The 55,776-nt window shown below is 63.2% G+C and carries 55 protein-coding genes, 1 tRNA gene, 1 rRNA gene and 1 pseudogene (1 of these 58 only partly in view); 27 read left to right on the top strand and 31 right to left on the bottom strand.

The genetic code is table 11. From position 1 onward, the window contains the following. From F8D48_RS00275 to dnaK, 5 genes are all read right to left on the bottom strand, one after another. Positions 1–1,358, bottom strand: partial view of an ATP-dependent Clp protease ATP-binding subunit gene (locus F8D48_RS00275; protein ID WP_205717298.1) — the beginning only. The gene continues 1,456 nt to the left of window position 1, outside the view; the window shows 1,358 of its 2,814 coding nt (coding positions 1–1,358); it begins with the start codon at positions 1,356–1,358; its stop codon lies off the left edge, out of view. Positions 1,359–1,650: 292 nt separating this feature from the next. Then, positions 1,651–2,025 (bottom strand): heat shock protein transcriptional repressor HspR, encoded by a 375-nt coding sequence (locus F8D48_RS00270; RefSeq protein WP_016310227.1) that lies wholly within the window; start codon positions 2,023–2,025, stop codon positions 1,651–1,653. After that, positions 2,016–2,981 (bottom strand): DnaJ C-terminal domain-containing protein, encoded by a 966-nt coding sequence (locus F8D48_RS00265; protein ID WP_135970502.1) that lies wholly within the window; start codon positions 2,979–2,981, stop codon positions 2,016–2,018. Before F8D48_RS00265 ends, F8D48_RS00270 begins: the two co-directional genes overlap by 10 nt. Positions 2,982–3,050: 69 nt before the next feature. Further along, positions 3,051–3,734 (bottom strand): nucleotide exchange factor GrpE, encoded by a 684-nt coding sequence (locus tag F8D48_RS00260; RefSeq protein ID WP_151429489.1) that lies wholly within the window; start codon positions 3,732–3,734, stop codon positions 3,051–3,053. Between the two features lie 5 nt (positions 3,735–3,739). Then, entirely contained in the window at positions 3,740–5,644 is a 1,905-nt protein-coding gene (gene dnaK / locus F8D48_RS00255) for a molecular chaperone DnaK (protein WP_136433732.1), read from the bottom strand. A 385-nt stretch (positions 5,645–6,029) separates the two neighbouring features. On the opposite strand from dnaK, the gene F8D48_RS00250 reads away from it, so the two are divergent. Next, a complete protein-coding gene (locus F8D48_RS00250) occupies positions 6,030–7,466 on the top strand; it encodes an ATP-binding protein (RefSeq protein WP_151429488.1) in 1,437 nt (478 codons plus the stop codon). 8 nt (positions 7,467–7,474) lie between these two features. On the opposite strand, the gene F8D48_RS00245 is transcribed toward F8D48_RS00250, so the two are convergent. The 5 genes from F8D48_RS00245 to F8D48_RS00225 all read right to left on the bottom strand — a co-directional run bounded on the left by F8D48_RS00245 (position 7,475) and on the right by F8D48_RS00225 (position 10,478). Then, the gene (locus tag F8D48_RS00245; protein ID WP_151429487.1) at positions 7,475–7,975 is read right to left on the bottom strand and encodes a hypothetical protein; all 501 of its coding nucleotides are present in this window, start codon (positions 7,973–7,975) and stop codon (positions 7,475–7,477) included. Between the two features lie 215 nt (positions 7,976–8,190). Next, positions 8,191–8,379, bottom strand: coding sequence for a 4Fe-4S binding protein (locus F8D48_RS00240; protein ID WP_016310220.1), 189 nt, complete (start codon positions 8,377–8,379; stop codon positions 8,191–8,193). Between the two features lie 207 nt (positions 8,380–8,586). Continuing rightward, positions 8,587–9,612 (bottom strand): hydrogenase expression/formation protein HypE, encoded by a 1,026-nt coding sequence (gene hypE, locus F8D48_RS00235; RefSeq protein ID WP_151429486.1) that lies wholly within the window; start codon positions 9,610–9,612, stop codon positions 8,587–8,589. Between the two features lie 177 nt (positions 9,613–9,789). Continuing rightward, on the bottom strand, positions 9,790–10,212 hold the full coding sequence (gene nikR / locus F8D48_RS00230) for a nickel-responsive transcriptional regulator NikR (protein ID WP_135971468.1): 423 nt from the start codon (positions 10,210–10,212) through the stop codon (positions 9,790–9,792). Positions 10,213–10,223: 11 nt separating this feature from the next. Continuing rightward, positions 10,224–10,478: a dynein gamma chain protein gene (locus tag F8D48_RS00225; protein ID WP_135971469.1), complete on the bottom strand. Its 255-nt coding sequence runs from the start codon at positions 10,476–10,478 to the stop codon at positions 10,224–10,226. Between the two features lie 188 nt (positions 10,479–10,666). Here F8D48_RS00225 and F8D48_RS00220 point away from each other — a divergent pair, with 188 nt between their 5' ends. Continuing rightward, positions 10,667–11,110: a hypothetical protein gene (locus F8D48_RS00220; RefSeq protein WP_151429485.1), complete on the top strand. Its 444-nt coding sequence runs from the start codon at positions 10,667–10,669 to the stop codon at positions 11,108–11,110. A gap of 59 nt (positions 11,111–11,169) precedes the next feature. On the opposite strand, the gene F8D48_RS00215 is transcribed toward F8D48_RS00220, so the two are convergent. Continuing rightward, entirely contained in the window at positions 11,170–12,582 is a 1,413-nt protein-coding gene (locus F8D48_RS00215) for a phosphohexomutase domain-containing protein (RefSeq protein WP_151429484.1), read from the bottom strand. A gap of 68 nt (positions 12,583–12,650) precedes the next feature. Further along, positions 12,651–14,090, bottom strand: a complete 1,440-nt coding sequence (locus tag F8D48_RS00210; RefSeq protein ID WP_240806147.1) for a CapA family protein — start codon at positions 14,088–14,090, stop codon at positions 12,651–12,653. A 368-nt stretch (positions 14,091–14,458) separates the two neighbouring features. Between F8D48_RS00210 and galE the strand changes: the two genes are divergently transcribed. Then, positions 14,459–15,631, top strand: coding sequence for a UDP-glucose 4-epimerase GalE (gene galE / locus F8D48_RS00205; RefSeq protein WP_151429483.1), 1,173 nt, complete (start codon positions 14,459–14,461; stop codon positions 15,629–15,631). 25 nt (positions 15,632–15,656) lie between these two features. Here the strand turns inward: galE and F8D48_RS00200 are convergent, their stop codons facing one another. Continuing rightward, entirely contained in the window at positions 15,657–16,133 is a 477-nt protein-coding gene (locus tag F8D48_RS00200) for a VanZ family protein (RefSeq protein WP_151429482.1), read from the bottom strand. 2 nt (positions 16,134–16,135) lie between these two features. Next, positions 16,136–16,840 (bottom strand): HAD family hydrolase, encoded by a 705-nt coding sequence (locus F8D48_RS00195; protein ID WP_240806146.1) that lies wholly within the window; start codon positions 16,838–16,840, stop codon positions 16,136–16,138. 191 nt (positions 16,841–17,031) lie between these two features. Between F8D48_RS00195 and F8D48_RS12200 the strand changes: the two are divergent. Then, a pseudogene (locus F8D48_RS12200) lies at positions 17,032–17,274 on the top strand (SDR family NAD(P)-dependent oxidoreductase); the annotation flags it as partial. Positions 17,275–17,329: 55 nt separating this feature from the next. After that, the gene (locus F8D48_RS11530) at positions 17,330–17,530 is read left to right on the top strand and encodes a hypothetical protein (protein ID WP_170272664.1); all 201 of its coding nucleotides are present in this window, start codon (positions 17,330–17,332) and stop codon (positions 17,528–17,530) included. A 14-nt stretch (positions 17,531–17,544) separates the two neighbouring features. Here the strand turns inward: F8D48_RS11530 and F8D48_RS00185 are convergent, their stop codons facing one another. Next, positions 17,545–18,291 carry a nitroreductase family protein gene (locus F8D48_RS00185; RefSeq protein ID WP_205717297.1) on the bottom strand — a complete coding sequence of 249 codons (747 nt, stop codon included), beginning with the start codon at positions 18,289–18,291 and terminating at the stop codon, positions 17,545–17,547. 11 nt (positions 18,292–18,302) lie between these two features. Then, the gene (locus tag F8D48_RS00180; RefSeq protein WP_151429480.1) at positions 18,303–19,718 is read right to left on the bottom strand and encodes an FtsX-like permease family protein; all 1,416 of its coding nucleotides are present in this window, start codon (positions 19,716–19,718) and stop codon (positions 18,303–18,305) included. A 188-nt stretch (positions 19,719–19,906) separates the two neighbouring features. On the opposite strand from F8D48_RS00180, the gene F8D48_RS00175 reads away from it, so the two are divergent. The 7 genes from F8D48_RS00175 (at position 19,907) to F8D48_RS00145 (ending at position 28,298) form a co-directional block, all read left to right on the top strand. Continuing rightward, complete coding sequence (locus tag F8D48_RS00175) at positions 19,907–20,581, top strand: response regulator transcription factor (protein WP_135971327.1); 675 nt, start codon at positions 19,907–19,909, stop codon at positions 20,579–20,581. Beyond that, positions 20,578–21,867 carry a sensor histidine kinase gene (locus F8D48_RS00170; RefSeq protein WP_240806156.1) on the top strand — a complete coding sequence of 430 codons (1,290 nt, stop codon included), beginning with the start codon at positions 20,578–20,580 and terminating at the stop codon, positions 21,865–21,867. The genes F8D48_RS00175 and F8D48_RS00170 overlap by 4 nt, the downstream gene beginning before the upstream one ends. Positions 21,868–21,996: 129 nt before the next feature. Continuing rightward, positions 21,997–23,025 carry a hypothetical protein gene (locus F8D48_RS00165; RefSeq protein WP_151429478.1) on the top strand — a complete coding sequence of 343 codons (1,029 nt, stop codon included), beginning with the start codon at positions 21,997–21,999 and terminating at the stop codon, positions 23,023–23,025. 3 nt (positions 23,026–23,028) lie between these two features. Continuing rightward, on the top strand, positions 23,029–24,201 hold the full coding sequence (locus F8D48_RS00160; protein WP_151429477.1) for a WD40 repeat domain-containing protein: 1,173 nt from the start codon (positions 23,029–23,031) through the stop codon (positions 24,199–24,201). A gap of 1 nt (position 24,202) precedes the next feature. Beyond that, complete coding sequence (locus F8D48_RS00155) at positions 24,203–25,081, top strand: ATP-binding cassette domain-containing protein (RefSeq protein WP_151429476.1); 879 nt, start codon at positions 24,203–24,205, stop codon at positions 25,079–25,081. Continuing rightward, complete coding sequence (locus tag F8D48_RS00150; protein ID WP_151429475.1) at positions 25,072–26,289, top strand: ABC transporter permease; 1,218 nt, start codon at positions 25,072–25,074, stop codon at positions 26,287–26,289. The genes F8D48_RS00155 and F8D48_RS00150 overlap by 10 nt, the downstream gene beginning before the upstream one ends. Next, positions 26,286–28,298 (top strand): ABC transporter permease, encoded by a 2,013-nt coding sequence (locus tag F8D48_RS00145; RefSeq protein ID WP_151429474.1) that lies wholly within the window; start codon positions 26,286–26,288, stop codon positions 28,296–28,298. The genes F8D48_RS00150 and F8D48_RS00145 overlap by 4 nt, the downstream gene beginning before the upstream one ends. 89 nt (positions 28,299–28,387) lie before the next feature. Here the strand turns inward: F8D48_RS00145 and F8D48_RS00140 are convergent, their stop codons facing one another. Genes F8D48_RS00140 through F8D48_RS00130 form a run of 3 tightly spaced genes read right to left on the bottom strand, consistent with a single transcriptional unit; the run spans position 28,388 to position 30,681 of the window. Then, complete coding sequence (locus tag F8D48_RS00140) at positions 28,388–29,152, bottom strand: ABC transporter permease (protein WP_028027741.1); 765 nt, start codon at positions 29,150–29,152, stop codon at positions 28,388–28,390. A 9-nt stretch (positions 29,153–29,161) separates the two neighbouring features. Beyond that, entirely contained in the window at positions 29,162–29,887 is a 726-nt protein-coding gene (locus F8D48_RS00135) for an ABC transporter permease (RefSeq protein WP_151429473.1), read from the bottom strand. Then, positions 29,884–30,681, bottom strand: coding sequence for an ABC transporter ATP-binding protein (locus F8D48_RS00130; protein WP_151429472.1), 798 nt, complete (start codon positions 30,679–30,681; stop codon positions 29,884–29,886). The genes F8D48_RS00135 and F8D48_RS00130 overlap by 4 nt, the downstream gene beginning before the upstream one ends. A 181-nt stretch (positions 30,682–30,862) precedes the next feature. On the opposite strand from F8D48_RS00130, the gene F8D48_RS00125 reads away from it, so the two are divergent. Continuing rightward, the gene (locus F8D48_RS00125; protein ID WP_235715564.1) at positions 30,863–31,525 is read left to right on the top strand and encodes a response regulator transcription factor; all 663 of its coding nucleotides are present in this window, start codon (positions 30,863–30,865) and stop codon (positions 31,523–31,525) included. Positions 31,526–31,529: 4 nt separating this feature from the next. Continuing rightward, positions 31,530–32,891, top strand: coding sequence for a sensor histidine kinase (locus F8D48_RS00120; RefSeq protein WP_151429471.1), 1,362 nt, complete (start codon positions 31,530–31,532; stop codon positions 32,889–32,891). Between the two features lie 667 nt (positions 32,892–33,558). Here the strand turns inward: F8D48_RS00120 and F8D48_RS00115 are convergent. Continuing rightward, the gene (locus F8D48_RS00115) at positions 33,559–34,569 is read right to left on the bottom strand and encodes an Abi family protein (RefSeq protein WP_151429470.1); all 1,011 of its coding nucleotides are present in this window, start codon (positions 34,567–34,569) and stop codon (positions 33,559–33,561) included. A 213-nt stretch (positions 34,570–34,782) separates the two neighbouring features. On the opposite strand from F8D48_RS00115, the gene F8D48_RS11835 reads away from it, so the two are divergent. Genes F8D48_RS11835 through F8D48_RS00105 form a run of 3 tightly spaced genes read left to right on the top strand, consistent with a single transcriptional unit; the run spans position 34,783 to position 36,370 of the window. Continuing rightward, positions 34,783–35,178: a ParB/RepB/Spo0J family partition protein gene (locus F8D48_RS11835; protein ID WP_240806145.1), complete on the top strand. Its 396-nt coding sequence runs from the start codon at positions 34,783–34,785 to the stop codon at positions 35,176–35,178. Next, the gene (locus F8D48_RS11830) at positions 35,166–35,609 is read left to right on the top strand and encodes a hypothetical protein (RefSeq protein WP_240806144.1); all 444 of its coding nucleotides are present in this window, start codon (positions 35,166–35,168) and stop codon (positions 35,607–35,609) included. The genes F8D48_RS11835 and F8D48_RS11830 overlap by 13 nt, the downstream gene beginning before the upstream one ends. Positions 35,610–35,647: 38 nt before the next feature. Next, positions 35,648–36,370, top strand: coding sequence for a hypothetical protein (locus F8D48_RS00105; RefSeq protein WP_151429469.1), 723 nt, complete (start codon positions 35,648–35,650; stop codon positions 36,368–36,370). 51 nt (positions 36,371–36,421) lie between these two features. On the opposite strand, the gene F8D48_RS00100 is transcribed toward F8D48_RS00105, so the two are convergent. Then, a complete protein-coding gene (locus F8D48_RS00100) occupies positions 36,422–37,108 on the bottom strand; it encodes a TetR/AcrR family transcriptional regulator (protein ID WP_170272666.1) in 687 nt (228 codons plus the stop codon). An 89-nt stretch (positions 37,109–37,197) separates the two neighbouring features. Here F8D48_RS00100 and F8D48_RS00095 point away from each other — a divergent pair, with 89 nt between their 5' ends. The 5 genes from F8D48_RS00095 (at position 37,198) to F8D48_RS00075 (ending at position 43,051) form a co-directional block, all read left to right on the top strand. Further along, positions 37,198–38,385: an aldo/keto reductase gene (locus tag F8D48_RS00095; protein ID WP_151429467.1), complete on the top strand. Its 1,188-nt coding sequence runs from the start codon at positions 37,198–37,200 to the stop codon at positions 38,383–38,385. Between the two features lie 269 nt (positions 38,386–38,654). Then, the gene (locus F8D48_RS00090; protein WP_151429466.1) at positions 38,655–40,031 is read left to right on the top strand and encodes an MATE family efflux transporter; all 1,377 of its coding nucleotides are present in this window, start codon (positions 38,655–38,657) and stop codon (positions 40,029–40,031) included. A gap of 233 nt (positions 40,032–40,264) precedes the next feature. Then, positions 40,265–40,681 (top strand): YjdF family protein, encoded by a 417-nt coding sequence (locus F8D48_RS00085; RefSeq protein ID WP_151429465.1) that lies wholly within the window; start codon positions 40,265–40,267, stop codon positions 40,679–40,681. A gap of 435 nt (positions 40,682–41,116) precedes the next feature. Then, complete coding sequence (locus F8D48_RS00080) at positions 41,117–41,578, top strand: MarR family winged helix-turn-helix transcriptional regulator (RefSeq protein WP_151429464.1); 462 nt, start codon at positions 41,117–41,119, stop codon at positions 41,576–41,578. A gap of 90 nt (positions 41,579–41,668) precedes the next feature. Next, positions 41,669–43,051, top strand: coding sequence for an MATE family efflux transporter (locus tag F8D48_RS00075; protein WP_151429463.1), 1,383 nt, complete (start codon positions 41,669–41,671; stop codon positions 43,049–43,051). Positions 43,052–43,172: 121 nt separating this feature from the next. On the opposite strand, the gene F8D48_RS00070 is transcribed toward F8D48_RS00075, so the two are convergent. Beyond that, positions 43,173–43,532 carry a putative quinol monooxygenase gene (locus tag F8D48_RS00070; protein ID WP_205717296.1) on the bottom strand — a complete coding sequence of 120 codons (360 nt, stop codon included), beginning with the start codon at positions 43,530–43,532 and terminating at the stop codon, positions 43,173–43,175. Positions 43,533–43,715: 183 nt separating this feature from the next. Here F8D48_RS00070 and F8D48_RS00065 point away from each other — a divergent pair, with 183 nt between their 5' ends. Then, positions 43,716–44,087 (top strand): helix-turn-helix domain-containing protein, encoded by a 372-nt coding sequence (locus F8D48_RS00065; RefSeq protein WP_151429462.1) that lies wholly within the window; start codon positions 43,716–43,718, stop codon positions 44,085–44,087. 282 nt (positions 44,088–44,369) lie between these two features. Here the strand turns inward: F8D48_RS00065 and F8D48_RS00060 are convergent, their stop codons facing one another. The 5 genes from F8D48_RS00060 to F8D48_RS00040 form a co-directional block, all read right to left on the bottom strand. After that, a complete protein-coding gene (locus F8D48_RS00060; RefSeq protein WP_151429461.1) occupies positions 44,370–44,693 on the bottom strand; it encodes a hypothetical protein in 324 nt (107 codons plus the stop codon). A gap of 215 nt (positions 44,694–44,908) precedes the next feature. After that, complete coding sequence (pstB, locus tag F8D48_RS00055) at positions 44,909–45,751, bottom strand: phosphate ABC transporter ATP-binding protein PstB (protein ID WP_476930791.1); 843 nt, start codon at positions 45,749–45,751, stop codon at positions 44,909–44,911. Beyond that, a complete protein-coding gene (gene pstA, locus F8D48_RS00050; protein ID WP_135970602.1) occupies positions 45,752–46,585 on the bottom strand; it encodes a phosphate ABC transporter permease PstA in 834 nt (277 codons plus the stop codon). Next, complete coding sequence (gene pstC, locus F8D48_RS00045) at positions 46,582–47,442, bottom strand: phosphate ABC transporter permease subunit PstC (protein WP_136845907.1); 861 nt, start codon at positions 47,440–47,442, stop codon at positions 46,582–46,584. Before pstC ends, pstA begins: the two co-directional genes overlap by 4 nt. A gap of 4 nt (positions 47,443–47,446) precedes the next feature. After that, positions 47,447–48,367 carry a substrate-binding domain-containing protein gene (locus F8D48_RS00040; protein ID WP_236650685.1) on the bottom strand — a complete coding sequence of 307 codons (921 nt, stop codon included), beginning with the start codon at positions 48,365–48,367 and terminating at the stop codon, positions 47,447–47,449. Between the two features lie 419 nt (positions 48,368–48,786). Here F8D48_RS00040 and F8D48_RS11525 point away from each other — a divergent pair, with 419 nt between their 5' ends. Both F8D48_RS11525 and F8D48_RS00035 read left to right on the top strand, forming a co-directional pair. Then, on the top strand, positions 48,787–48,942 hold the full coding sequence (locus tag F8D48_RS11525; RefSeq protein ID WP_160324788.1) for a hypothetical protein: 156 nt from the start codon (positions 48,787–48,789) through the stop codon (positions 48,940–48,942). Between the two features lie 71 nt (positions 48,943–49,013). After that, positions 49,014–49,087: transfer RNA gene (locus F8D48_RS00035), tRNA-Gly, on the top strand. 270 nt (positions 49,088–49,357) lie between these two features. On the opposite strand, the gene F8D48_RS00030 is transcribed toward F8D48_RS00035, so the two are convergent. Beyond that, a complete protein-coding gene (locus F8D48_RS00030) occupies positions 49,358–50,569 on the bottom strand; it encodes an aminotransferase-like domain-containing protein (protein ID WP_170272665.1) in 1,212 nt (403 codons plus the stop codon). Positions 50,570–50,927: 358 nt separating this feature from the next. On the opposite strand from F8D48_RS00030, the gene F8D48_RS00025 reads away from it, so the two are divergent. Next, positions 50,928–51,227 carry a helix-turn-helix domain-containing protein gene (locus F8D48_RS00025; RefSeq protein WP_135970604.1) on the top strand — a complete coding sequence of 100 codons (300 nt, stop codon included), beginning with the start codon at positions 50,928–50,930 and terminating at the stop codon, positions 51,225–51,227. Between the two features lie 139 nt (positions 51,228–51,366). Here F8D48_RS00025 and F8D48_RS00020 read toward each other — a convergent pair whose 3' ends face one another. Further along, positions 51,367–52,878: a flavocytochrome c gene (locus F8D48_RS00020; protein ID WP_236650684.1), complete on the bottom strand. Its 1,512-nt coding sequence runs from the start codon at positions 52,876–52,878 to the stop codon at positions 51,367–51,369. A 191-nt stretch (positions 52,879–53,069) separates the two neighbouring features. On the opposite strand from F8D48_RS00020, the gene F8D48_RS00015 reads away from it, so the two are divergent. Beyond that, the gene (locus F8D48_RS00015; protein ID WP_151429460.1) at positions 53,070–54,695 is read left to right on the top strand and encodes a helix-turn-helix transcriptional regulator; all 1,626 of its coding nucleotides are present in this window, start codon (positions 53,070–53,072) and stop codon (positions 54,693–54,695) included. Here F8D48_RS00015 and F8D48_RS00010 read toward each other — a convergent pair. Both F8D48_RS00010 and rrf read right to left on the bottom strand, forming a co-directional pair. Further along, positions 54,685–55,218, bottom strand: a complete 534-nt coding sequence (locus F8D48_RS00010; protein WP_135970606.1) for a phosphatase PAP2 family protein — start codon at positions 55,216–55,218, stop codon at positions 54,685–54,687. The two genes, F8D48_RS00015 and F8D48_RS00010, sit on opposite strands and share 11 nt — an antisense overlap. Before the next feature lie 452 nt (positions 55,219–55,670). Further along, positions 55,671–55,776 (bottom strand): 5S ribosomal RNA (gene rrf / locus F8D48_RS00005); the annotation flags it as partial.

Genomic DNA, 55,776 nt, shown 5'->3' with positions numbered 1-55,776 from the left:
CGGGCGGCGGCGATATCGTGGCGCAGCTTCTCCAGGCGCTCCTGGGAGGCCATGTCGGACTCCTTCATGAGGGCCTGTTCCTCGATCTGCATCTGGATGAGCTTGCGCTCGGCGGCGTCCACCTCCTCGGGCATGGAGTCGATCTCGATGCGCAGGCGGCTGGCCGCCTCGTCCATGAGGTCGATAGCCTTATCGGGCAGGAAGCGGTCGGTGATGTAGCGGTCGGACAGCTCCGCCGCGCTCACGATGGCGCCGTCGGTGATGCGCACGCCGTGATGGATCTCGTACTTCTCCTTCAGACCGCGCAGGATGGCGATGGTATCCTCCACCGTGGGCTCGCTTACGAGCACCGTTTGGAAACGACGCTCCAGGGCGGCGTCCTTCTCGATGTACTTGCGGTACTCGTCCAGCGTGGTGGCGCCGATGGCGCGCAGCTCGCCGCGGGCGAGCGCCGGCTTCAGCATGTTGCCCGCATCCAGGGAGGAATCGCCGCCGGCACCGGCTCCGACGATGGTGTGCAGCTCATCGATGAACAGGATGATGTTGCCGTCGGCTTCCTTCACCTCGCGCAGCACATTCTTCAAGCGGTCCTCGAACTCGCCGCGGTACTTCGCACCGGCCATCATGGCACCCAGGTCGAGCGACACGATCTCGCGGTCCTTCAGGGAAGAGGGCACATCGCCGGCCACGATGCGCTGGGCCAGACCCTCCACGATGGCGGTCTTGCCGGTGCCCGGCTCGCCGATAAGCACCGGGTTGTTCTTCGTGCGGCGCGAGAGCACCTGAATGGTGCGGCGAATCTCCTCGTTGCGGCCGATGACCGGGTCCAGCTTGCCCTCGCGAGCCTGTTGGGTGAGGTTCTGGCCGAACTGCTCCAAGGCCTCGAACTGGGTCTTGTCGGTCTGAGAAGTCACGCGGGTGTCGCCGCGCAGGCTCTCGTAGGCCGCCTCGATGTTCTTGCGGGTGATGCCCGCCGTGGTGAGGATACGGCCGGCCGCGCCCTTGTCCTCGGACAGGGCGATGAGCAAGTGCTCGCTCGTGGCGTAGCTGTCGCCCAACTTCTCGGCGATCTTCACCGAGTTGTCGATGACCTTGATGAGGTCCTGGCCGGGAATGGCCATGGGGGCGGCGCCGGTCTGCTTGGGCATCTTGGCGATCTCGTCGGCCACGTTCTGGGACAGCCAGACCGGGTCGGCGCCGATGCGCTTCACGATGGCGGCGAGGTTGTTCTCGTCGGAATCGAGCAGCGCCTTCAGCAAGTGAATGGGCTCGATGACAGCGGCATCGGCCTCGCCGGCCACGCCCATGGCGCTCTGGAAGGCCTCCTGCGCCGTCACCGCCAGTTTATCTAGTCTCATGGAAATCTCCTTGTTTGTATCTCTCTGTCGGTCGGAACCGCCGGGTATTCCAATTCGCTCAAACAGTCCTCGCTTTGTGAAACAGGACGTTAAGTCCTGTTTCAGTCGCTGCGGAACTCGCTCGGTTGGAACACCCGCCGTTTCCTCTACGCCCAATCTTGGTTGAGCAGGCGGGGAGCAGGGGGTGTGCCTCCACGCGCAGTTCCGCAGCGAACGGAAATGTCCACTGGACATTTCCGCCGAGCGAGGACTGTCTGAGCATGGAGGTATACCCCCTGCTCCCGCCGAGCAGCTACGGAAGTCGTCGGGGCGTCACGCGGACGATGGCGCCGACGGTTGCGCGGTTCTCCAGTTCTCGCACGCGATCAGCGAGGCGTCGCACGCGGCCGTGCAAGTCCTCCACTTCGCCTTCGCGCTCGTCGAGCCGGCTCTGCAGATCAAGGATGCGCGTGACACCGGCGAGGTTGATGCCCTCGCTCGTCAGCTCGTTGATGAGGTTGAGCCGGTCGATGTCGGCCTGGGAGTACATGCGCGTATTGCCGCTCGTGCGACAGGGCGTCACCAGGCCCTTTTGCTCGTAGGAGCGCAGGGTCTGGGGGTGCACCCCCGCTAGCTCGGCGGCAATGCTGATCATGTACAGCGGCCGGTTCCTATCGTCTAATCCCATGGTCTGATCTCCTTATCCGTTGCCGCTTGGAAATCTTCCATGGCCTTGGTTTGGGCCTCGTTCATCTCGGTGGGCACTTCCACCGCCACGCGAATCTTCAAGTTGCCGAACTGGCCCTTGTTCTTCACGTCGGGCGCGCCCTTGCCCTTGATGGTGAGCACCTTGCCGTCTTGGGTGCCGGCGGGCACCTTCACCTTGATCTTCTTGCCGTCGGGCGTGGGCACCACGATGGAGGCGCCCAGGGCCGCCTCGGCCACCGTGACCGGCAGCGTCACCGTCACGTCGGCCTTGTCGCGGCCGAAGTAGGGATGCTCGTCGATCTTCGTGGTGATGAGCAAGTCGCCGGCCGAGCCGCCGTTCTCGCCGAGGGCACCCTGGCCGCGCAATCGCACGCGACCGCCGTCTACGGCGCCGGCGGGCACCTTCACCGTGTGGGTGTCGGATTCGCTCTTGCCGGGAATGCGCACGGTGATGCGCTTCTCGGTGCCCTGCATGGCCTCGTCGAAAGTCACATTCAACGTGACGTTCATATCCTGGCCGCGGCGGGGCTGGGGCTGCCCACCGAAGCCGCCACCGAAGTCCCAGTTGCTTCCAAACGCACCTTCACCGCTGCGAATGCTCTCCAGAATGTCGGCCCAGCTGCCGCCGAAGCCGCCGCCGGACGAGTAGGAGCCGCCCCCGCCGCCGAAGATGTCCTCGACGTTGAATCCCTGACCGCCGCCCCATCCGTGGGGAATCTGGTTCTCGTTCGCGGTTCCGTACTGGTCGTAGAGATTGCGCTTCTTCTCGTCGCTCAGCACCTCGTAGGCCTCGTTCAACTCCTTGAACTTGGCCTCGTCGCCGCCGGCATCGGGATGATGCTTGCGGGCGAGCTTGCGGAACGCCTTCTTGATCTCGTCGGCCGTGGCAGTGCGCGGAACGCCTAGCGTTTGGTAATAATCAGGCGTGGACGCCATTCGTTCCACCTCCGTTACTTTTGTCTCTTGAACGCGAGAGCGGACCCGCAAGTCCGCCCCCGATCAGTCTTACTCTTCTTCCGGCTTCTCCCGCTTGGGGCCTCCTGTGGTGATGGTCACCATGGCGGGCCTGAGCACCTTGTCGCCCATGCGGTATCCGAGTTGGTATACCTGGGCGACGGTCTCGTCGGGAACGCTGGGGTCGTCCACCGTGCCCACGGCCTGGCAGGCCAGGGCGTCGAAGGCCTCCCCCTCGGGGTTGATGACCTCCAAACCGCCCTTGGCAAGCGTGTCGGTCAACTTGGCCTGCACGGCTTTCACACCGCCGAGCAGCCCGGCCTCGCCGTTGGTCTCGGCGTAGTCCACCGTACGCACGAAATCGTCCAGCACCGGCAGGAGGCTCTCCACGAGCTTCTCCGTGGCCCGGGCCTTCTCGGCCTCGCGCTGCTCGGCCATGCGGCGGCGGTAGGTGTCCCACTCGGCATGCAGGCGCACGTACTTGTCCTGCCAGTCGGCCGCTTCGGCCTTGGCGGCGGCCACGGCCTCGGACTCCTCGATTACGCCGGCCACGGCTTCCGCGGCGGCCTTCTCGAGTTCTTCGTCCAGCTGGCCGGCCTCGTTGGCCTCGATCACCTCGGCATCGGCGATAACCTCCGCCGGCGCGGTGCCATCGGCGGGGGAAGCCGCCGCGGGGGCGGCTTCCTCGGGTTCAGGGGTAGAAGAGGTGACTTGGTCCTTATCGGGCGTCGTCATCGGTCTTACTTCCCTTCCTTCTCGTCGTCCACGACCTCGTAGTCGGCCTCGATGGTGTCATCGGCCGGAGCGGTCTCGGCAGCAGCGGCCTGGGCGCCAGCGGCCGCGCCCTCGGTGGAGTACACGACCTCGGCCAGCTTGTAGCCTGCCTGCTGGATCTTCTCCGTGGCGGCCTTGATGGCGTCGATGTCGGTGCCCTCCAGGGCGGTCTTGGTCTCGGCGATGGCCTCCTCGGCCTGGGCCTTGGCGTCAGCCGGCACCTTGTCGCCCAGCTCGTCGAGGGTCTGCTGGGTGGCGTTCACGAGCGCGTCGGCGTTGTTGCGCACCTCGGCCTCTTCCTTGCGAGCGGCATCCTCTTCGGCATGCTGCTCGGCATCCTTCACCATGCGGTCCACTTCGTCATCGGACAGGGCGGTGGAGCCGGAGATGGTGATCTGCTGCTGCTTGCCGGTGCCCAGATCCTTAGCGGACACGTTCACGATGCCGTTGGCGTCGATGTCGAAGGTCACCTCGATCTGCGGCACGCCGCGGCGGGCGGCCGGAATGCCGGTCAGCTGGAAGCGGCCCAGGGTCTTGTTGCCCGCGGCCATCTCGCGCTCGCCCTGCAGGACGTGCACCTCAACGGAGGTCTGGTTGTCAGCGGCCGTGGAGTAGATCTCGGTCTTGCGGGTCGGGATGGTGGTGTTGCGCTCGATCATCTTGGTCATCACGCCGCCCATGGTCTCAACGCCCAGAGACAGCGGGGTGACGTCCAGCAGCAGGATGCCCTGCACGTCGCCGGCCAAGACACCGCCCTGCACGGCCGCGCCCATGGCCACCACCTCGTCCGGGTTCACCGACATGTTCGGGGCCTTGCCGGTGAGGGTCTTCACCAGCTCCTGCACGGCGGGCATACGGGTGGAGCCACCGACGAGGATGACCTCATCCACCTCGCCCATCTTCAGGCCGGCATCCTTGAGCGCCTGCTCAACGGGCTTCTTGCAGCGATCCAGCAGGTCCTTGGTGATGCGCTCGAACTCGGCGCGGGTAAGCGTCAGGTCCAGGTGCTTCGGGCCGGAGGCGTCGGCGGTGATGAAGGGCAGGTTGATGTTGGTCTGGGTGGTGGAGGACAGCTCCATCTTCGCCTTCTCGGCCGCTTCCTTCAGACGCTGCAGGGCCATGGGGTCCTTGCGCAGGTCGATGCTGTTCTCAGCCTGGAACTTGTCGGCCATCCAGTCGATGATGCGCTGGTCCCAGTCGTCGCCGCCCAGGTGGTTGTCGCCGGCGGTGGAGGCTACCTCGAACACACCGTCGCCCAGCTCCAGCACCGACACGTCGAAGGTGCCGCCGCCCAGGTCGAACACGAGGATCTTCTCATCATGGTCGACCTTGTCAAGGCCGTAGGCGAGCGCCGCCGCGGTGGGCTCGTTGATGATGCGCAGGACCTCAAGACCGGCGATCTTGCCGGCGTCCTTGGTGGCCTGGCGCTGCGCGTCGTTGAAGTAGGCCGGCACGGTGATGACAGCCTGGGTGATGGGCTGGCCCACCTGCTTCTCCGCGTCGGTCTTCAGCTTCTGAAGCACCATGGCGGAAATCTCCTCGGGGGTGTAGTCCTTGCCGTCGATATCGATGACGGCGCGGCCGTCCTTGCCCTTCTGAACCTTGTAGGAAACGGTCTTCTGCTCCTCGGGGGTCTCGTCGAAGGAGCGGCCGATGAAGCGCTTCACGGAGGAAACGGTGTTCTCCGGGTTGGTGACGGCCTGGTTCTTCGCGGCCTTGCCCACCACGCGCTCGCCGTCCTTGCGGAAGCCCTCGACGGACGGGGTGGTGCGGTCGCCCTCGGCGTTCACCAGGATTTCGGGCTCGGAGCCCTCCATGACGGCCATGGCGGAGTTCGTCGTGCCCAAGTCGATGCCAAGAATCTTAGCCATTGTGTACTGCCTCGCTTTCACAGTTCTGGTACAGATGAATGATATTGGGGTGCAGTATAAAACCTTAGTCTACTGCTGTCAAGTTTCCTCAACGTCATTCAGTAAGCAAAGCTCACTTCTCCGCACAATACGCCCCCCGATGCGGGAAGTCACCGATCAGAAAAACTTTGTTACCGAACCAAAACAATGCCGTCATCAGGGAGAATATAAGAATCTCCCTCACCCAATCCCCGTCATGGAGCGCTTCCTTCCTCTATGAAGGTTATGTGAACACTTGTACGAAACCTGAGCTAGGAAAGCTTAGATGAGGCCCGTTCCCTTGCGTGGAGTTCTTTCTTATAATAATGATGCACGGGTATTGACAGGGTAAGGAGAAAGGCAGCCCATGGTCGCTTCCGACAGGATGCTCCCTATCGCCCGGCGCTCGGCGTGGCGGGACGACTGCCTGGAGGTTGTCTGCGGCATCGCCAACGCCGGTGGCGGTCGGCTCATCCTCAATGCCGATGTGGACAGTCGCGGCTCGGTCAAGCGCCGCACCAATCGCATCATGAAGTCCATTCCGCCGGCGGTCGATCAGGCCCTCGGTCTCGTCTGCGCCGTGGAACTGGTGCTCGACGGCGGTCGTTTCTGCCTCGAGGTGGTGATCCCACCTGCCAGCGAGCCCCTTAGCTACCGCGGCGTGTTCTACTTTTACCAGGATGGCGCGAACCATGTGCTCGATGACGAGGCCCTCGACCGCCTGCTCCAGCGGGACTTGGAGCCGGACATCAAATGGGAGCTGCTCCCCGTAGTGCAGGCGAGCATGGACGATCTGAACCTCGGGCTCGTCACCCGCTTCACCGGGGCGGCGCGGGACACCGACCTCACCACCGATCTCGACGAGACAGCCGCTATCGAAGAGGCCCTGCGCCACGAAGGGCTCATGACCGGCGTGGGCACCCCCACCAACGCCGGCATCCTCCTGCTGCACGACCAGCCCCAGCGCTTCATCCCGGGAGCCACGGTGCGCATCGGTTTCTTCGGAGCCCGCGGCATCACCCCCATCTTTGAGGACGAGGTGCGCGGATCGCTTATCGAGCAGCTGCACGGCACCGTGGAGCTGCTCTTCGAGAAATACCTGCCCCGTATGAACCCCTTTGCAGGCTCGCCGGCGACCGGCCCCCACGGCGCCCTGCCGCCGCGCGACGCAATCCACGAGGCTATCCTGAACGCCCTTGCCCACAAGAACTACGGGAGCGGAACCCCCGTGCAAGTCAGCGTGTTCTCCGATCGCCTCTGCATCGACAACGTGGGCCGGCCGCCCCGCACCTGGGATGCGGGAACCTTGCTGGGGCGCCATACCTCGCGGCCGAACAATCCAAGCCTCGTGGCCGCCCTGCGCTCCCTCGGTATCATCGACGGGTGGGGCAACGGCATCGGCGCCATCCGCATGCACTGCATGGAAGCCGGCGTGCCCGAGCCCCTCTTCTCGCTGCGCGATGATGAGACTATGGTGTGCTTCCCCACCGACAACGACAGCCTGCTGGCCGCCTCCATGGCACCGTCCCCCCATCTGGCTCCCGCGCCCGTGCCCCGAACGGAGCTGGCCGCCGTGCAGGTCGCGGCCCGAGCCGCGGCCATGCAACACGAGACGAGCCTCACGTTCAGCGACGAGCGGGTCCTCGCCCTCATCGACATCGACGGAAGGCTGACCGCGCCGCGCATTGCCCGCAATCTGGGGGTCTCCGAGAGCACCGTGCGGCGCTCGTTCAGGCGCCTGCGCGAGCTGGGGCTCATTACGCGCATCGGCTCCGATAAGTCTGGCTTCTGGCAGGTGAACTGAGCAATGACCTAGGAGCGCCCGGGCTCCAAGAGCGCCGCCAGCTCACGGCGGCTATGGAAAGGCTGGGAGCGGTCGGGCGTGGCCATCTCAACGACCTCCCCTTCCCACACATCTCCTTGGTCGGCGAACTTCGAGGTGCGCACGATGCGCTGGAAGCGCACGCGAGAGTTTGAGGGCAGTTCGGCCACTTCGAAGCCATAGGTGAGGCTGCCGAGCACGCGCTGCAGCTCGCCGGCCATAGGGGCATCGGGCTCAATGCGCATGACACCGGCTTCGCTGTTGTAGATGAGCCCCGGCGCCAGAAACATGGTGCGAATACGCTCTTGGCGACGCTTCTCGACCAGATGAATGGCGATACAGACCCCTGCGATGACCGCCCACCACACAAGGGCGATCACCAAATCGAGGGGATTGTCCACAAGGTCGAACCGGAGAGTATGCCACAGCCAGAGAAACGCGACCGATGCAGCCGCGAAGATGGCTATGATGATCCCGTTGCTCTTCCTCATGAATTCATTCTCCGCGCTTCCCTTGCGTGTCGGCTCCCTCCCGTAGCTGAAGCCGGGAGGACACCTTGGAGATTCAATATATCATAAAAGCGAACTTTCCCTGCTAAAGCGTGAAAAAACCCGCCGCAGCCCTTGAATGGGGGCCACGGCGGGTTCTCGCACTACGCTGGGAGCATCGCAACCCGAGGGCCGATGCCTACCGAAAGAGTCGTTGCCTAGTCCTCGACGATCTCGGGGATGGCGCCCATGGGGCACTCCTCGACGCAGTCGCCGCAAGCGATGCAGGCATCCTCATTCACGGCGTCGGCGACGCCGTTGACGACCTCGAGCACTTCCTGGGGGCACGCGTCAACGCAGATGCCGCAGCCGATGCACTCGTCAGCTTCAATAACCGGATGAGACATGGGAAGCTCCTTCGTGTTCAGTTCATTAATTCCTCGTCGTAGGGGCCAAAGCCCTTTGAGGGCCCCAACCACATTGCGCAAGATACCATGAAAGCAGCCGAGCGCAAGTAGGAATAGGGAACTTTTCAGGGGGCGGTTTAGGACACCCCAAACCACCCTTTTTTTGTCCGGCGAGCGGCGCCGCGCGGCACTGAGCCAGCGCGCGCCCTAGCAGATGCGGGGAAGCTGCTCGCCGACGAGCATATCCAGAATGCGGGTGCTGCCGAAGGCGGTGCGCAGGAACACCTTCGGACCCCGGGTCGCATCGGCGGCGGCCACCGTACCGATGATGGCACCGTCGCGGCCGTAGGGGCTCGCCTGCATGGCGGCCAGGGCCGCCTCCGCCTCGTCGGCCGGCACCACGCACACCATCTTCCCCTCGTTGGCCACCTGCAGCACGTCGTAACCGAGCATCTCGCAGGCACCGAGCACGGCGTCCTTCACGGGAACGGCACCCTCGTCCACGGTGATGTCGGTGCCCGACTGCTCGGCGAGCTCGTTTAAGGTAGAGGCTAAACCACCCCGGGTGGGATCGCGGAAGCAGCGGGTGGCAGGAGCGGCGGCCAGCACATCGGCGATGAGGTGGTTCAGCGGGGCGGCGTCGCTTTCGATATCTGCCGAGAAGTTCAGGCCCTCGCGGCAGCTCATGATGGTGATGCCGTGGTCGCCCAGGGTGCCGCTCACGAGCACCACGTCGCCGGGGCGAATCTGCGCGCCGCCGAGGTGCCGGTCAGTCGGCAGCGCGCCCACGCCGCTCGTGTTGATGTAGATACCATCGCCGTGGCCACGGTTGACCACCTTGGTATCGCCGGTCACAATGCGCACGCCGGCCTCCTTGGCGCAGGCCGCCATAGAGGCGCAGATGCGGCGCAGATCGTCCATGGGAAAGCCCTCTTCCAGAATGAAGGCGCAGGACAGATACAGGGGCCGGGCGCCCGAGGTGGCCACATCGTTCACCGTGCCGCACACGGCCAAGCGCCCGATGTCGCCACCGGGGAAGAAGTGGGGCGTCACCACGAAGCTGTCCGTGGAATAGGCCAGGCGCTCTCCCGGCTCCAGGGCCGGCAGCACCGCCGCATCGTCGCCAACGAGCAGCTCGTCGCTCCCGTAGGCCGCAAAGAACACCTCGTCGATGATGCGCTTCATCATAGAGCCGCCAGAGCCATGCCCCAGCATTACCTTCTCGTCTGCCATATCGTTCCTCTCGTGCGTTATCGCTGGTCGGAGCCATCGGGTATTCTGATTCGCTCAGACAGTCCTCGCTTTGTGGAACAGCCCACTGGGCTGTTCCAGTCGCTGCGGAACTCGCTCGGTCAGAACACCCGACGCCTCCTCTACACTCAACCTCAGCTGCGCAGGCAGGGGCACCGCTTATAAATGCCTGCCAGTTGTGGTGAGCACCAGCTTGCCGTTCTTCACGCCCTTGGTGCCCAGAATGAGGTTCGCCACCGACTGCACGAGGCCCGTTTCACCGCGCATTACAATAACCTCCAGGCACATGTGCTGGTCAACATGTACGTGCATGGTGGAAATGATGGCATCGAAATAGTCGTGCTGGATGGTGTGCAGCTTCTCCTGCAAGTCGTTGGAGTGGTGATTGTAGATGATGGTGAGCGTGCCCATGACCACCGACCCCGGCGTGGAGCACTCCTCCTCCACCAGGGCATCACGCACCAGATCGCGCACTACTTCACTGCGGTTCTTCGCCAGGCCGCGCCGGGCCACCAGCTGGTCGAACTCGATCAGCAGATCCTCGGGCATCGCAACGGAGAACCGAACCAGATCGTTGCTCATGGATGAGCCGCCTAGACGAGCTGCACCGTGAAGCCGGCGGCGTCTTCCGCGTCATCCTCCATGGCCTCCTTGGCCTCGTCCAACGCCGCACGAACCTCGTCGAGCAGGTGCATGACGTTGTGCAGCTTCTCGCCCACGGTGGTAAAGCCGGCATCGGAGGCCAAGTGGCCCAGATCGTGCGCGTGGCGGCGCTCCAGCTTAATGTGGTCGTCGATCTGGTCGATCATCATCTCCAGCTGACCGGTGTTTACTCCGTTGGTGCACATGGCTTCCTCCTTGGAACCGAGCGTAAGCGCCGTGCAGTCGCGGGGCTTCGCTGCGTCCAGACGAGCCGCATCCGGCCCTTGCGAGCGCAATCCGCCAGCCCCGGGATCGCAGTGCTTTGCTACTATATAGGTAGGATTATTTTTATCGCGAACGGCCCCGAAGCGCAAGATGGAGTGTGAATTATTCCGTGAGCAGTAACATGTTCGAGGTAACGGGCGAGTCGGTGCTCACCCTCTACGGTTCTCACCTTACGGGTGCGCCCACATCCGCCCTCATGGTGGTCAGCGAAACGCCCTTGGGCGCCCCCGCCCGAGCAGCCCTGGAGAAATCGGCTGCGTCCCTGGAGTTCGGCAGTGCGCCCCTGGCCGTGGTCGTCGCCGAAACCGAGGAGGGCAAGCTAGGCGCCGAAGACGCCCGCACCATCGTGGAGGGGCTCGATCCCGTGGCCCTGGTGGCCACTGACGCCTTCGCCGCCGAACTGCTGTCGGCCGCCTACCGCACCCCCGTGACCCTCGATGCCCCCAACCGTCTGCTCGGGCGCACCGCCGTCATCTTCGAATACTTCGAAGGGCTCCTGACCTCCGACAACGGCAAGCAGTGCGCCTGGGCCCTCCTGAAGAAGCTGCGGTAACGACAGCGGGCGGCCGCCCCTCAGAAGGCAGCCGCCCGCGCAAACGCGAAATACTCGGCCTACAGGCTCGTGACCACAGCCTCGGCGGCGTCGAGCAGCGCCTCCACCTCCTCGGTGGTAGCAGCCTCGGCGTACACGCGCACCAAGGGCTCGGTGCCGCTCGGGCGCATCATGACCCAGGCATCCCCTTCCAGCAAGAGCTTCACACCGTCGCGGCGATCCACGTCGATCACGCGCTTGCCGGCCACCTCGTCGGCCGTGTAGGAGGGCACCATCTCGGCACGGAAGCGGGCCATCTGCTCGTCGGTGATGGAAAGCCCGCGGCGAGCGAATTCCAAGCGGCCGATGTCGGCGAGCATCTCGTCCACCAGCGTGCCTAGGTCCTTGCCGGACTGGGCCATGCATTCGGTGAGCAGCAGGGCCATGAGCAGGCCATCGCGCTCCTTCACATGGCCGGGCAGGCCGATGCCGCCGGACTCCTCGCCGCCGATCATCACACCGCCCTTCTCCATCTCGCCGTAGATCCACTTGAAGCCCACGGGCGTGCTGACCAGCTCAACCCCCAGCTTGCGGCACATGCGGTCGAGCATGGCCGAGGCCGTGATAGTGGACACCACGCGGCCCGTCTCGCCGCGGTCGACCATATGCTTGGTGAGCAGCGTGATGATGCGATGGGCGTTCACGTAGTTGCCCTGAGCGTCGCCGGCGGCAATGCGGTCGGCGTCGCCGTCGTTGATGAACAGCGCATCGTAGCCCAGCTCGGCCCCCTTCGCCAGACCCTCGTCAACCCAGGGCTGGATGGGCTCGGGATGCAAGCCGGCGAACGTGGGATCCTCGCCGTTGTGGATTTCCACCACTTCCACGCCCATATCGCGCAGAAGGTCGGCCAGGTAGTGACGACCGGCGCCGTAGAGGGGGTCGCATACCACGCGCAGGCCCGCGTCGCGAATGGCTTCCACGTCCACCAACGAGCGCAGGGCGGCGAGGTAGTCGGTCATGAGGTCGGCGGTCTGGAAGGGGCCCAGCACATCGGTGGGTTCGGCGGGCAGCACCGCCTCCACCCGGTCGGTGAACTCGGCGGGGCTCGCACCGCCATCGGCCATGCGCAGCTTCACGCCCAGGTACTCGGCGGGATTATGGGAGCTCGTGAGCATGATGCCGCCCACGGCGTCGTCGTTGTGGGCCACCGACCAGCAGAGCGTGGGGGTGGGGCAGTAGTCCTCGGTGAGCAGCACGGTGAAGCCGTGGCCCGCAGCCACCTGGGCCGCCAGCTCGGCATAGCCGTGGGCATCCTGGCGGCAATCGTGGCCGACGATGAGTGTGCCCGGGGCATCGGCATCGCGGCCGGCCGCCACCGCCTCCTCCTTGAAGATGCGGGCCGCCGCATCGATGACGCGAATCAGGTTATCGGGCGTGAAATCCTCCCCGATAATGGCGCGCCAGCCATCGGTTCCGAAATGAATATCAGCCATGAAATGCCTCCTGGTTAGGCGGGTAATGCACAGTGCCGTTGATTATAGTGGAAGGCCGCCCCGTTGCGTCAGATTTCAATGGGAATATCGGCACCGCGGGAGTGAACGACCTGTTCGGTGGTATCGCGCATCCACTGGAGCGGGTTGTCCTGGGTGCTGAGGAACGTGTGGCGCGCCACCAGCTCGTCGCTGTAGTTCTCCAGGGCGTACACCGCATGGGCCCCGTCCTCAATATGGTTCACGAGGGGAATCCACCGCACATTCTGAATGGTGACCGGCCCCTGCTCGGCGGCCCCGTCATCACCCACTCCGTCGCCGGTCGCGCCGGCATCGGGCGGCGCCTCAGCCCCCTCCTCGTCCGGCCCCGCGCCTTCCGCTGCCTCGGCGCCCGCAGGGGGCTCGCGCACGAAATCGCAGGCAAGCATACCGGCCAGCTCGCTTTCCAGATGCGGCGTATCATGGGTGCTCTTGAAGTCGCCGAGAGCGTAGGCCACCAGCGTCTTGTGGCCGCCCGACCCTTCCACCCATTCCACGGGGCCGATGACATGGGGGTGCGACCCCAGCACGATATCGACGCCCAAGTCGGCGAACAGCTGGGCGTAGGCCAGCTGCTGCTCGTCGGGCTCCATCTGCTTCTCGGTGCCCCAATGGGCTGCGACGACGACCACATCGGCCAGCTCATGGGCCTGGGCCACCTGAGAGCGGATGCGGTCCTCGTCCAGGAAGCTCACGGCGTAAGAGGGAATATCGTCGGGCTCGAAGCCATTCAGCCCATAGGTGTAGTCGAGCAGGGCGAAGGTGATGCCCTCGCGCTCCACCACGGGAATGGAGTCGGCCTCCTCCTGGGAGGTGGCGGTGCCGGTGAAAGCCACGGGCTTGGTGTTCCACAGCTCGCGGGAATGCTCCACGGCCCCGAAGTTACCCCAGTCGTAGCAGTGGTTTGATGCGGAAGCCACCAGGTCGAATCCAGTGTCCACCAGAGCATCGGCCAAGTCGTCGGGGGCGTTGAACGAGGGGTAGCCCTGCACGCCCAAATCGTCGCCGCCGAGGTGTACCTCCTGGCTCACGAAAGCCAGGTCGGCCCCCTCGATATAGGAGCGCACCGGCGCGTAGATGGGCCGGTAGTCGTAGGTGCCATCGCCGGTCTCGCCGGCCAGGCTGTCGGCGTAGGCCCCCAGGGTCTTCTCGGGCAGGTTGTCTCCCACGGCCACGAAGGACACGGTCGGGCCGAGGGGCTCGCTCGCCATCTCGCCGGACAGCCCCGTGTCAGACAAGGCTGCGGGCCGAGCGGCGCACGAGGCGACGGAGGACACGACCCACCACAGCAGCAGGGCCGCGACGGCAAAAACGACGAGGCGCGGGCCCAGGCCGCTCTTCCCCGCCGGAGCCCCGCCGATGGCCCCGGGCACGCCGAAGGGCCCCATGCTTCCCAGAGATGAGTGGCCCCGGCCTCCCACGTAGATACTGCGGCGCCGCGTCGGACCCGGCCGCCGATGATGTCGCTCCACGGCCGCTCCTTCCCCATTGCCGCGCATAGCCCCTGGGGCTTGTCGTTCCGGCCCATTATACGCTTTCTGACGCGGTCGTCCCCGCAGATCGGCAGACGACCTTCGCAGGAGAAGCGAACACCCGAAGCCAGCCGAGGCGCGCCCTCGCAACCCCAATTGCTCGTCGATCAGATCGAGACCTTCGCCGCAGCCGACCGTTCCCTTCTCGCCTCGTTGATCGACGTGTCGGCCGCAGAGGCAACGGGAGTCGCCTGAGACCCCTCCTCGCGCTTTTCTCTTGAAAACGACCGAAGGGGGCCTCGCTCCTGATACCATGGTGGCCGTACAAAGGAAGCGCCCGGCGCTTCAACGCGAGAAAGAAGGTTCCCATGGCCAATGCCCTGCTTGCAAAAGACGCCGCCGACACCTGCGTCCTGGTGACGGGAGGTGCCGGGTTCATCGGCAGCCACACCGTCGTTGAGCTGCTAGAGCAAGGCTACCAGGTTGTCATCGTAGACGACCTGAGCAATTCCAGCCGCGAGGCCGTGCGGCGCGTGGGGGAGATCACCGGCATTGCCCCCGTATTCGCCGATGAGGGCACCGTCGCCAACACCGCTGGACCCTCGCTCACGTTCTACGAGGCGAGCATTCTCAACCGTGCGGCTCTGGAGGCCATCTTCGCGGCCCATGCCGTAGACGTCATCATCCATTTCGCCGGCTTCAAAGCCGTGGGCGAGAGTGTGGCCAAGCCGCTGGAGTACTACTGGAACAACATCACGGGCACTCTAGTGCTGGCCGATGTGGCCCGCGAACACGGCTGCAAGAACATCGTGTTCTCGTCGAGCGCCACGGTGTATGGCGAGCCGGAGTTCATCCCCATCACCGAGAGCTGCCCGAAGCACGATGCCACCAATCCCTACGGCTGGACCAAGTCCATGCTCGAGCAGATCCTGTCCGACCTGTACACGGGGGACAACGAGTGGAATATCGTGCTTCTGCGCTACTTCAACCCCATCGGCGCCCACGAGAGCGGCCGCATCGGAGAGGATCCCAAGGGCATTCCGAACAACCTGCTGCCCTACGTGGCGCAGGTAGCCGTGGGAAAACTGGAATCCGTGGGCGTGTTCGGCGACGACTACCCCACCCCCGACGGCACCGGCGTGCGCGACTACATCCACGTGGTCGATCTGGCCCGGGGCCACGTCGCTGCCCTGGACTGGATGGCCGGGCGCGTGGGCACCGGCGAGGCGGCGGGTGTGGGCTCCGTGGCCGGCAAGCCGGCCGAAGACGGCAGCCGTCGGGGCGTGGGCATATTCAACCTCGGCACGGGCACCGGCTCCTCGGTGCTCGATGTCATCCGCGCCTTCGAGAAGGCCTGCGGTCACGAGATTCCCTACCGCATCATGGCCCGGCGCCCCGGCGATATCGCCGCGTGCTATGCCGACGCCTCCAAGGCCCGCGACGAGCTAGGCTGGGTAGCCGAGTACGACATGGCCCGTATGTGCGAGGACGGCTGGCGCTGGCAGTCCCAGAACCCCGACGGATACGGGGATGCCTCTTGAGCAACCGAAGCCCGCTCCTCTCACCCTATTGGGACGGTCCTCGGCCGTCCCTCTTTTCTCTCCTCCCGTCTCCACGGACAAGGATCGCCGCCAAAGTTGCGCCCAAGCTGGCCCCCAGGGTGTCGGTGAGCCAGTCAGCGGGATCGCACAGGCGGCCGGGAACGAAAGCTTGGTGCAGCTCATCGGTGATGCCGTAGGCGCTGGCCAAGGCCATGGCCGCCAGGACCCCCCACCAGTGGGGACGACCCGGAACCGTCAGCCTCACGGCCCGAAACAACAGCATCCCAAACACGAGGTACTCGCAGAAATGCGCCGCAACGTTCACGATGTCGGAATCTTCCCCGAACGCGGGAGCTGCCAAACTCACCAGCCAGCCCTTGACCGCAGCCAAGGGGCCCGTGCCCGAGAAATCGCTGCCCGCATGGGCCGACATGAAGAAGATGAGCGCCGCCCACAGGGCGACGAGCGCCCAGGAGAGTATGAGCTTTCCTCGCGGGGTCACGGCTATGCGACCCCAGGAGCCAATGCGGCAATCTGCGCGGGTTCGCTCACCAGTCGGTCGGGTGCCCAGCCCTCGGCAGCGAAGTCGGCCGGATCGTGGTAGCCCCAGGCCACGCCCACGGCATAGCACCCGGCGTTGCGGGCCACGTGAATATCTCCCGGCGAATCGCCCACGTACACCGTGCGCGCAGGCGTGCTCCCCAGCTCCTCGATGGTCGCCAGCAGACCCTCCGGCGCGGGCTTGCGCGGGAAGTTCCGCACACCGCCCTCGCCGTGGGCCGTGTCCACTGCGCCCGGCAAGCACTTGTCCACAATGAACGTCACGCCCCGGTCGAACTTGTTCGAGAGAATGCCCAGCTTGCAACCGCGCTCACGCAGGGCAGCCAGCAGGGCGACAACGCCCGGGTAGGGCTTCGTGAGGTCGTTGGGATAGGCGTCGTAGGCCTCTTTCCACCGCGCGAGGCACGCATCGGCCACTGCCGGCGGCGTGTCGGCGGGCACCGCCTGATAGATCAGGGCCGCCGCGCCGCTGCCCACGTAGGAGTTGATCTCCTCGCGAGTATGCGTGGGCATGTCGAACTCGGCGAGCACATCGTTGGTGAGCACCATGAGGTCGTCGAGGGTGTCGAGCAGGGTGCCGTCCAAGTCGAAGATGAACGTATCAAAGGGCGGCTCGAGGGCCAGGGTCTTCATTTCTTCAGCAGCCATGGGAATGGGGCTCCTTTGCGTGGGGTCGTGCAGTCATCCTCCCTAGGAAACCACGAACGGGCCGAGGCCTCCACCGTGCCCTCCAAACTGTTATCGGGGCCACATAATTGTAACGGTTTCCCCAGCCCTCTGGCCCCAAGCCTCCTCGGCTGGTAGCGTGAGTCCATCCACTGACGAAGAGGAGTGCCCTCATGGAATCCCCGAAACCGGAACACGCACCCGCACCGACCATGCCAGCCGCTTCCAAGCGCGTCGCCCTCATCACGGGTGCCTCCTCCGGCCTCGGACGCGAGTTCGCCCGTCAGCTGGACAACCTGCAAGTGGCCGACGAACTGTGGCTCGTAGCCCGGGATCAAACGGCCCTGAACGCCGTGGCGTCCTCCCTTGACACACCGGCTCGTCCCCTCGCCGCAGACCTCACCGATCCGGAGGCCATAGAGCGCCTGCGCACCCTTCTGGCCACCGAGCGGCCCCCGGGTCACCTTCCTCGTGAACGCCGCCGGCTTCGGCAAGTTCGGCGACTGGCAGGCCATTTCCGATCATGCCGTGGACGCCATGGTCGACCTGAACTGCCGGGCCCTGGTGGACGTCGCCTGCGCGAGTCCTCAGGCAGCGGCCCTGCGCCTCATCGGAAAAGTCGTGCCCAGCTGCATCACCATGGCAGGATGGAACCTCCTGCGGCGCCTCTAGATGCCCAGAGGAGCCTAATCGGCCCAGGCAAACAGGGCATCCCCGGCGCCGATCTCGAAATGGCACTGGGCGATACCGAGGTCCATTTGGGTGAACGGCCCGCGCCGCGTCGTCGCCCTCACCAAAGGCGCGCCCGCCTCCGTCTCGCCGGCCAGGGCAAAGGAGAACTTCTGCTGGTTTAGCGCCGTGGGTGCCAGCAGAGCCGCATCCACCCCGCGCTTAAACCAGTCGGGGGCATCGCTGTGGCCCGCGGCCACCTCCTGAGGAGCCTTGGACTTGCGGGGCGCGCCCTGGGTCGCACCATAGCCCAAGGCCACCACGGCAGCCAGCCTCTCCCCCAGATCCACGTTGTAAGCGCGATTCACCACCTTGTAGGTGCCGCCCACCCAGCAGCTGTTCAGGCCGAGCGATTGGGCCAGTAGCACCAGGCGCTCGCCGTAATACCCCAGAATACCGTCCAGCTCCTTGCATTCAGGTCCGATAAGCGCCAGGTAGTTGCGCACCCCTGTGAAATTCACGAGACGCGCTTTGAAGCCGGAAAAGGCTCGCGGCTCGTTCAGCACCAGTTGGATATTCAGGTTCGCTTCCTCGCTCACGGCATCAATGGCCGCCCGCAGAGTTTCGACGGCTGCCCCGTCGAGGGGCTTCTCCGTGTAGCTGCGCACCGAATGCCGCGCCTCGATAGCCTCCATCGGCGTGAGCTGCCCCGCCCACCAAAGGTCGACTCCGCGCACGTCTTCACTCAGCATCCCAACGCCCATAGCTCACCCTTTCAACGGTTTTTCCGCAGGATAGCACAATCACAGCTGGCGGCGCGGTGGCCTTCGAGAAGAGCTGACGGCAGGAGCATGCGGCTGCACTCCCTGCAGGTGATGAGATAGTACGCGCCCAAAAGCGCGACGGTAACCCCCACGACTCCCGCCACAATGAGGGGAAACTGCGCGCTGCCCAGCACGGAGGCCACAAACGCCACCAGGGCCAGGCCGAAGATGTCGTGGACGAGCGCAAAGACCAGCGGCGCCGCGAAGCAGGTGCCGACCTGGGACCGGATGCTCTTCCGCATCGCGGACGCATCGCAGCCCAAATTCCCGAGCAGTTGGTAGGCCTTCCGGTCGTCGGCGGCGCCGGCAAGTTGCTGCAGGGCCAACACGGCGGCGGCCGCGATCAGGAACGTGATCCCGTAGAAGATGCCGATGTAGCCGATGGGGGCCAGCGTCAGATCGCTCAGCCGCCCAGATCCGTCCCGCATGCCGACGCTGAACGCGAGCCCGGCGACCATCATGCAGACCGCCACGGCCACAAGTGCGCAGGTGCATGCCATCGCGTTCGCGTTGAGGGACATGCGGGCCTGCAGCTGGCGCAGGTCGAAGAGGCGCAGGCCCGCTAGAAGCCGCTCGGGCCGACGGTACGCGCGGGCCGGCCGCCTGATGGCCCAAACCCGGAAGAGCATGCCGGTGGCCAGCACGGCGGCGACCCCCATGGGCAGAATCCACACGATGAACTGCGTCGGCTGGAACAGGCAGGAGCCCCAGACGACGGCAAGCAGGACTGCCGCAAGCGACGTCTGGAGGCCCATGGAAAGCCGGGCGGCCCCCTTCGGCTGTTCGGGCGCGCTGTCGGCATCCAGCAGTTCGACCAGCGAATGCTTGCGCAGGCTCCGAACCTCCAAGACCAGGGCGAGCGCCATAATGCCGGCGAAGCATGCCGCAGTCCAGAGGGCGGCGTCGGCCGAGAAGACGAGCAGGGGCTGCCAGGCAGCATCGAAGACAAATGCGGCGATAGCGCCGAAGAGGGGAGAGGCGAGCGCTCCGGCAAGCACGCCGACCCCAAGCGCGACCACAGCGGCGGCGCATCCCTCGTAGACCAGGATGCGAGCCATGGTCGCCGGCTCCATTCCCATGATCCCGTAGGTGGCGAACTCTCGGGAGCGCCGCCGCAGGATGAAACGGTTGGCGTAGGTTACCAAAAAGGCAAAAACAAGCGCTGAGAACACCGAGAACGCCTGGGTGACCATGGAGGCGGACCCGTAGATGTCGCGCTGGTCGGCGGTGAGGTCGAGGGACAGGAGGTAGTCGCCCGAAGCCGTGAAGGAGTACAGCAGGCAGGCCGCGAAGGCCAGCGTGGCGAAGTATACCGAGTAGTCGTGCACCGAGCGCAGCACGTTGCGCATGGCAAGCTTCAAGATCATGGGCGGCTCCAATCCAAGGGTGGAACCAGCCTAAGGGAGGGGACTTCCTCCCGCCATCGATTCGCCTTACGCGCGCCTAACGATTTTGCAAGGTTCCCCGACAGCCCTTCGGCGGGGAAGTGAAGTGCTCGGGCTTGACAGTTTTTTGACTTTCCCGTCTTATGATTCGTAAGATTGGAGGCGACAGCATGACCCAAAAGATTCTCGTGGTTGATGACGAGCCCATGCTCACCGACCTGCTGGACGCGCACCTGACCCAGCGCGGATATTTGGTTTGCAAGGCTAACAACGCAGAAGAGGCCCTGGCGAAGCTGGGCTTGAAGCCCGACCTTATCTTGCTGGACATCGGCATGCCGGGGACAGACGGGCTGCAACTGTGCCAGACCATCAGGAACCACATAGGCTGCCCCATTTTGTTTCTTACGGCGCGTATCGCCGAGCAGGACAAGATTGACGGCCTTGCAGTCGGCGGAGACGACTACATCACGAAGCCCTTCAGCCTGCGAGAGCTGACGGCGCGCATCGAGGCGCACCTGCGCCGGGAGGCCCGGGGACGCCAGACATCGGAAGTGGTGGCCGCGCAGGGCCTTCTCATTAATCGGTCCCAGCGGAAGGTGTTCGCCGGGGATCGGGAAATAGCCTTCTCGAAGCGCGAGTTCGACATCTTGGATTTCCTGGCATCCCATCCCAACCAGGTTTTCGACCGCGAGCGCATTTACGCGGCGGTATGGGGTATCGACGGCCAAGGGGATGCCAGCGTCGTCAAAGAGCACGTGCGCAAAATACGCCAGAAGCTCTCGGAGGCCTGCGGCAGCGAGCCCATTGAGACGGTTTGGGGAATGGGGTACCGGTGGAAGGCATGAAGAAGAAGTCCCTCAAAGGCGAGTTCGCCCGAACCGTGGCGGTGACCATGCTCGCCGTTGCTCTGGCCAGCGGCCTCGCGATCTTCGGCTGCAGCCAGCTGCAGAAATCCATCCTGCCAGATTCCAACGAGGCGTGGCTCACCCAAAGGATCACTGCTGCCGACGGCACGGTCTCGGAAGCGACCACCCGAGTTGAGATCGGCGGACAGGCGCAGTCGCTCGGCCGTCTTGTCCAGGACGGCGCGGAAGGCGATCCCGACCAAACGGCGAGTTACACCATCGACCGCATAGACTCGAGCTTCTCGATGCTCACGGATAAGGCGAAGGCCTCCTACCGCGCCTCGCAGGTGGCCATGGTCGGGCTGCCGCTTCTCTTCGCCATCCTCGGCATCGCCCTGGCGGGGCAATGGTTCTACCGGAAGAAGCTGGAGCCTCCCATCCGCGCGCTCGCCGACGCGACCGCCCACGTCCGCCGCCAAGACCTCGACTTTCGGGTGCGCTGCGCTTCCGCCGATGAGTTGGGCCAGCTCTGCGTTGCCTTCGAGAGCATGCGCCAGGCCCTCGTCGACAACAACCGCCTTCTGTGGGACATGCTGGAAGAGCGCCAAGCCCTCCAGGCATCCGTGGCCCACGATCTGCGCAACCCCATCGCCATCATGGGAGGCTATGTGGAGCACTTGCAAGAAAGCCGCAAGGCGGGCCTTCTGACCGAGGAGGAACTCGACCGAGCACTTGCCAACCTGGAATCCGCCGCCGACCGCATGGGGCGCTACACCGAAGCCATGCGCGAGGTGGGAGCCATCGAGGAGGTGGAGGTTCGCCCCGAAGAGGTAAGCCTTCCGGGGTTTCTGGAGGGGCTGGGCGATTCTTTGGCCGTGCTGTGCCGCGGCAGTTCCGCGCAGCTGACCTGCCGCATCTCCGTGCCGGAGCGCACAGCTGTCTTCGACGGCGAACTTCTGTGCCGCATTCTCGAAAACCTCGTGGGCAACGCCCAGCGCTTCGCCCACCGCGAGATCGTCCTTGAGTTCCACCTGGAAGGGGAACTGCTAGCGGCCACGGTAACCGACGACGGCCCCGGCTTCTCAGAGACAGCGCTCCGAAAGAGGGACGCCTTGTTCTTCACCGAGGATGCCTCCGGCGGCCATTTGGGGCTGGGGCTTACCATGAGCCGGATATTCTGCAGGAAGCTGGGAGGATCCTTGGAGCTGTCGAACGGCGATACGGGCGCCTGCGCAAAGGCGCTGATTGCCGTCAATCGCCCCCAAGGAAGCGTTGGGAAAAGCTAGCGCAAAACCGCCGCCGTCGATCTTCACCAGCGCTCCTTCAGCATCGCTGAAATTTTTCGCCGCTTGACCGGTTTTTGACTTTTGCGCCCTAGGCTGGAGCAGAAGATGCAAAGGAGGTCCTGTATGCGAATGAAACCTATTTTGGCCATGCTGCTGGGGGCGGCTCTTCTGCCTATCTCCGCCTGCAGCGGTTACGACATTCCGGAAGAAGTTCCCGCACCTGCGCAAAGCGATGCGTCGAACCCCTTCGAGGAAGCCCAGGACGACGCGAGCCTTATGGCCATGCTCAGCCACGAGGCCGCCAATCCGCCCCTGTCCGACAGCGGTGAGCGGGAGCCGTTTCCCTACGATGGCGGAGAGTTTCGCCTGGACTATCGCTTTTCTGTCAGCGGAGACCTGGAAAGTGTAGGGTTTCTCCTGTTCTTGGACGGGAAACCCCAGCCCTACCGCATCGACGGCCAATCGTCCGATTATGCCTTTTGCCATACATTCGATGCGGCAGAGGATCAAGACATTGCCTTCCTCTTCGAGCCAGTGGCCGGGCACGGCGGCGACACGCTGAACCTGACTATCGTCAGCATCACGAACCCCGACTTCCAGCCGGACATGGAAAGCACGTCCAGCTACGGGTGGTATCACAACGCACTTTCCGCCAGTGTGGAGATGCGCTTCAACGCCGACCCCCCTTCGTCTGCCGCCACGGCGCCGAACCCGGTGGAGGCTCTTTCCTCCTGCAGCGTGCACGAGGAAAAGGTCACGGCCCGGTACCTGGAGAACGACCTGGCCCAGGCGGGATGGCCGGATATAACCATGGACACGCTGGACGACGGGATCTATTACACGCTCACCCTCGATGGCGACACGGTGTTCGACAACCTTCCCCTTACCGAACCGGTAGCCGTGCGCTTCACCCTGTGCGGCACTCCCGGCGCGCGTTACCACATCTCCTTTTTCCTCGATCACCAGCCGACGGCGATGAACGGAGAGGCATCGAGCGCCGTAGAGCTGAGCAAAGGGGGCGTGGCCGTGGTGGAGGGCGTCATCGACCCGTCCCTGTTAGGGAAGCTCAGCACGTTCTACTGCGTGGCGGTGCCTGCCGACAACGCGGGCACACCCTTCTTCAAAACCAACTCGATACTGCTCTTCCAGGAGGCCTAGATCATGAGAAAAGTACTTTGCGCCGCACTGGCCCTGTCGCTGCTTGTCCTGGGAGCCTGCAGCGCGCCTGCACCAACGGACAACTCCGAAAAGGCGACGCCGGAAACACCGGCCGCCCCGCTGCCGGCCTCCGATGTCATGAAGGACGATGACCCCGCCCAAACGTCAGGCTCCTTCGCTTTCGACAGCGCTCTTTTCCAGGGAAAGCTGACGGGCTGTTCCTATGCCCAGGCGGGCACGTTGCTCGTCTGCGCTGATGAGCTGTACCTCTACGATACCGCCTCCGGCACGGTGCTGGCCCACTGCCCGGCTCCGGCACCGATGCGAGACTTCGGCGCAGCACCGTTCAAAGACGGCATCGTCCTCACGGTTATGGGCGATGCGGGGGCGATCGCGTACATCTACGACAGCGAGTTGAAGCTGGAAGAAACTCTGGCGCTGGAAGAGCTTCTGTCCGGCGATCCGGTGGTCGATCCCGGCTGTGTGGCGGCGTCGAGCGACGGGAATCGGCTGGCCATCGCAGGCCTTAGCGCCCTCTACCTTTACGACCGCCCGGCCGGCCAGCTGACTACCCTGCTCGACACTGCCCAAGGTATCGGCGGCTCCAGCTGCATGGCGACCTCGCTGAACGGCGCCGCATTCACCCCCGACGACGACCGCGTGGCCTTCTTCGGCGACGGCTTTTCCTCCGAAAGCGGAAATGGCGAAGACAGCGCGCCGGTATGGGGAACCATAGGCACCGACGGCAGCGAGCTTGAGCTTGACTGGCTGGAATCGGAGGGCGTGGAGGAAATGCTGCGAGCCGACGGCCGGCTGTTCTTTCCCCCGGCGATTTCCCATGTCGACGGGAGCCTTCCCTGGGTCGATGCGGCAAGCGGCGCCGCGCATCGGCTCGCCTTTTCCGCGAGCGACGAGGGAGGCGACGGCGTCTACGTGTCCGAACAGGGCAAATACGTCGCCACCGCCGAACTGGGCGACGCGCTCGTCGTGCGGGTCTATGCCGTTGACTCCGGCGAGCTTGTGGCCACCGAGACTATCGAGGTGGACGACTCCCGCTATGTGGGGCGCATTCCCCAGGTGATCCTTCTAGACGATGCGCAGGCCGCCATCGTGCTTCTGGGCTGCGGCATAGAGGAAATCGACACGGCAGTCGCCACGTTCAGCTTCGGAGCCTAGCATGGAGATTCGGTTCGATAACGTAGCGAAATGCTACAAGGGCAAGTACGCCCTCAAAGACTTTAGTGCCACGCTGGGCGAAGGCGTCTTCGGGCTGCTGGGCGAAAACGGCGCCGGGAAGACGACGCTCATCAGCATCCTCGTGGGCATCTTGCGCGCCGACGGCGGGACAGTGAGAGCCGATGGGCGCGACGTTGGGGCGCAGGGCCGCGCGTTTCTGGCCGATTTGGGCTATATGCCGCAGTACCCGGTCTTCTACCGCGACTTCACCGTGGGGGATTTCCTCCTCTACATGGGAGCGCTGAAGAGCCTGTCCCCGGCTTTGGCGCGAAGCCGCGCGGCGGAATTGCTGGACACCGTGAATCTGTCCGACGCGCGGGACAAGAAGATCGGCGCCCTTTCGGGGGGCATGCGCCAAAGGCTCGGCATTGCCCAGGCCATGCTATCCGACCCGAAGGTCCTGGTGCTGGACGAGCCCACCGCCGGCCTGGACCCGGGCGAGCGCATCCGCTTTCGCAACCTTATCTCCCGCTTCGCCCCTGGGCGCACCATCCTTCTAGCCACCCACATCGTGCCCGACGTTGAGTGCATTGCCACGGAAATCCTGCTGCTGCGCCGCGGCAAGCTGCTCATGCAGGGAGCCCCGAGCGCACTGGAGCAGAGCATCGCGGGCAAAGTGTGGGAGGTAACGGCGGACCTGGAACAATCCCGGCGGCTGGCCGAACGCTGCTGCATCGGCAACATGAAACAGGACGGTGCCCTCTTCTCGCTTCGTATCGTCAGCGACGAGTGCCCCTGTGCGGGGGCTCGGCCAGCGCGACCGAACCTGGAAGACGTGTTCCTGTATTTCTGCCAGGACGGCGATGCACCATGCGCCTAGTCTGGTACGAATTCGCCAAGCTTTTCTGTCGGCGATCAGTTCTCGTGCTCTTCGTCCTGTTCAGCGTTATAAACCTGGCCAAGATCTACAGCGAGTGGGATGCCTATTCGTTTCTGGCCGACGGAAGCGGCGAGCGCAGCTGGCACACCGTCCACTGGCAGCTCTACGACCAGTATCAAGGCCCCATTACGCCCGAAAAGGTGCAGCAGCTGCTGGCGACGTGGCAGCCTTTGGCCCAGGCCACGGCGGACATGACCGCCAGCACCGCCACCGACGACGCCAACTCCCTGACGGGAAACCTCTACAGCGATCGGAATCTACTGGAGAAGTATTTCGTCGATCCCATGCAGTATTGCTACGAATATGGTGACCGTGCTGCATCGGTGGCGGAAAAGGCGCGCCAGAACGCCGAGGCCGCAGCTCAGGCCGGGGCCTTGTACCAACAGCGGGAAAGCGCCGCCCTGTACCAGATCTACGCCGGTCGCACCGTGCCCGACTTCGCCTACACGGAGATGGCCAACTACTACCTGAACTACGACTTCTCCCTCGTTCTCGTGCTGCTTCTGGGACTCTACGGCGTGGCCGGCACCTTCGTGGAGGAGCGGGAAACGCAGATGGACCGGTTGCTGCTCACGAATCCCAATGGCGGCAGCCGCACCGCTCTCGCGAAGCTGATGGCAGCCAGCGGGTTTTTGCTGCTGGTGACCATGTGGTTCTCGCTGCTTGACCTGGCGGGCTTCGGGGCCGCCTTCGGCACCTTAGAGGGCTTGGATTTGCCGGTGTACGCCATCCCCAGCTTCGCCGAGGCACCTATCGACCTCAGCGTCCTCCAATTCGCGGTGCTGGCGGCGGCGCTGCGAAGCGTCGGACTCTGGGCTTTGGGCATGGTCTGGCTTGCAGTGTCGCTGCGGGGCAGAAACGCCCTCATTCCCCTTGTCGTTAACTTCGCGCTCACCGCCGTGCTCGTCATCGGCGGCGCGAGCGCGGCCTATTCCCACTTTGTCTGGGCGAAAGCGCTCGATCCCTATTCACTGCTGGCGGGCCGCCCCCTCCTGGCCCAAACGGAGTTTCTGGACATCGGCGGCTTCCCCGTCCTGTCCTGGCAGGCAGCGCTCGCAATCTCCCTGGTTGCGGGGCTCGTCGTTGCCGCAGCCATCTATCTGCTTTCGCCGCGAAACACCTACTGCCCCATAAGGAGGTTGCAATGATGGTGCTCGCCTACGAATGGAAGAAGCTCATGATCGGGCAGCGAGGGCTAGCCTGTCTGCTGGCGGCCCTGGTGGTCAGCGGGGTCTGGCTGGCGGCGACCGAACAGCCCCAGAACATCGCCATGCAAGAGCACCGATCCGATTACGTCTGGTGCCTGGAAAGGCTGGACGGGGCGTTGAACGACCAGAAGGAGGCCTGGCTTCAAGACGAGAGCGAGGCCATCACGGAAGCGAAAGCCGCCCGTGCCGAAGCGCAGGAAAGCTACTACAGCGGCCTCACCTCGGCTGAAGATTACGAAAGTACGGCGGCCCAGGCCGGGGAGGTGCTGGCCCACGAGCGGGGCTTCGACGCCGCCTTCCAGCAGTACCTCTATGTATCGGAGAACCCGACCAACCGATACTTCCTTGAGACGAACGGCTGGGCCGGGCTTCTCTCTGTCCAGACGCTGGATTTCGCGGTGCTGCTGGCCGTCTTGTATCTGGCCGCCGCGGCTTTCTGCTCGGAATACGCCTGCCAGATGGACGCGCTTTTGCGCACGACCCCCGAGGGCCGCACAAGCGCCCGGTGCAAGGTGCTCATCGTCATCGGTTCCGCCGTTGCCCTTTGTGTCGCGCTCTCCCTTCTCCAGCTCGCGTTCTTCGCGGTGAAATACGGGCTGCCCCACGGGGACTATCCCCTCCAGAGCGTTCCGCTTTTCGGCACCAGCGAGAAGAGCCTCTCCCTTGCAGAGGCGTTCGTAGCGGCCGCCGCCCTCCGTTGCTTCGGCGCGGTGATGCTCGCGGCCTTGCTCCTCTTCGCCTCGGTTATAGTGAGGAAGTACGCACTGACGGCTCTTATCGGCGCCGCTGCCACCCTCATCCCCCTCATCGGACTACCGGAGCAATTCATCTTCCGCCTGCCCCTTCCCCTGCCGTTCTTGCTGGCGACGGGATTCTTGGAGGGCGGCCGCTTTGCTCAGGGCGACGGAGGGGAGGCAATCGCCGTGTTTGCCGAAGTGTCCCCGTGGGAATTCGCGCTGGTGACGGGAATTTCGGCGGCGCTTACGATGCTCGCGCTGTACGGAACGGTGCGGCGCAGCACGAACTGCTGGCTCTTGGAGAGAAGGCCCCGCTTCGGCAGCAAGGCAAAGCCCGCGGCCGCCCTTCTGCTTGCCGTCGCTCTTCTGCTGCCCGTAACTGGATGCTCTTCCGAAGCCGCCGAAACCGTGGTCTACAACTCTGCCGCCCAAAGCGTGGCAGGCGACGGCTTTGCCGTGGCGCTCGACGACGAAACCCGAACCTACACCTTAGAACGCGAAGGTGCCGCAACGATGGCCGTGGAAACATCGCCGCTTTTCGGCGCCTTTTCGGACGGGGAGTCCGTGACGGGCGCCTATGTGGCCGGCTCTTGCATTTACTACCTCACTTCGCGAACCCAACAATACATCGACCGGGTTGGTAATTACAACAGCACGTTCACGCAGTTCAGCATCGTGCGCCTTAATGCGGACACGCTGGAGCGCCACGTGATTTTCGAGCAGATCGCCGACAGCGACCGCTCCCTGCTGGGAATCGACTACACGGTCGGCGATACCTGGGCGTTTCTTCCGGATTGCCGCAGTTTTTTCCTGAACGACCGCAGTTTCTTTTTCGTGGTGAACGATAAGATCGTCGAGGTGGATCGAGCCACGCGGTCGGTGCAGACGCTCGCCATCCCCGCCAGCGGCAACATAGCCTTCGACGGTCGCGCCATTTACTTTGTAGACGAGGATTCTCGGCTCCAAGCCTACGACACCCAAACCCGGGAAGTTGCTCCCGTGGGAAACATCGTCGCCCGCAGCTTCTGTCTCACCGAGGACGGCCTTTGCTTCGTCAACCGCCTGGACGGCGATGCAGTCTGCGCCTGCGCCAAAGACGGCTCCGATGCTGTGATGGTGTTGGAAGGGCCTGCCCTGTCGGTCGATTATGAAGGCGGCGAGCTCTCCGCCACTCTGAAATCGGATGGTCGAACGGTTCCAGTTGAGTTATGACGAGCGGTTTCCCTATGCGCAACTGACCCAACGCGTGCTGCCTGCCCTCTCTTGCGCCCCGAGGGTGAAACGATCTTCGTGTTCATTTCTTACCTCATTTCCTTTTTTCCGAATCGAAGCACCGACAATGAGAGGAACGCCGCGAAGAGCAGCGCCGCGAAGAGGACGAACGGGAACGGCTGGAACGCGGTCGATGCCATTCCGGCCGTGAAGTCATGGAGCGAGCACGAGACGAGGTAGCCGCTATAGCAGTACGGATAAGCTATCCAGGCGGGGGTGTTCGCGACGAGAACGCCCGGGATGACGAGAAGCAGGTTGAGCCCGACGGTGATGAGGGGCTTCTCGAAGACCACCGTTATCGCCCACATGGCGGCAACGGCGGGCAGCATGGTCAGGAAAAGGCCCGCGCAGGACTTCAGCAGGTAGCCGATGGGCAATGTCTCCTGCACCCCCATCATCTGGGTGGCGATGAGCCCGACGATCACGAAGACCGCGAAGAACACGGCGATCTCCATGAGAAGGAAGAACGCGACGACCACGAACTTCGCCAGGGAGAGCTTGTAGCGGCTGACGGGGAGCGCGAGCATCTTCAGGATGCCGTTGTGCGACGTCTCCCTGCCCGCAATCATCACGCACACGACGATCATGCTGAGCGGGAGCAGGTAATACGCGTACACGAGCGCGCTCTGGACGAACATCGCGGGCCATGCGTTTGTGTACTCGGGGGTGAAGTAGCGGCTCAAGTTCGCCACCCCCGATACGACCACGAGGATGGGCGCGATGAAGATGAGCGGGACGATCTTCGACCTGCGCACCTTCATGAACTCGATTCCGATAAGGCTTGTAAATCCCATAACTGCCTCCTACTCGTAGCGCTCGCGGCCGGAAAGCCAGAGCCCGGCCGCAAGGAAGATGACCGTCTGCGCCGCCGAAACCGCGATGGCCAGGAAGTCCGGCTGGGCGCTCATGGCGATCGCCGGCTTCAGCATCAGGACAAAGGGGTGGGCTAGGACGAGGGGCGAGTCGACGCTGGCGAGCGCCATGGCGCTCAAGAAGCCCGCCACGCCTATGCCGAGGGGTATCCACATGTTCTCGATGCGCGACGACACGAGCAGCATGAGGGTGAGAACGGGCATGCTGGTGATGAGCGAGTAGCCGGCGAAGGCGATCACAGCGCCAGGATCGTACGCCCCTTCGGGCAGGCTGCTCGCTCCGATCAGGGCGAGCACTCCGTTCTGCATCGCGACCGCTGTGAGCAGCCCAACAGCGAGGATGAGGAACTTGCTCACGTACATCGAAGGCATCTTCATGGGCATCACGAGCATCTTCTTGATGGCATCGCCCCTGAACTCCATGCCGTAGATCATGCACGCCGCCACGATGACCCCGAACATGTTGATGACGACGATCATCCCGTAGAGCTGCGTGAGCAGGATGTCCATCGGGTCGAGCGGCATGCCGAGCAGCGCCTCTCCGCGGACGAGGAAGTTCGCGCATGCGTAAAGGGCTCCCAAGACGCCGATCGCCAAGAGCACGAAAACGATGCCCGTCCTGCGCTCTTTGCGCAGCTCGATCGACAGCGCGCTCATAGGACGGCCCTCTGCTTCCGCAAGAGGTTGTCCTGCTCTATCATCGCCAAGAACAGCTCTTCCAGGTTCTCGGCGGCGTAGCCCGAGGCAAGCGCCTGGGCGCGCAGGTTGTCGAGGCTTCCCTCGTAGAGCATCGTCCCATGGTTCAAGATGCCGATATCGTCAGCCACAAGCTCGATCTCCGACAGCATGTGGGAAGAGACGAGCACCGTGCAGTCGAAGGCCTTCGGCAGCGATTTGACGAGGTTTCTGATCTCGTGTATTCCGGCAGGGTCCAGGCCGTTCGTCGGCTCGTCGAGGATGAGGATCGGAGGCCTTCCAAGAAGGGCCTCGGCAAGCCCCAGCCGCTGCTTCATGCCAAGCGAGTACTTCTTCGCGAGGCGGCCGCCGAACTCCGACAGGCCCACGAGTTCCAGGGCCTCGTCCACGGAGCTCGCAGGCAGGCCCAGTATCCTCCGGATGATATCGAGGTTCTCCCTTCCGGTGAGGTTGGCGTAGTAAGAGGGGGACTCGATGAAGGAGCCGACCTCCTTGAGGATCGCCACCCGGCTGTCCGGAAAGCGCATACCGCCGATCTCGAAGGTGCCCGATGTGGGCGCCGTGAGGCCGAGCAGCATCTTCATGGTCGTTGACTTTCCCGCTCCGTTGGGCCCGAGGAACCCGTAGATGCTCCCCTTCCGCACATGCATTGAGACATCGTTGACGGCGACGAAGTCCTTGTAGCGCTTCGTCAGATTGCGGGTCTCGATGCTGAGAGGATGGCGCCCCGAACGCCCTGGTTGCGCATGTTTCATCGTTGCTCCTTTCGACGGAGATCAAGGTATTCGCCCCGCCTGACATTCCTCGATTGCGCACCTGACTTTTTCCTTACTTTCGCGTACGGCCCAGGCGCGGGACTGTATTCTGTACAGTGGATAGGTTTGAGAAAGGCACCTCGTGGATTACGCTCTCTTGCACAGCAAAAGGATCTTGCTCGTGGACGACGAGCCGGAGCTTCTTGCCCTCGTGTCAGATATCCTGACCGACGCGGGGTTCGGGGAGATATTCACCGCAGCAAATGCAAAGGACGCGCTTGAGCGCTTCGATGAAGTTAATCCGGAGCTGGCAATCTTGGACGTGATGCTTCCCGATGGCGACGGGTTCTCGCTCATGCGGCAGGTGCGCAAGTCGTCCGACATCCCTGTGATATTCCTCACGGCGAAAGACGAGCCCATCGACAGGATATCGGGCCTGGGCCTGGGAGCCGACGACTACATTCCCAAGCCATTCCTTCCCCAGGAGCTCTTGCTGCGCGTCTATGCAGTACTCAGGAGGTCATACCCCGCGGTTGAGCCAAAGGTCCAACTTGATTATTGCGTGATCGATTTCGACAGGGCCGAAGCCGTGCGCGAAGACGGCCCGGTCTCGCTCACGGCAAAGGAGTTCGCGCTGCTGGAGATCCTTTCCCGCAATCAGGGCAAGGTGGTCACAACCGATGCCATTTGCAATGCCTTGTGGGGCGGGGACGCATTCGGGTACGAGAACCCCCTCAATGCCCACATCAGGCGCGTGCGGGAGAAGATCGAGCGCGATCCCTCGCATCCTGTGTCGCTCATCACCTGCAAGGGGCTCGGGTACAAGCTGATGGTTTGCAGGTGATGCCGTGAAGTCCCTGCGCCCCTATATCGCGAGAAATCTCGCGTTCTTCGCCGCCCTGATGGTCGCTTTGCTGGCGTTCAATGCGGCAGCATTCGGCATCTTCTTCTCCGGAGCAGTCGCCCGTGAGGCCGGAGACGCCTCGCCCGTGGCCATGCTTCATGCCATTGAGGACACAACAAGCGCATCGGAGGCGTCTCCGGAGGCGAACAGCAAGCTACGGGAAAACGGCCTATGGGCGCTGTTCATAAAGCCGGATGGGGACTGCTCGTGGTCGGTCGACGCTCCCGAGGGCGTCCCCCTCCACTACACTCTGCAGGACGTCGCGCGCTTCTCGAAGGGATATATCTCCGACTATCCTGTTTTCACGCGCGTCACTGACGCCGGCCTGCTGGTCTTGGGCTATCCCAAGGACAGCTACATGAAGATCACGGGCAACTATATCCCCATGCGGGCGGTGCAAGCTCTCCCGTCTTTCCTCGTGGTGATGGCGTTCCTCGATGTCGGCTGCCTCTTTCTAGCCTACTGGCTCTCAAAGAGGCGCACTCTGTCTGGATTGGAGCCCATCGAGGATGCCATCGAGGCACTGGGAACGGGCAAGGCGGCGCATTCCCTGCCGAAGGGGACGCTTACGAACCTTTCGGAGAGCGTGACTCGCGCGTCCGACCTCATCGCCAAGCAGAATGAGGCGCGCGCGAACTGGATCGCCGGCATATCCCATGACATCCGCACCCCGCTCACCCTCATCATGGGAAATGCGGAGCGCATCGCCAGCGACCCCTCTGCCCCATTGGATGTGTCTGGCCGTGCTGCCCTTATCAGCGCGCAGAGCGCCAAGATCAGCAACCTGATCAACGACCTGAATCTTGCCTCCCAGCTAGAATACGACATGCAGCCCTTGCATAAGGCGAAAGCGAAGCCCTCGAAAATCGTCCGCAAGGCGGTGGCAGATGCGATCAACGCATGCCCGGAAACGAGGTATTCCTATGAGATGGAAATCGAACAGGAGGCCGAAAAGGCGGCCGTTGAGTGCGATGAGCGCCTGCTCGGGCGGGCGATAGGGAATATCCTGCAGAACAGCGTCACGCACAACCCGCAAGGCTGCCGCATACGCATAGGGCTGAATGCGACCGATGAGCATGTGCTCATCACCATTGAAGATGACGGGGCGGGGGCGGCCGGAGAAGGCCTGCTCGCCCTTCTTAAATCTCAGGAACACGCGAGCAGCACCGACGAAAACCTCGACCTTCGCCACGGGCTCGGCTTGCAAATCGCGTCACGGGTGATAAGGGCGCACCAGGGAAATCTCTCCTTCTCAGCTCCCGTCGAAGGCGGCTTCAAAACTGTAGTGCAGCTTTCCAGGTGTTAATCCGGCTGCGAGGCCTGCTGCCTCGGTGCTCATGAGGCACGAGAGCCCGTCGTACACGCTCGGCCGCTATACAGGATACGCCCCGAACACGGTCATGGGCATAGGGGAAGGTGCATCGACTACATCCGTTCCGCCGAGCAAAATTGTGGTTTTATCTGTTAGTCGGGGCCGACAAAGATCAATAGCGTATAACTCAACAGCACGCGGGCGTCGCCAAGTGGTAAGGCCCAAGCTTCCCAAGCTGCTAGCGAGGCAAGCGCCCGCGAAACGCACGCCCATCGCACATTGCGCGAGGGCCGCCTGGCCTCCCGATGCGGACAACCGCAGAAGGAAACGCAACGGCGGCCCCGAGAAAGCGCTACCTCAAGATTTCGACCTCTTCAAGCAAGTCAAGGTTGCTCCCCAACCAAAGAGATGGTCAACGCCGCGGTCCAGCCGTCCGAGAGGCTGGAAGGGGCGGCATCCCTCATGAAGATGCTCGAAGACAAGGCCGACAGCGAGCAGATAACCGCCTCCGAGCTTTCCGCCGTCCGCTGCATCGTGGAAGCCTGCGCAAGCGATCTCGATGCGGTCTTGGAACAGGCCTAGATAAAACTAGAGCCAGTCCCAGTGGGACCGGCCCATGCAAAACCCGAAGGTTTTTGAATCTGCGATTATAATGCCAGCCTCAGGTCGCCTTGTCAATGAGGTTCGCCAGGAAGCGCAGATATGACACGAAGCCGTTTTGCTCCCCGTAGCCGTCGCACGCATCGAGAAGTCGCCCTTTTAACCGCTTCAGCATAGCGTCGGTATCGGCACAGAGCGTCGACCCGTCCAGCCGATCGAACATCACCAGCACTTCGAGGAGTTGTTGCACGCGACGATTCTTCAGCTTCGTCCGGCGCGTCTTGCTATTCGGCACACCTTTTTCTTTGAGCCAATTGTAGATGACGCTCGACAATGCGTAATCAGACTCATAGCTTCTGTCCATCCCGTTCAGGATGCAGCTTCCGTGGGAGCAGCAGTTCCGCACCGTCTTGACGCCTTTGAGGATGTAGTGCTCCTCCCTCATCAGGTTGTCATCCCAGCGCATTGAGCAAAAAAGGTAGAAGGCGAGCAGCGTGCCGAACGTCACGACTTCTAGGAATGCCCACACGGGCATGGCCTCTCCATAGTGGTCGATGATGCGGCCCGAATAAACGTCCCCCTCGCTCTCTTCGCTCCTGCGGAGGCGCAAATCGCGCACGATGTAGCCGCGGTAACGCGGCTCTTGTGACTCCATGAAATCGGCGACGATGCCGTAGCCGTCCTCATTCTCGCTCTCGGATACGCGGGTTATGATGGCGGTCTTTGCCAGACGCTCCACGTCCTGGGACACAAGCAGGAAGGTACGCCGAAGCGCTGCGTCCAGCTCATCCATGTCCAACAGGTCCGCGAAGTCCAGGCCAACATAGCGCCCTTCATCCGGACCGTCCGCGAACCTCTGGAACAGCCTCCTGCAAGCTGTCAGATGCAGGAACATTCCTCTGCGAGCCAACGCCTCCGTAGCCTTCGCCTCGTCGCAACGCTCGAACGTGACGCCCTTGGCCTTCAAGAGCTCCACCTGCTCCTCGGGCGTGAGCATAGGCTTGAGGTTCCGCGCCTCGTGGGCGCCGTCGTTCAGGCCCCACGCGATATATGTTCTGTCCGTTTTCTCCATGCTTCCATTCTACCCGCCGCGTCATCGCCTTGGAACCGTGCATTCCCGAAAGCGGACCATCGACGCAATGGCGGGACCCGGGCCGCGCCATCAGGCCTCCCGCCTACGCCTCGGCCCCCGGTCGCCTTGAGCCCGCACGTTCGCACGGCGCCAGCCCGGCCGCAAGGCGAGCCCGAAGGGGGCGAGCCGACAAGGCTAAAGGAGGTCTGAAAGATGGAAACGACCAAGATCCCGCTCTCCCGATGCGTCGAGAGCAGCTACCAGAACCGCAAGGAGCTGGGCGACGTCTCGGGGCTCGCGCGGAGCATCGAGGTGAACGGGCAGATCACGCCGCTCATCGCGGTGGCCGACGGCGAGGCCTACCAGCTCGTCGCAGGACACCGCAGGACCGCCGCCATGAAGTCGCTCGGACTCGAAGAGGCCGACGCCTACGTGATGGACGGCTGGGACGACGCCCGGATCGCGCAGATCCTCAACGCGGAGAACAACCACCGCCGCGAGCAGACCGAGGCCGAGCGCGGGCGCAGCATCCAGACCATGCTCTCGCTGGGCGTGCCCGTCTCCGATGCAGCGGCGACTGCGGGCGCCCCGGTCTCGTGGCCGTCGTGAGGCCCCAGCCCTGGGGCGAGGGGGCGGACGTCACCTTCTACTGCGACGACGAGTCCCACGTCTACCAGCCCACGCCGGAGGAGGTCGCGGAGACGGAGGCCTTCCTGGGGCGCAAGGCGACGCTCGATGCCATGGGCGGCCGCATCGCGGAGTTCGCCAAGTCCATCTACCCGAAGTTCCCCGCCAAAGGCCAGACGAAGCTGCGCCGGTGGGCGCACGAGGCCTTCGAGGCCTGCTACGAGTGCGAGCCCGACGACGCCTGGGAGGGCTTCAAGGAGCCGAAGGCTAAGGCCCTCGACCAGTTCATCCTGATGCGCACCATCCCGGCCTGCGTGCCCGGCCTCCCGGAGCGCGTCCTCAAGCGCGGCTACGAGCCGTGGTCGCGCGACCTGGAAGTCCTCCGCATCCGTCTGTCAGCCCGCCACCGATAGGCGTAGCTAATGAGCGCCGCGAACACCAGGAGGTCATCATGGGAAACTGCGCAGTCATCACCACGCCCGAGCGCAAGGTCGGGCTCTACCTTCACTGGAACGGAGGGCGCGACACCGTGGAGCCGCTTCTCAAGTACTGCGAGCTGCAGGGCTACCGGCCGCCGAGCCAAGACGCGTATGGCTGGGCGCGCATGTGCCAGGTCATGGGAAACTTCTTCGGGGGAAGCACGTCCCTCGGCATCGACCCCTACACCACCGACCGCCAGATGGACCCCGGCGACAACGGCGTCTACGTCATCGACGGCTGGCGGATCTCCGAGCATCTGCGGATCGAGTACGACGAGGACTGGAACGCTGTCGGGATGCGCGCGTTCGAGCCCGGCGAGGAGCACGACTGGCACAAGTTCGACGATATGCTCCGCAGCTTCGACGCGTCCATGCCCGAAGAGCTTCGTCTCGGCGAGTTCCTAAACTCGGTGGACGTGCCCGCAAGCGAGCTTGAGGTTGGCGATGAGGTGTGGATGTTCGACAGTATTCGCGGCAAGTGGGAAGTCTTCCCGGTCGTCGGCTTCGGACAGCCGAGCGGTAATCGCATCGCGGTCGAGGTCGATGCCCTGAACGGCAGGAGGGAGGTCACGTACCCCGACCTGCCATACGTCGCCAAGTGCGACCACGACGGCGACTACTCGTGGAACTGCACCAACTACGTCCACGGCGGCACGGCGCGCATCAAGCCGCGCGGCCAGCAGGTTGCCGCATAGCAGCTCGCAAGCCCGTCGGCCTTCGGGTCGGCGGGCCTTCCGCCTGCGGGGTCACGAGTCGTCCCGTTTCTCCTTCAACACTTTATAGCCGACAAGCTGAACGGTCAGAAAGTCACGCAACGACTCCTCATACGACAGGATCGGATACCCCGTCTCCTTGCAGGCGGCTCGCTGAATGGGGAGCGGGTGGGTCGCAGGGTAGAGCCCAGCGACATAGTCCGACAGGTCCATGAGAAACCTGGTGGAGTCAGCCAGCTCGTCGAAGAGGCCGCGTTCAACGAGCAGACTCGATCCATCTGCCATCATTCCGATGATCTCGCGCTTGCATTCGACGAGGCATTCCAGGCGCACATTGGTCTCTATGATGCTCGTCAAAAGCGCCCCAAGTCTTCCGAAGTCCCTGTGTGAGGCAAGCATCGCCGCTAGAGTGTCCGAAGCGGCCTCGAGACCTGTTATGGAGGACACGTCCAAAGAACCGGGGTCGATCTCTTTCATAGCTTCCAAGATCTCCCGCAATGACCGGATGTACAGGAGCAGGAGTATCTCCTCTTTAGAACCGACATAGTGCGAGAGATTGGCGCGCGAGCACCCGACCCTTTCGGCTATGGCGCTCAAGGTGACATCGTGGTACGAGCCTTCATCCAGTATCGATCGTGTGGCATCCAGGATGCCATCGAGCCTTTGGCTCTTCTGCTCACGCGTCCGCGCGCGTTGGTACGTCCGATCTTCTTCAGTCACGGTAGCTCTACCGCCTCCTTGACAAGTTGCACATCGCAACTTATAGTTAATTGCATTGTGCAACTAATTTTACGCAAGGAGTGCTCGCGATGCAATTCAGGACCGATCCCAAGAATGGCAACGAGTTGTCGGCGCTCGGCTTCGGTTGCATGAGGTTCCCTTCTTCTGGAGGACGCATCGATATTGACGCGTCTGAGCGGCTCATCGTGGAAGCTGTCGAGCGCGGCATCAACTACCTCGACACGGCTTATCTGTACAACGGGAACGAGGCTGCTCTGGGCGAGATATTCGCTCGCAACCCCGGCCTGAGGGAGAGGGTCTATATCGCCACCAAGCTGCCGATAGCGCGATGCGAGGCGTCAGGCGATTTCGATACGTATCTGGAGCGCTCCCTTGAGAGGCTTCGCACCGACCATGTTGATTATTATCTTGTCCACAACGTAACGAGCGCTTCGGCATGGGATCGCTTGAGCTCTCTGGGTTTCGAGGATTGGGTAGCGGAGCAGAAGAGGTCGAGCCGGATCGCCAACATAGGCTTCTCATACCATGGCCCCAAGGCAGATTTTCCTGCGCTGCTCGATTCCTTCGGCTGGGATTTCTGCCAGATTCAGTACAACTACATGAACGAGGACTATCAGGCGGGAACGGCGGGCCTCATGGCAGCGGCAGAGCGTGGCCTGCCCGTCATCGTCATGGAGCCGCTTCTCGGAGGCAAGCTGGCAGGCGAATTGCCAGCGGGCGCGCGGCGCGCCCTTTCCGATGCCGGCCTGAGCGACGATCCGGTACGGCTCGCCCTTCGCTGGGTATGGAACCACCCGGAAGCGACGGTGGTGCTTTCGGGCATGAACACGCAGGACCAACTGTCGCAGAATATCGAGACGGCCGAATCGGCACTCCCTGGCCCGCTCGAAGGTGCTGAGGCGGATGCGGTCGAAAAAGCCCGTGAGCACATCGCGCAAAACTACCGGATTCCTTGCACGGGGTGCGGGTACTGCATGCCGTGTCCCAAAGGAATCAACATCCCCATGTGCTTCGCTGCCTACAACACGTCTTTCGCTCACGGCTGGTACCAGGGCATGCACCAGTACATCACGGCATCGGGGGCCATGGTGGGCGATGCTCGCTTCGCGAGCGATTGCGTCAAGTGCGGAGCCTGCCTTGAGAAGTGCCCCCAGCATATTCGGATCCCCAGCGAGCTGACATCGGTGAAGCGGCGCCTTCAGGTTCCCGGCCTCCCGGCCCTGGTCAGGCTCGGCGTGAAACTGATGAGCCGCTAGCGCTAGCGTGCGAGCGTCCCTTGCCAGCCCATGCGCCCGGTGAGATAATCCATGTGCTTGAGTAATCGCATCGACAGGAACAGCCATGAAGCTCTGCATTGGGGCGGCTCCGGAAGCACACAGACGAGACGCTGACCGGAGCGAAGCCTGATAAATCGTCGGCTCCCGCAACCCGCTACGGGTTGCTTCGGCTTGCGCAGACGAACGATGGGCACGGGAACGGGCATGCGTCCGTTCCTTTTTGTTCTCACCCCATCGAAAGGCTTTCCATGTCAGCATCTGCAGATCACACGTCATCCCTTCTGGAGGGAAGCGCCCCGAAGCGCCTGGCAGCGTTCTCCGCCCCGCTCGTCGCGGCGAACCTCCTCCAATACGTCTACCAGTTCGTCGATATGGGCATTGTTGGCAACGTCGTCGGCGAGACGGGGCTTGTCGCAATCAGCAACGCCTCCGCCATCGTCTTCATCATCAGCTCGATAGCCATAGGGCTCATGTCGGGCTGCACCGTCGCGGTGGGCAACCGCGTGGGTGCTCGCGACGAGCAGGGGCAGCGCCGCGCCTTCGCCGCATCTCTCGGGGTCGCCCTTCTGGGGGCTGCGGCGATCACGCTGGCAGGCTGCGCGTTCGCGAAGCCCATTTTCACCCTCATGGGCGTTCCCGACGCCTCGCTCGCCCAAACAGCCGCCTATCTCGAGGTCGTCTCTCTGGGCACAGCCGGCCTCTTCCTGCTCAACGCGGCGTGCGCATTCCTGCGGGCGCAGGGGGACTCCGCCGGCCCCCTCGCCATCATGGCCGTCTCTGCCGCAGCGAACGTAGCCCTCGACCTCATCCTCATCGCGGGCGCCGGCCTCGGCGTGGTCGGCGCCGCCATCGCCACCGTGGCCGCCCAGGGCGCGGGGGCGGTCTTCGCCCTGTGGCTCGCGCGGCGCAGGTACGCCTCTGCCCGGAGCGTGCTCCGCTCCATGCGCGAAGCCCGGGAGCGGGGGAAAGCGATCGCGGCCGCACGGGATGTCCTCCGCGTGGGCGCCCCCATGGCCGTGCAGCAGGCCGTCATCAACCTCTCCTACGTCCTCGTGACCGCGTGGCTCAACTCCTACGGCCCGACCATCGCCGCCGCCTCCGGAGTCGGCCTCAAGATAAGCACCATCGCGGGGCTGCCCTGCTGGGGCGTCGGCCAGGCCGTCTCCGCCGCAGTCTCGCAGAGCATCGGAGCTAGGATGCCCGAGCGGGCGGTCGCATTCGCCAAGTCGGGCTGCCTCATGGCCATTGCCGTCACTGTGGGCATCCAGATCGCCGTGCAGCTGGGCGCGGGATGGCTCGTCTCGCTCTTCGGGGATTCGAGCCGGGAGCTCATCGACGCAGCAGTCCTCTACCTTCGCATCACCTGCAGCGTGAACGGAATCTTCTACGCGGCAATGTACGCCCTCGACTCATTCGCCCTGGCCTCGGGCGCGCCGAAGCTGGCCCTGGCGAACTCCCTCATCGACGCATTCGCCATGAGGGCAGGGCTGGCCTGGCTCCTGTCCGTCCCCCTGGGTTGCGGCTTCATCGGAATCTACACGGCGCAGGCGGCGGCACCGGTTCTTCCCGCGCTCGTCGGCTTCGTCTACCTCCAGCTGTGGGAGCGAAGGAATCTGTCAAGGTAGCGACCGTCTTGCCCCATGCCCATGACGGGCAGTCAGAAACATGCTCGCCGAAACCCTCCATCTTCAGGCGGAGGGTTTTTCGTTTCTCCTGCGGTATACTTTCCCCAGAAGGTAAAAACACGACCCCGTCGGGTAGTCGGGGTGCGGCCGCCCTCTTGCGACGAGCCGTCAGTAACCTGCCTCCTTGGTTGTCCCTCCTTCAGGTTCGTCATCGACATAAAGGAGGAACAACGATGAGCCTGTGCAAACTCACCGTGCGCTTCGAGGAGCCGTTCTGGGTCGGCCTCGTCGAGACGGAGGACGGTGACGGCTACAGCGTGGCGAAGCACGTCTTCGGGGCAGAGCCCACCACGCCCGAGGTGTTCGACTTCATCCGCGACCGCTGGAACGACCTGCGCTTCACGCACGAGGTCCAGGTCGAGGCCAAGGAGTCCAAGCGCATCAACCCCAAGAGGCTCCGCCGCATGATCGAGAAGGAGATGCGATCGGACGCCTGGCGCGGGACCAAGGCGCAGCAGACGCTCGCAGAGCAGCGCGCCATGGCGATAGAATCCGGCGAGGCGCTTTCCCGGCAGCAGAAGGAAGGGCGCGAGCGCGAGCAGTTCGCCAAGCGGACGGAGAAGCGCAAGCAGAAGCACCGCGGGCACTAGGTGTCGTGTGCCAATAGGTTGTTTACGCCGACGATGCGCGACATGGGTGGCAGGCCCCCGCAGCCGCTCGCGTGTCAAGGGGACGGCTCCCTTGACACGCGAGCGGCTGGAGCCGTTGTTGCGATCGGGCGGAGTGAGGAGGCTCGAAGACACCGGGGAGCGCGCAGTTCAATCGTCTTTTGGAATCAAGTGGGGCGCAGAGAGTCGAAGACCTCGGCATACCTGCAACTATCTTGCCGGAGATCGCGTCATCTAGCGAACGGGAAAGAGACCAGCGACCTAGATTCTAGTGCCATCCAAATAGCAAACTAGCCTTGCACATGTTCCGCTCGCTTGCGCTGTGGAGAAATGAAGTTTACAGACAGCGCTCTTGACAGAAGCGAAGTCCATCCTAAAATAGTATAGCATATAAACTATTTTGAAAGGAGCGGAGACATGCGCAAGGGGGTGAAAGAGGCGAAGGCCATCGAGCGCGTGCTGCACAAGTACATGCGGCTCGAAGAGATGCCGTTCACTTATGGGGATGGCATTAGGCTCACCCAGCGCGAGATTCACGTCATAGATACCATCGGGACGAACCCCGATATCAACATGACCCAGCTCGCCGAGATGCACGGCATAACGAAAGGTGCCGTATCGCAGATGATCTGCCGACTGCTCGACAAGGGATATGTGGAGAAGGTGCCCGCCCCCGAGGACGATCGCGAGGTTCGGATACTGCTCACCCAGAGCGGTCACGCGGCATACAAAGCCCACAGGGAATACCATGCGAAAAGGTCGGGCGACTTCATGGACTTCCTCGGCAGCATGAAAGCGGCCGAGTTCGCCGTCCTGCAGCAGGTTCTCGCCTCATTTGAGGCCATGGTAGACGATGCGCTAGAAGAAGCCTCCAACTAAAGCGTCCGCCTCGGGCACCCCAGGGTGCCCTTTCTTCGACCCTAATAGTTTAGATACTATATAGTATAGTTACTATACGAAAGGAAGCATATGCAGAAAAGTCAAGACAGAACAGAGCTCTTGAGATCGGCTCCGGTGAAGAGCGCGCTTTTGAAGCTCGGAACACCGACGCTGATAGGCATGAGCGTGTCGGCCCTCTACAACGTCGTGGACGCCTTCTTCGTCAGGCATCTCGGCGGGTCCCAGATGGCCGCTGTGTCGCTGTTCGCCCCCATAGCCACCGCCATGCTCGGACTGGCCCTCCTGTTCGGCGGTGGCGCGGCATCCTACATATCCCGTTTACTCGGCGCGGGAAAGCGTAGCGAGGCGAACGAGTGCGCCTCCACGTCGCTGGCGACCTCGATGGCCGTGGCGGTCCTGCTGATGGCCGGGTTCGTCGCGTTCGCGGAGCCGTTCCTTCGTGCTCTAGGCGCGACGGACACCATGATGCCGTATGCGGCGGCCTACGCCGTCCCCTTCTTCATCGCCATGACGTTCTACGCCTTCAACGCCACCGCCAACAACCTCATCGTCTCCGAGGGTGCGACGACCGTGAGCATGGTAGCCATGCTGCTCGGTGGCATATCCAACATCGTGCTCGACCCCATCATGATTTTCGCCCTCGGATGGGGCGTGACAGGAGCCGCCGTCGCGACGCTTGTGGGAACCCTTCTGACCACCTGCGTCTACCTCTCGTACTTCCTGCGCGGCAAGAGCAGCCTCGCCCTGTCGCCGCGAAATCTCAAGCCCACGGCGGGGATGTACGCGCAGGTGCTCAAGATCGGTGTTCCCAGCCTGACCTATCAGTTGCTCGTCTCGGTGGCGCTCTGGCTCACCAACGTCTTCGCCGCAGCTTACGGGGATGCCGCCGTGGCGGCGCTCGGTATTGTGGCGCGCATTATGAACCTGGCGAGCATGGTGGCTTTCGGCTTCGTCAAGGGCTATCAGCCCTTCGCGGGCTTCAACTACGGGGCCCGCAGGTTCGATCGGGTGCGGGAGGCCACGAAGACGGCGTGCATCTGGGAGACGGCTTTCGCTTGCATCACTGCCGTGACGCTCATCATCTTCGCGGAACCTCTGCTATCGGCATTCAGTCAGGAAGACGCCACTATTGTCTCCATCGGTGCGACCGCCCTGTTCTGGAACGCATTGAGCTTCGCCACCTTCGGTGTGCAGGCTGTCTATTCCGCTTTCTTCCTGGCACTTGGCAAGGCGAAGCAGGGAGCGCTCATAGCCATCGGACGGCAGGGCATCTTCTTCATACCCGCGCTTCTCATCGGCTCTTGGGCCTTTGGTCTTCTGGGCATCATAGCCGCGCAGCCCATCGGAGACCTGCTCTCGTTCCTTCTGGTTCTTGTCCTTGTCGCTAAATCGAAAGGAGTTCTATCTGATAGCGAGATGGCAAATGCCGAGCATGCAGAAACCTCTGCCTAATACATACTCTTGAGCTGACCGCAATCGTTAGGTGCCAAGGGAACAGTTCCCTTGACGGGCGGGGTGTCAGGGGGACGATTCCCCTGACACCCGAGAAAGACAGGTTCGGGGCGGCCGCCGGCTACTCGCGCACGAAGGCACGGTCGGCCGCGGCGTCGTGGGCCTCGTCGGTCACGTAGCGCTCGACGGTCATGCGCACGTCGTGCATCTCGCGCAGCGCGGCAATGGCGCTCATCATCGGGGACGCATGATGCGCGTCGAGGGCCTGCTGGTCCTCCCAACTGTCGATGAGCAGCACGGTCTCGCCGCCGGCCAGGGGGACGAAGTACTCGTAGCGGAGGTTGCCCGGCTCGGCGCGGATGGCATCCACCGTGCCCGAGGCCGTCATCTCCTCGGCGAACCGCCGGGCGCTTCCGTCGGCGCCGTGGTAGTAGATGTTCACGGTGATGAACAGATGTCGAGGGGGCGGTTCCCTTGACATCCCGCCGGCATCTTCTTCCCACCGAAGAGGGGCGGCACGGGGTAAATCGCGCAGACCTCCCGGCTAACCCACTGCAGATGGCAGCTTTGGTTGACAGATTTCCAACCATGGTTGGTAGATGCGCGGCGGCCCTTCCGATTGAATCGAAGTGTGCTCATACTGGCATCGAGGAAAGGAAGCGCCATGAAATTCAACGAGCGGCTCATGGCCCTGCGCAAGAAGCGGGGCCTCTCCCAGGAAGAGCTCGGCTTCGAGCTGGGGGTATCGCGGCAGACGGTATCGAAGTGGGAATCGGGGCAGTCCTATCCCGACTTCCAGCGCCTGGTGCTGCTGGCCGACTACTTCGACATCAGCCTCGACGAGCTGGTGCGCGGCCTGGACGTGGGCGACGTGCGCGCCCTGAACGAGTCGGAGAAGCAGCTGTCGTCCATCTACGCCGACGTGGAGGGAGGCAAGGCCGCCATGCGCAAGTACATCCGCGTGCTGCTGGGCATCGGCGCGGCGATCCTGGCATTCTTCGCCGGCATCGTCTGCTACGCCGTGCTGTTCGCGTAGAGGCAGCTTTCTCGTACGCCATAATCTCCGCGAAGGTAAAACACGATCCCGTCCCCAAAGTCCAGATGATCACCGAGGACATCGCGGAGATGATCGGACTCATCGGAGCCTAGAGGCGCCTCCTCAACAAGCGGCCAGGGAGAGCAGCGGCCTAGATGTACGCCGTATCGCCAACTTGAATGTGGCCCGATCGTGCGCCTAAATAAAACTAGAGCCAGTCCCGGTGGAACCGGCCCTTACAAAGCCTCGAAGGCTTTGACATGTACGAGTATAGTGACAGGCTCACGTGGCTTTGTCAGTGAGTCGGGAGAGAAAGCCGAGATACAACACGAAAGCGTTTTGGTTGCCGTATCTGCCGCAGGCGTCATCTAACCGCTCCCTCAGATCCGAGAGCCTTGCGATAGACTCCTTCGAGGTCGGGCGGCAGCCCATCCTGTCGAACATGGCAAGCGTCTCCGTCAACTGCTGGATGCGCCCGTTCCTTAACTTCGATTTACGGCCCCTCCCCTTAGGTATGCCAATCTCGTCAAGCCATCTGTAGACGATGCTGGAGACACCCGTTGATGTCCTCGCTTCGTCCTTCAGTCCGTTGATGATGCAGCTCATAGACCTCCGAGAAGTTGCGCTTCGCCTCTTCATAGAACTTCTCGTTGACGAACTGCGAGTAGACGAAGAGCATGGCGCAGACGATTCCTAAAGCCGCGATTCACGTGACGATGATGGCAATTCTCGATCTAAGGTTCTTCATGTGATACGCTCCGAATCTGCAATCTGGCATCATCGCAAGCGTCATCGCCTGGAGTGCCGCTATTTCGCTCTGCTTAGCCGAAGCGACCTGACACATAGTCGGCTGTTCGGCTGTCTTTCGGATGCGTGAACAACGCATCCGTGTCACCTGCCTCAACCATCTCCCCTAGGAGAAAGAACGCGGTCTTGGTAGATACGCGAATGGCTTGCAGCATATTGTGCGTGACCATGATCACGGTGTATTTCGATGCGAGCTCGGTGACCAGATCCTCGATCTTCGCCGTGGATATCGGGTCGAGTGCGCTCGTGGACTCGTCAAGCAGCAACACTTCAGGCTGAACGGCAAGCGCACGTGCGATACACAGACGCTGCTGCTGGCCACCCGAGAGCCCAAGGGCACTCTTCTTCAGGCGATCCTTGACCTCATCCCAGATGGCGGCATCACGGAGCGACTGTTCCACAATCACGTTGAGCTCTTCTTTGCCCTTGATCCCGTGAGTACGCGGGCCGAAGGCGATGTTGTCGTAGATACTCATGGGGAAGGGATTGGGCTGCTGGAACACCATGCCCACGCGGCGGCGGAGGTCATTGACCGGCAGGCCACCATAGATGTCGTCGCCATCCAAGGAGACGCACCCGTCCACGCGGCAGCCGTCCACCAGGTCATTCATCCGGTTCAAGGTCTTGAGCAACGTCGACTTGCCGCATCCCGAAGGCCCGATCAGGGCCGTCACCTCGTTCTTCGGAAAATCGAGCGTGACGTCTTTGAGAGCATGGAACTCTCCGTAGTAAAGGTCGAGTCCCTCAACGCCCATCTTCGCTTCAGCGCCGGCAGCTTCCGCCCGCGCGCTCTGCATGCTTTGCTCCTTCTCAGGTTCCATGATTCTCTTTTCGGGTGCTGTGACTGCGTCCATCATCTACATTCCTCTCTTAAGTCTCTTTGCCGCGAAGTTCGCTCCCATGTTCAGAATCACGATGAGGATCAGGAGCACGACGGCTGTTGCATAGGTCTCGTCCATGTGAAGGCCCTCGCTTGCGAGCACGTACATGTGGACGGCAAGCGTCCTGCACGAATCGAAGATTGCGAAGATGCCCTGTCCACCGAAATCGGGGATCTGCGCCACGGTGCCAGCGGTGAAGAGGAGCGCGGCCACCTCTCCAACGCAGCGGCCAAGGGCAAGCAGCACGCCGCCCACGATGCCAGGAAGCGCGCTTGGCAGCACACAGCGAAAGATCGTCCTGACATGGCCCGCCCCCAATGCGAAGCCGCCCTGCTTGTAGGATTCGGGGACAGCGAGAAGCGCCTCTTCGGTAGTGCGCATCACGACGGGGAGCACCATGATGGCGAGCGTGCATGCGCCGGAAATGAGGGAAAGCCCCCATCCGAGCATGGTCGTGAAGAAGAGCAAGCCGAACAGACCGTAGATGATTGAGGGGATGCCCTGGAGCGTCTCTGCTGTCATGCGGACTGCCCTCACGAAGCGGCTCGATGAGCGCGCGTACTCCACCAGATAGATTGCCGCGCCAACGCCCGTCGGCACAGATAGCGCCAAAGCAAGCAGGGCCATCAGGATGGTATCGATGAGAGCGGGCATGAGCGAGACGTTCTCGGAAGTGTAGGTCCACTCGAACAGGGAGGGCTTGAGATGAGGGATGCCGTTTATAAGGATGTATCCCACGATCCCCGCCAGGACCAGAGCCGTGAGGATGGCTCCCACGTACACGAGAGCGCGCAGAATCTTCGATGTCATCGCTCCTCACCCCGCTTCTTGATGGCGCTGAACAGGAGGCTGATGAGCATGATGAAGACGAACAGCACGACGCCGGTTGCTATGAGAGCGCCCCTGTGGAGGTCGGCGGCATAGCCCATCTCCAGAACAATATTTGCGGTCATCGTGCGAACGCCGTCGAAGATGGAGTTCGGTATGACGGGCTGGTTTCCCGCGACCATAACGACCGCCATGGTCTCGCCGATCGCACGCCCGACTCCTAGCACGACAGCCGCCATGATTCCCGAGAACGCAGCAGGCACGAGGATGCGGAACACGGCCCGCTCATGGGTTGCGCCCAGGGCAAGGGCCCCCTCGTAGTAGCTTCTCGGAACGGCATCGAGGGCGTTCTTCGCCACGGTGATGATGGTGGGAAGGATCATGATCCCCAGCAGCAGGGATGCTGCCAGAAGCGAAAGGCCCCTGCCAGGCATCGTCATCCTGATGAAGGGGACGAGCACCATCAACCCGAAGAAGCCATACACGACAGAGGGGATGCCGGCGAGCAGCTCGATGCCCGGCCGCAGAACGGATGCGACCCTGCTGCCCGCAAAGCGCGACAGGTATATCGCCGTCAGGATGCCCGCCGGAACACCGACGAGGATGGCACCGGCGGTCACGTAGATGCTCCCCACGATCATGGGAAAGATGCCGTACATGTCGCTTCCCGGCTTCCAGGTGGTGCCCAGCAGGAACTCGGGGATGCCGATCTGGAACATCGCCGGAAGCCCGTTGGCGAAGAGGAACACGCATATCAGGGCAACTGCCAAGATCGAAATCGCGGCAGCGAGGGTGAACAGCACCCTTGCAAAGCCTTCTTTCCTTGCAGACTTCGACATATAGTTAGCCGATCACTTCTGCCCACGTGAGCGCTTCGCCAGAAAAGATCGCCTTCACTTGGTCGCTGGTGAGGCCGTCGACGACAGATGCGGGGGCGACGATCACGGCGATTCCGTCCTTGGCGATAGCCGTGGCGCTGACCCCGGACGAAGCCTCCGAATCCTTCAGGTCACGCGATGCCATACCGATGTCGCACGTGCCCTCGATGGCCATGTTGACGCCGGTGGTGGAGTCGGATTGCTGAACCTCGATGGTTACGTCAGGATTCACGGCCTTATACGCTTCGGCGAGCTTCTCCATGATGGGGGTGACCGAGGAGGACCCCGCGATCACAACTTTGCCACTTGCGCCAGTAGCAGTAAAGGGAGCCGCATTCTCGTCAACGCCTATGTAGCCGTTATCCTCGATGATCGCCTGACCATCGGAGCTCATGATGAAGTCCACGAAGTCCTGTGCCGGTGCGCTGAGGTTCTCGGCGAACACGATGTTGAATGGCCTGGACACCTTGTAGTCGCCGCTCTTCACGTTCTGCGCCGTTGCCTCGATGCCGTCGATCTTGACGGCCTTGACAGTATCGTTGAGCGAGCCGAGAGAAATGTATCCGATACCGTCGGGGTCGCTCGCTACCGACGTCATCATCACGGAAGTAGAGTTAGTGATGGCGGCTGCATCCGTCGTCATGTCAATCTTGTTGCCGCTCGCGTCCTTCTCTTCCAAGCCGAAAAGCTCTATGAACGCACCGCGCGTGCCCGAGCCATCTTCACGCGAGTAAACCGATATCTGATTGCTCGTCTGCGCCTCGGATGCGCTGGGACTCCCCGATTGGGTTTCGGGTGAAGAACAGCCGAAGGCGCTCATCATTCCGAGCGTGAGAATCGCCGCCGCAGCGATAGTGAGTACTTTTCTTGTCATGTTTTTGGTCATGTCGATTCCTTTCTCTGAAAGACGCCTCCTCTCACAGGAGGGAGCCTAAGAGGAGGCTCTGCTCAAGTATGGCCAAGCTGTAAGTGCGCCTTGTCAGAGGCCCGTAAAGTCTTTGCAAAGTTTCACGGCAGAGCAAATCGAAACGGGACACCTTCTTCTCAATTTGGAACATCTTTTTCTCGGATGAATCGCAGAGTTTTAGCCTTGCTCGTGAAATGTGCATCCCCGGAACTATCGGTGATATATACGGAATGCAGGCACCTTGATAACCGCATCGAATACTCATTTCGAGTTGTGTCACAACTGCGCGCTCTGCGCAAGCATGCGCTTGGGGCGTTCGCATCGTTGTGACGTTTATCCAAACACCCCATCATCGCGGTCAGCGACGCTGGCCGCCTCACATTCGAGAGGAAGCGACTATGAAGGAAACCTATGGCGAGAACATCAAAACCGTCTCAGTCCTTATGGGGCATGCGAGCTCCGCTTACACGCTCGACCTCTATGCGGCCTACGCGCCCAACACAGGCATAGGGATCGGCAAGCGCTACATGAGCTTCCTTCGAGCCGCCGCCTAGGCGCACGCTCGTGATGATTTGCTGAAATACCTAAGGGTGTTAAGGAGGTTAGAGTATAATGTTTTCCCACTGCGGGCGTGATTCAATGGTAGAATTTCAGCTTCCCAAGCTGACCACGCGGGTTCGATTCCCGTCGCCCGCTCCAGCGAACCCTCCGGCCCCGTCCCTCGACGGGGCCGTTTTGCATTTCGGGCCCGGTTGGCGCCACCCGAGCGACTCCTCCCAGAAAGGATGCCCATGAACGGCGCGGTCATTCGCCGCTGCTTCCATAGGCTCAGGCTCGGGCCGAGCACGTCACCCCCGGGAACTCGTCATCGTGCGCGTCCACAGCACCCCGAAACCAAAGCAGCCCGCCCGGCGCCGAAACGCGCGAGCGGGCTGCTCCTCGTCAATAGGCCCGAAAGACCCCAGAGCCCTATAGCGCCTCGGCAATTACCTCGCCCAAGCGACGGATGCCATCGCGAATGGTGTCGGCATCGGCATTGGTGAAGTTCAGACGCATAGTGGAATAGCTCCCCGGCTCGGCGTAGAAGGGCTCACCGGGCACGAAGGCCACGCAGCGCGCGAGCGCCTTCGGGAATAGATCCATGGTGTTGATGCCCGCCGGAAGCGTCGCCCACAGGAACATACCGCCCTGGGGCTTGGTGAACGCAACCTCGGCCGGGAAGAACTCCGCCATGGCATCGGTCATGGCCTGTGCCTGGTCGCGGTACAGGTCGCGAATCTTCACCAGATGCTCGTCCAAGTCGTTGTGGCGCAGATAGTCCAACACCACGAACTGGGAGAACACGTTGGTGTGCAAATCGGCGGCCTCCTTGGCCGTGTTCAGGCGACGCAGCAGCTCATGATCCTTCGTCAGCAGATAGCCCATGCGGAAGCCCGGCGTCACCGTCTTCGAGAACGAGCCCATGACCACCCCGTGGGGCAGCGCCGTGGCCCCGATATAGGGCAGGGATTCTCCTTCGAAGCGCAGCTCGCCATAGGGGTCGTCTTCCACCACCACGATGTTGCGATCAGCCAGAATCTCCCGCACCTTCGCGCGGTTCTCGGCCGTGTAGGTCAGGCCCGTGGGATTCTGGAAGTTGGGAATGAGGTAGATCATCTTCGCGCCGGCTTCGAGCGCCGCGGTCAACTCGTCGGTGTTCAGGCCCTCCTCGGTCAGCTCCACCTCGCGGAACACCGGCTGCTGTAGCGCGAAGGCCTGGATAGCGGCGAGGTAGGTGGGCTTTTCCACGATGACACCGTCGCCCTTGTCCAGCAGCACCTTGCCCAGCAAATCGAGCACCTGCTGCGAGCCGGTGGTCACCAGCACGTCATCGGCGGTGTAGTCGGTGCCGAAGCGGTGGTTGTAGCGCTCGGCGATCCATTCCCGCAGCTCGGGAATGCCCGCGGTCATCGAGTACTGGAAGGCCTCAGGCCCACGCTCGGCCACCACGCGCTGCATCGACTCCATGAGCTTTTCCTGGGGAAAGGAAATAGGATTGGGCAGGCCGCCCGCAAAGGACGTGATAGCCGGATCGGACGCCGCCTTCAGAATGGCGCGCACGAACGACGGCGGGGTGTTGGTGATGCCGTCGGACAGCAGCTCGTCGATGGCGAACTCCGTTGCAGTTTCAGTCGTGGTCATAGGTTGCCTCCGCTCGCTGGGAACTCTCCCTACCATTGTTCCACGAACCGCCCCTCGCTTACCCCAGTTTTTTGCCAACGCGCCGAAGTGGGGCGGGAACACGCACGACAGCGGGTTCCGCCGACCCCCGCTACATCCAGACCGTGATGAGATTCGGCTACCGCATGGGCGACTGAGAGCCTCGTGCGGCGAGAACCGTCCGGCAAGACGACCCTCTCTCCTTCCCCGCAGAGCCCCAGACGAGCCCCTTCCCCTGAGGCTGCCTGGGCCGCGCGCTTCTAGGCCCGAGAAGATCACGCGTCTGGCGGCATAATGGGATTTCGGCATATTTGCAGGGCTGGTAGGAGAAAGGAATCCCATGGATTATGCAGACCTCATCACCCAAAGAATCGAGTTTGCCCGCCAAGAACGCGGCATGAGCATCGCGGAGCTGGGGCGTCGCGCCGACATCGACGGCAAGCGCCTCTGGTACGTACTGCGGAAGAATCGCCCCATGCGCACCGATGAGTTCATGCGCCTGTGCTTCGTACTGGGCCTCGGCACCCAATGCTTCCTCACCAAGGCCATGGCCGCCGAGTTGAGTGGCCGACGGCGACGCGTGGCCGAGGAATTCGGCAGAGGAGCGACCGGTCCCATCGGGGGCGCCCTGCGTCCTTAGCCCCTCCAGCAACGGGCGAGCCCCGGCGGGGAGGAGCCGGGGCTCGCCTATGAGGGATCAGGCGGCGCCCGAGGGCACAGCGCCGCGGGGAGGGTCCAAACGATCCCGGCCACCAACGGCGGGGCCGGGATCGCCCACCTTACGCCAAGGCCTCGGCCACCACTTCGCCGACGTTCTTGCCGAACACCTCGATATCGCACACCGCATTGCCGCCGATGCGGTTGTTGCCGTGAATGCCGCCGGTCACTTCGCCGGCCGCGTACAGCCCGGGAATCGGGTTCCCGCTCGCATCGAGGGCCTCGTTCTTCGTGTTGATGCGAATGCCGCCCATGGCGTGGTGAATGCCCGGCGCCACCTTGATGGCGTACATATTGCCATCGACGAAGGCGATGCAGCCCTCGGTGCGCCCGAATTCGTCGGCGGCGCCGTCGGTGGTGATGGCGTTGTAGGCGGCGATGGTGTCGGCCAGGGCCGCGGCGTCCACGCCGATGGCGCTGGCAAGCTCCGCCACGCTGGCGCCCTGCTGCACAATGCCGGCGTCGTCGTACTTGCTGATGGCCTTGTTGGCGTCATAGACCTGCTGGTCGAACACGCACCAGGCGAATCCGCCGGGCTGCTCCAGCTCGGCTGCCGACACCTTGTCGCGCGTGGACATCTCGTCGAAGAAACGGTTGCCCTCGGTGTTCACGAGAATGGCTCCGCCGCCGCGCACGCCCTCGGCTACCAGGGTGGACGTCTCCTGCTCAACGGTGGGATGAATCTGAATCTGATCCATCTGAATAAGCTCGGCGCCGGCGTTCTCTGCCATGACGTAGCCATCGCCCGTGGCCCCCGGCTGGTTGGTGGTCACATAGCCCGCCAGATCGGGGCGATACTTCGTCACCATATCCTGGTTCGCGCCGAGGCCGCCCGTCGCGAGAATAACGGCGCGGGCGTTGAGGTTCTTCGCCTTGCCCTTGTCATCCACGGCGATGCCCACCACGGCGTCGCCGTCCTTCAGCAGCTCCTTGGCCTCGCAGCTCATCTTCACCGGAATCCCGCGCTCCTCCACGGCGGCCATGAGGCCGGGAACCAGGGTCAGGCCCACGGCCGAGCCGTCCGTGGGACGATGGCAGCGCTTCGTGGACATGCCGCCGGTCATGGTGATGTTGTCCAGCTTGATGCCGAGGCCGTCCAGCCAGTCGATGGCGCCGGCCGAGTTGTCGCACATGAACTGCACCAGCTCGGGATCGCCGGTGTCATGGCCGCCCTCCAGCGTCTCCGCGGCGAAGGCATCGTTGCTGTCCTCGATGCCCTGATCCTTCTGGAACGTCGTCTCCGAGGCGTTCATGCCGCTCGAGGAGTAGTTGGTATTACCGCCGTTCACGGCCATCTTCTCCAGAATCACGATATTCGTGAGGCCGCGGTCGTAGGCGGCAATGGCGGCCGACAGGCCCGCGCCGCCCGTGCCCACGATCACCGCATCGTAGTCCTCGCTCTCCGCCGGGCTCTCGCTGGCCGCCTTCGACGGCGTGCAGCCCGTCAGACCGAAACCGCCGAGAGCCACCAGCGCCGCCGTGGCCCCCATCCCGGCGACAAAGCCGCGGCGGCTCAGCAGCCGCGATGCCTCCATGCCCGACGGGCTTGCGATGCCGTTGATGAATCCGTTCATGATTGCTCCCTCCGAAATGAGAATGGATTGAGAAGGGGCCCGGCGCCAGCCTGAGCCGGGCCCTCCCGCAGTGCCCCTGCATCATCGGAAAAACGCCGGGTGAGAGCTACACCCACCATGGGTGTATTTTCCCGAATAGGCTATACTGGGGCACCGTATCTGCATCGGAACCGGCCGAGAGGAGGCAGCCCGTGAACCCGTCGCCCACGTCATCGAGGGAGCGCCGAAGCGTCCTCGGCGCCGGCTGCGGTCTCGCGCTCATGTTCGCCGGCGTGTGGACGTGCGACAATGCCACCCTGGCTCTGGCGGATCTGCCCGGAGGTTACCTCTCCATCCGCTTCTTCTCCCTCATCACCTACGGCTTGGCCCTCGCCTTCGCCTGGCGCATCGGCTCCTTTCCCATTGCGGGCCCCCGGGCCGATCGTCGCAAGAAGACGCTTCTTGTGGAGTTCGTCATCGCGGGCGGCGTTCTGTTCGCCATCGGAGTCGTAGCCCTCATCCTCGCAATCGGCGACCCGCGAAACCCCCTGGCCATCGGGGGAGCCCTGCTCATGAAATGCGTGGGGCCGCTTCTCAGCGTCGTCCTCCTCTTTGAATTCGCAGCCCTTCCCCACCTCCTCGTTATGCGAACCACCGCCGTGGCCATGGCCGGGGCCTTCGCTTTCGAGGCTTTGGCGAAATCGGTCGGCGAGACCGTCGGCGCAAGCCCCGTGACCTTCCTGGCTCTCGGAGCTGCGGCCCTCATCGGAGCTGGAAGCGTCAGCCTCGCCCTGCTCGACAGCACCCGCACTGCCGCGGATGCCGATCATGAGACCCGCGAGACGGTGCCCCTCTCGCGGCCCCAGCTCGCCTCCGTCATACTGTGCATCGCCGTAACCTCCCTCATGCTGGGCTTCATGCGCAGCGGCGAAACCCCGAGCAATTCCGTGGGAACGCTGGCCGCCCTGGTAGTTCTCACCGGGGTGCTCCTGGCCGTGCGGCGCTTCCCCGCGTTCGATCTCAACGGCTGCTTTCGCATCGCGACCATCTGCGTGGCGGCAGGATTGCTCTTCGGGCCCCTTCTCGCGCTGTTGCCCTTCGACGGCAGCGCCCTACTCGTCGGTATCGGCACCGCCCTCTTCGAGATGCTCATCTGGGTCATCTCCGCCGTCGTCGTCCGCTCGCAACTGAGACCCCTCCGAGCGGCGGCGGCCGTTCGCCTTCTCGCCGTCGCAGGTCACGGCCTGGGAGCCCTCATGGCCGTCGGAGCGATCTGGGCAAGCACCGTCATTCCCCAGGCCACCGAAGGAGCGGGGCTCATTATCGTCTTCCTCTTCGTGCTCATGCTGCTCTTCGTCGCCAAAAGCGATGCAGCCCTCGAAGAGGAGGATCACGCGGACCCTCAAGCCGAAGCCATCGTGAGCACCACCGAGAGCAGCATTCCAGAAACACCCGCCGCCGCACCGATCGGAGCCAGCGCTGCCGTTCTTGATAGCGCCATCCCCGCTGACGGCAGCCGCAGCGACCCCTCATCCGCTCCGGTGGAAGACGCTGCTGCGGAGGCCCCTAGCACGCAGCACTTTTGGGAAGATCCCTGCGCCGAGCTTGCCCGCACGTGGGGTCTGACGCGCCGGGAACAGGAGGTGCTCGTGCAGCTGGCTCAAGGGCGCGATCTCGCCTTTATGGAAGAGCGGTTCACACTCTCGCGCAACACCGTGAAGATGCACATCCGCAATGTCTACGCCAAGCTCGGAGTCCACGGGAAACAGGAAGTCATCGATCTCGTCGAGGCGACCCGCCATCGCGGAGCACCCTTCAGTCCGGTCCCTAAGCCATAAGCAGAGCCGCGGCGAAGGTCGCAGCCCCGGTAAGGATACCAGCCAATGCCCCGGCCACGATATCCCGAGGAAAGTGCACGCCCCCTAATACGCGGCACCATCCCAAGGCACCCGCACAGGTCATAAGAGCAACGGCAACGGAAGCGCTCGCAACGAACCAGCACGTCGCAATGGCGAAGGCCGAGAAGGCATGACGCGAGGGAAATGACCGCCCCACTCCCTCGCGGGGAATGAGCGGCGTGAATGCGCAGCGCTCATAAGGCCGAGGCGCATTGAAACGGCGCCGGAAAAGGCTTATGAGCCCGAAGGCCACGGCCGGGATCCCCGCAAGAGGCACCAGCCGCAGCGGAGCATGGAGGGCCTCCACCAGCAGCAAAGCCCCATAGGCCCCATAGAACAGCAGCGTCAGCAGTCGATTGGCAATCACAAGGGCCCGCAGGCATCGAGGATGCTCCCGCAGAACCATCGCGCGACACTCATAGCGCTCGGCATAGGCCGCAACTCGCTCGTTCTGTCCTACCACTCGAAAACGCCTTTCTTCCGACAAGTCCGCCCCACGACGCCTCACCTCCCGCCACTGCCCGCAAAGGCTGCAATCCGGGACGACGAAGCGGAGATCGCGCACAGCACGGCCCCGGGGAACCGGCCCCAAAAACAAAAAAAGACACCCTATGCGGCGTCTCTCATTCTAATGCATTTCGGGAAGGGCCCTCCCGCGGAACCGGCCGCCCGGGAGTCCCGGCGCCGCGGCGGCGCGCGGCCCATCCGGCAAACCGGCCCGAGAACAAAAAAGCGCCCCGCACGGGCGCCGGCGGCGATGGCGTTGCCCTGGCCGCGCCCGGAGGACCAGAGGGGCCCAGAAAGCAAAAGGCACCCCGCAGGGTGCCGAAGACGGCATCGGCCCCGTTCGCCGGGGGCGTCAGCGCCGGCGCAGGGCCGGAGCGGGCCCGGGGCGCGATGGGAAAGCGCCCCCTGCGAGCGGAACGACCTGTCCTCCCGCGGCCTCGCGCCGCAGTACTTTCGGCGAGGTGGGGCTTAACTGCCGAGTTCGGAATGGGATCGGGTGATCCCCCACTCCATG

The organism is Adlercreutzia muris (assembly GCF_008831045.1).
Classification (GTDB): Bacteria; Actinomycetota; Coriobacteriia; order Coriobacteriales; family Eggerthellaceae; genus Adlercreutzia; species Adlercreutzia muris.
The sequence above is the reverse complement of the archived record's forward strand: the minus strand, read 5'-3'. Positions and strand labels throughout refer to the sequence as shown.

Excerpts from the sequence above, each read along its gene's own strand:
- F8D48_RS00270 (WP_016310227.1), bottom strand. The coding sequence starts at position 2,025 with ATGGGATTAGACGATAGGAACCGGCCGCTGTACATGATCAGCATTGCC.
- F8D48_RS00265 (WP_135970502.1), bottom strand. The coding sequence starts at position 2,981 with ATGGCGTCCACGCCTGATTATTACCAAACGCTAGGCGTTCCGCGCACT.
- F8D48_RS00260 (WP_151429489.1), bottom strand. The coding sequence starts at position 3,734 with ATGACGACGCCCGATAAGGACCAAGTCACCTCTTCTACCCCTGAACCC.
- dnaK (WP_136433732.1), bottom strand. The coding sequence starts at position 5,644 with ATGGCTAAGATTCTTGGCATCGACTTGGGCACGACGAACTCCGCCATG.
- F8D48_RS00250 (WP_151429488.1), top strand. The coding sequence starts at position 6,030 with ATGGTCGCTTCCGACAGGATGCTCCCTATCGCCCGGCGCTCGGCGTGG.
- F8D48_RS00245 (WP_151429487.1), bottom strand. The coding sequence starts at position 7,975 with ATGAGGAAGAGCAACGGGATCATCATAGCCATCTTCGCGGCTGCATCG.
- F8D48_RS00240 (WP_016310220.1), bottom strand. The coding sequence starts at position 8,379 with ATGTCTCATCCGGTTATTGAAGCTGACGAGTGCATCGGCTGCGGCATC.
- hypE (WP_151429486.1), bottom strand. The coding sequence starts at position 9,612 with ATGGCAGACGAGAAGGTAATGCTGGGGCATGGCTCTGGCGGCTCTATG.
- nikR (WP_135971468.1), bottom strand. The coding sequence starts at position 10,212 with ATGAGCAACGATCTGGTTCGGTTCTCCGTTGCGATGCCCGAGGATCTG.
- F8D48_RS00225 (WP_135971469.1), bottom strand. The coding sequence starts at position 10,478 with ATGTGCACCAACGGAGTAAACACCGGTCAGCTGGAGATGATGATCGAC.
- F8D48_RS00215 (WP_151429484.1), bottom strand. The coding sequence starts at position 12,582 with ATGGCTGATATTCATTTCGGAACCGATGGCTGGCGCGCCATTATCGGG.
- galE (WP_151429483.1), top strand. The coding sequence starts at position 14,459 with ATGGCCAATGCCCTGCTTGCAAAAGACGCCGCCGACACCTGCGTCCTG.
- F8D48_RS00195 (WP_240806146.1), bottom strand. The coding sequence starts at position 16,840 with ATGGCTGCTGAAGAAATGAAGACCCTGGCCCTCGAGCCGCCCTTTGAT.
- F8D48_RS00185 (WP_205717297.1), bottom strand. The coding sequence starts at position 18,291 with ATGGGCGTTGGGATGCTGAGTGAAGACGTGCGCGGAGTCGACCTTTGG.
- F8D48_RS00180 (WP_151429480.1), bottom strand. The coding sequence starts at position 19,718 with ATGATCTTGAAGCTTGCCATGCGCAACGTGCTGCGCTCGGTGCACGAC.
- F8D48_RS00175 (WP_135971327.1), top strand. The coding sequence starts at position 19,907 with ATGACCCAAAAGATTCTCGTGGTTGATGACGAGCCCATGCTCACCGAC.
- F8D48_RS00170 (WP_240806156.1), top strand. The coding sequence starts at position 20,578 with ATGAAGAAGAAGTCCCTCAAAGGCGAGTTCGCCCGAACCGTGGCGGTG.
- F8D48_RS00165 (WP_151429478.1), top strand. The coding sequence starts at position 21,997 with ATGAAACCTATTTTGGCCATGCTGCTGGGGGCGGCTCTTCTGCCTATC.
- F8D48_RS00160 (WP_151429477.1), top strand. The coding sequence starts at position 23,029 with ATGAGAAAAGTACTTTGCGCCGCACTGGCCCTGTCGCTGCTTGTCCTG.
- F8D48_RS00155 (WP_151429476.1), top strand. The coding sequence starts at position 24,203 with ATGGAGATTCGGTTCGATAACGTAGCGAAATGCTACAAGGGCAAGTAC.
- F8D48_RS00150 (WP_151429475.1), top strand. The coding sequence starts at position 25,072 with ATGCGCCTAGTCTGGTACGAATTCGCCAAGCTTTTCTGTCGGCGATCA.
- F8D48_RS00145 (WP_151429474.1), top strand. The coding sequence starts at position 26,286 with ATGATGGTGCTCGCCTACGAATGGAAGAAGCTCATGATCGGGCAGCGA.
- F8D48_RS00140 (WP_028027741.1), bottom strand. The coding sequence starts at position 29,152 with ATGGGATTTACAAGCCTTATCGGAATCGAGTTCATGAAGGTGCGCAGG.
- F8D48_RS00135 (WP_151429473.1), bottom strand. The coding sequence starts at position 29,887 with ATGAGCGCGCTGTCGATCGAGCTGCGCAAAGAGCGCAGGACGGGCATC.
- F8D48_RS00130 (WP_151429472.1), bottom strand. The coding sequence starts at position 30,681 with ATGAAACATGCGCAACCAGGGCGTTCGGGGCGCCATCCTCTCAGCATC.
- F8D48_RS00115 (WP_151429470.1), bottom strand. The coding sequence starts at position 34,569 with ATGGAGAAAACGGACAGAACATATATCGCGTGGGGCCTGAACGACGGC.
- F8D48_RS11835 (WP_240806145.1), top strand. The coding sequence starts at position 34,783 with ATGGAAACGACCAAGATCCCGCTCTCCCGATGCGTCGAGAGCAGCTAC.
- F8D48_RS00105 (WP_151429469.1), top strand. The coding sequence starts at position 35,648 with ATGGGAAACTGCGCAGTCATCACCACGCCCGAGCGCAAGGTCGGGCTC.
- F8D48_RS00095 (WP_151429467.1), top strand. The coding sequence starts at position 37,198 with ATGCAATTCAGGACCGATCCCAAGAATGGCAACGAGTTGTCGGCGCTC.
- F8D48_RS00090 (WP_151429466.1), top strand. The coding sequence starts at position 38,655 with ATGTCAGCATCTGCAGATCACACGTCATCCCTTCTGGAGGGAAGCGCC.
- F8D48_RS00085 (WP_151429465.1), top strand. The coding sequence starts at position 40,265 with ATGAGCCTGTGCAAACTCACCGTGCGCTTCGAGGAGCCGTTCTGGGTC.
- F8D48_RS00080 (WP_151429464.1), top strand. The coding sequence starts at position 41,117 with ATGCGCAAGGGGGTGAAAGAGGCGAAGGCCATCGAGCGCGTGCTGCAC.
- F8D48_RS00075 (WP_151429463.1), top strand. The coding sequence starts at position 41,669 with ATGCAGAAAAGTCAAGACAGAACAGAGCTCTTGAGATCGGCTCCGGTG.
- F8D48_RS00070 (WP_205717296.1), bottom strand. The coding sequence starts at position 43,532 with ATGTCAAGGGAACCGCCCCCTCGACATCTGTTCATCACCGTGAACATC.
- F8D48_RS00065 (WP_151429462.1), top strand. The coding sequence starts at position 43,716 with ATGAAATTCAACGAGCGGCTCATGGCCCTGCGCAAGAAGCGGGGCCTC.
- F8D48_RS00060 (WP_151429461.1), bottom strand. The coding sequence starts at position 44,693 with ATGAGCTGCATCATCAACGGACTGAAGGACGAAGCGAGGACATCAACG.
- pstB (WP_476930791.1), bottom strand. The coding sequence starts at position 45,751 with ATGATGGACGCAGTCACAGCACCCGAAAAGAGAATCATGGAACCTGAG.
- pstA (WP_135970602.1), bottom strand. The coding sequence starts at position 46,585 with ATGACATCGAAGATTCTGCGCGCTCTCGTGTACGTGGGAGCCATCCTC.
- pstC (WP_136845907.1), bottom strand. The coding sequence starts at position 47,442 with ATGTCGAAGTCTGCAAGGAAAGAAGGCTTTGCAAGGGTGCTGTTCACC.
- F8D48_RS00040 (WP_236650685.1), bottom strand. The coding sequence starts at position 48,367 with ATGACCAAAAACATGACAAGAAAAGTACTCACTATCGCTGCGGCGGCG.
- F8D48_RS11525 (WP_160324788.1), top strand. The coding sequence starts at position 48,787 with ATGAAGGAAACCTATGGCGAGAACATCAAAACCGTCTCAGTCCTTATG.
- F8D48_RS00030 (WP_170272665.1), bottom strand. The coding sequence starts at position 50,569 with ATGACCACGACTGAAACTGCAACGGAGTTCGCCATCGACGAGCTGCTG.
- F8D48_RS00025 (WP_135970604.1), top strand. The coding sequence starts at position 50,928 with ATGGATTATGCAGACCTCATCACCCAAAGAATCGAGTTTGCCCGCCAA.
- F8D48_RS00020 (WP_236650684.1), bottom strand. The coding sequence starts at position 52,878 with ATGAACGGATTCATCAACGGCATCGCAAGCCCGTCGGGCATGGAGGCA.